This is a genomic window from Herpetosiphon llansteffanensis, assembly GCF_003205875.1.
Lineage (GTDB): Bacteria > Chloroflexota > Chloroflexia > Chloroflexales > Herpetosiphonaceae > Herpetosiphon > Herpetosiphon llansteffanensis.
The window spans coordinates 1-57,671 of sequence record NZ_PUBZ01000082.1; the positions used below are offsets into that span (position 1 = coordinate 1).

Below are 57,671 nucleotides of genomic sequence, written 5' to 3' on the forward strand. Positions count from 1 at the left end.
CTTCCCAATCGGCTAAACTAGCATGGAACGGCATAGAATTCCTCGTAGACATGGGTGCTGACACGTCCAGTATACGCGAATTCTCTGCCGTTTGTCGTTTCCTCCCCGAACTACCTACCCTTGAAAGGTGGGGGGTGAGGGATGGTTGCCAATCCAATGTACCAGTACAGCTATTGGCTCTCGGAAGAATAGGTGGAATTAGTAAAGACGCTGGGGATTGAACAAGGAACTGATCCCCAGCCCCTAGCCCCCTCTCCCTTGCGTCGAAACCGCGAAGAACGCGAAGGATGCTGTGTCTATAGGCTTGAGGCTATTGGCTTTGGACTATTGGCTTTGGATTTTTGACCTTCATCCCTCATCCTTTCGCTTTTGACTCTGATTTTTGACTTCTGACTTCATCCCTCATCCTTCATCCTTCGGTTATACGGTACACTAAGCAGCAATTAACTGAAGGAAGCAAACCAATGCAATTAGAAATTCTCTACCGCGACGAGCAGATCGTGGTGATTAATAAACCAACTGGCGTGGCAACCCACGCGCCCCAAGGCGATTTGGCCTTAACTGATGTTGAACGGGCATTACGCGCTCAATTACAGCTTGAATATTTGGCAATTCATCAACGGCTTGATCGCGATACCTCTGGCGTGATGCTGTTCGCGATTGATCCCGCCGCCAATGCTAATTTGGCCCTAGCTTTTGCTGAACACACGATTGAAAAAACCTATCAAGCTGTGGTCTATGGCGTGCCCAACCAAGCCCAAGGTGTGATCGATGCGGCAATTGCGCCTGCTGGCGATGGCATGATGCAGATTGCCCCTGAGCATGATCGGCGTGGACAAACAGCAATCACTCATTATCGCGTTCAGGCAAGCAGCCCTGATCGGCGGTTTAGTTTGCTCGAATTGCAACCCAAAACTGGCCGCACTCATCAACTGCGGGTACATTGCGCAGCCTTGGGCCATCCCATTGTTGGCGACCCCCTGTATGATGTGGCGCGAGCTGCCCCACGACTGATGCTACACGCTAGCGCCTTGCGTTTCACCCACCCAATTAGCCAAGAAGCACTGCATATTCAAGCCCCAGTACCAGCCATGTTTGGACGAGTTGCCCAAGGCTTGCCCGAATTACAGCAGAGCAACGAGCCAGCAGCGCTCAATGGCTTAATTGAATTGGCTGCTGAACGGCGCGCCCCATTGCTAGCCGACCCTGCAACCACGATTTTTCGCATATTTCACGGCCCCAGCGATGGCGTGACCCATCCATGGTTGAAAGATTGGACGATTGATAAACTTGATCAGGTGTTGATTGCTTCGTGCTACAACGAGCAGGTGCGCCAAGTGCCCCAGAGCTTAATCAATGCCTTGGTTGCGCAATGGCAGCCGCAGGCAATCTATGCCAAATATCGCCCACGTACTGCTGCCAACGTTGATGAGGCGGCGATGGCTGAGCTAGCGCCAACCACTCCAGTTTGGGGCCAGCCAAGCGAGCAGGTCGTAGTTCAAGAAGCTGGCTTGCGCTATGAATTACGGCCAAGCGATGGCCTGAGCGTTGGGCTGTATGCAGATATGCGCGAGACACGCCAACGGGTGCGCAATTTGCTTGCCAACAGTCAATTGCGGGTGCTCAACACCTTTGCCTATACCTGTGGCTTTGGCGTGGCGGCGGTGGCCGATGCACCAGAGTCGATCGTCACCAATCTCGATCTTTCGCGCCGCTCGTTGGATTGGGGCAAAATCAATTATCAATTGAACGATTTGGCGGTTGAAGATCGCCAGTTTGTGTTTGGCGATGTGTTCGATTGGCTCAGCCGTTGGGTGCGCCAAGGCCGCCAATTTGATCTGATGATTCTTGACCCGCCTTCGTTTGCGCGCAATCGGGGCAAGCGTTGGCGTGCCGAAGAACATTACGCCGAATTGGTAGCGTTGGCGGTGCAATTATTGCCAGCCAATGGTCACTTAATCGCCTGCTGCAACCACGTTGGCTTGTCGCGGCGGCAATTTCGCGGCCACGTTGAGCGCGGCATGCAGCAAGGGCGTTGGCATGGCGTGATTGAAGCCAATTATCCCGCCTCGCCGTTGGATTACCCCGCAGCCTATGGCGAAAGCCACCTTAAAGTTGTGTTGGCAGTTGGCAAAGCAGCTGATTAAACTTCTGGTGTATAGTACAACGTAGAGCATTTTGCTGTTAAGGTCGGAGCACAATGGAACGTCAACCAGTCCAAGTTCGTTTGGCCAGTCAAGCAGATTATCCGGCGGTCATTGAGGTAACGTATGCCGCCTATGCTGCTCAGCGCGCCAAAAGCGAACTCTATGCCTATGTCTACACGGAAACGGTCGAGAGTCTGACGGCATCGCAGGCCAAACATCCCAATTGGCAAGTTTTGGTTGTCGAAGAGGCAGATCAGCTTGTGGCGGCGGTACGAGTTGGCACGTTCAACCCAACCGACACCGATTTGCACCTTTGGCGTTTGAGCGTAACCCCCGAAGCCCAAGGCCGCGGCTATGGCAAGCTTTTGGTTCAAACAGTCGAACAATGGGCCAGCGCCCAAGGCTATCAAAGCATCTCGTTGGGTGCGCTCGAAGTTTCGCCCGAAAACCAAGCCATGTACGAGCGTTGGGGCTATCGCTACCACGAACGGCGCGAGATGACCAGCGCACCTGGTAATTTCTACGCCATCCTGCATAAGCCAACCGATCGCAAGGTTAATCAAACCGTGGCCACCTACGAAATAATGGCCGAGGATTATCAGCAGCGCCGTGGCGCAGTAGGCCCTTGGGTTTTAGAATCACTTGATCGATTTAAGCAACAGCTTGCAGCACCAGCCAAAATTCTCGAAGTTGGCTGTGGGACGGGCCGCGATGCCCGTTTATTACGCGAAGCAGGCTACCACGTGCTTGCGCTTGACCCAACCTGGGCGATGTTACAACTCGCTAAGCAAGCAGAAGTGCCATTGATTGCTGGCGATTCGCGCAGTTTGCCAATTGCGGCGGCTAGTGTGCAAGGGGTTTGGGCGCAAGCCTCGCTGCTCCACCTGCCCCACCTCGAATTTTCGCTGGCCTTAAGCGAGATTGCGCGGGTTTTGCAGCCGAATGGGGTTTGCTACCTAAGCCTCAAAGTTGGCGACGGCGAACAATGGCATGCAGATGGCCGATTGTTTGCCTTTCATCAACCTGAATTGGTGACCAAAGCCTTGGCTGGAGTTGGATTAACCGTGCTTGATCAATGGGTGGTTGATGCCGATTTGCCCGATAACCCGCCGTGGGTCAGGACGATTGCCCGCAAGGAGCATGCATGAGCGAAGCAAAAATACCGTTGACTGCCAAACTGTGGTTTGCTTGGGGCCAAAGTTGCACCTATTGGGGCAATCGCACGCTTTCCAAGCAAATCTATCGCTGGGCCTTTAATGCCTATACCCGCGCCCAAAGCTATGCGCCGTGGTGGAGTATGCCAGTTTTGCGCCGCGCGGTGATTCGCGGGCGCGAGCTTGATGATTATGCAGGCGCAGTCCGCGATTTCAGCGATTTAATTAAGCAAGATCCTAAGTGGGCCGAGCCATATTTGCAACGCGGCATTTTGCATAGTTTTCATGGCTTGCAATCGGCAGCACGAGCAATTGCCGATTTTGATCAATTTTTGAAGCTAGCGCCAGCCACCCATACGTGGCGAGCCGATGCCGAACGGCTGACCGAACGCCTGCGCGAAGATTTGCAAGAACGCGGTTGGAGCGAACAACTCGATTGATTAACTGATGGCATCGAAATAAAAAAAGCGCGATCAAGTATTGATCGCGCTTTTGGTTAATCAGGCTAGGCTTGCTTGAACTAGGGCAGCACATTATCCAAACGCCATGACGATGTTTGATCATTCATCGCGCCCATGCCTGGACATACTTGGGTGCAATCGATGCGTAATCCTGTCCAATTAGCATGTTCATAATGCTCAAAATCGCGACAATTGCTAAACGCTTTGGCCGAACTAATCTGTTTGGTCCAGCCATATTCAACGGTGGCAAACCCATAACTATAGCCATCGCAACCAGCAGTTTGGGTTGTCGTCCAAATTTGGCTCAGCCCACCCTCAGCAATTGAATATTGCGGATTGGCCCATTGAATGCCAATAATTGTGGTCTTGGCAGCAACGGCAGATTCAAGCATTGCTTGGTCGAGCAACTCTGGCGAACTATCCGCTGAAAGCTGCACCAAACCATCAGTTGCATGCTCAATGGCTTGCTGAAACGTAGCAAAACAACGAGCCGCATTCACCTTCGAGCTTTGACCAGCCTTGCTTTTATCGATTGGCTCGATAGTGATAACGCAATGACCTATTGCTTGCTTCTCTCCAGAGATTGCATCTACGGCTGGAATAATCTCGCAACCAGAGTCGGTCACTTCTGAGCTGGTTTGATCATCGACCATTGGTTCAAGATTGGCAAAACAATTAATCACTGGTTCTTGAAAGCTTGTTTCGAGCATTGTTTGGGCTTTAGCATTGCGTTGCACAACCACAAAACCGATGATACCGATCACGCTGATCGCTAGTAATACAAGACGTAAACGCATGAAATACTCCTCAATTAGTCGCCTAGAGTTGGATTAACAAAGCCATATGGTGCGAGACAATTAATTAATGCTGGTGGTGTTTTTGGCGCTTCTTCCAGCAAATAATTGCGAATGATTTGGGCTTCACTTGCCTGCCCGCTCCAAACTGCTTGAACCTGCATACTTGAAGCTGTGGCCTGATTTAAAATAATGATCGCTGGCTCAACTCCTGCTACTTGGGCTTGAAGGCTAATCCAAGCACCACTGCGCTCGATTGACCAAACCTGTTCAAAGCTACTGAATTTTTGTTCAAGCTTTTGGGAAATTGCCACTAAGGCTTGATTTTTGATACTTGTTGCTTGATTTGATTCAGGATAAATCGTTTCCAGCCCATTGCAATCAACTGGCGTTGTTGATGGCAACATCATGTAACGCCATTGATAATAGTGGTTGCCAACATTGCCCATTTCAACTTGCCAACCAAGCGGATTAGCTGGAGTGTAGGTCAAGACTCGCCGCTCATACAACTGCACCAGCACATCGCGCTCAACCCCAGCAACCATAATTCGTGCCCAATAACTTTCGGTAATGGGATGGCCCAAAACATACAACCAATCAAATAATGGTTTGGCGTTAACCTGCGCGCCCGTTTGGTCAACGATTGGCCCCGCTTGGTGCAGATAGTCCCAAAAAACTGCTGGAATATTCGTTCCAGTTACATCGTCGTAGGCTGCAATCGCAGTTTCGGGATATTGGGTGGCTTTGCTTGAATCAGTGCCACCACCACAATCTTGTTGCCACAAGGCAGTAACTGGCTGGCCAAGTTGCTTCGTTGCCGGTTTACCAGTAACAAGCTGCGGCTCGCAAAGCCCAAAGCCAGCATAGGTTGGGGGCCGATAGGTTGGTGGTGTATTTGTGCTATTCAAATCGCCTGCTACGGGAATGATTGCTGGTTGATAGTCGAGAAATGTATCATCACCAATTTGCAGCTTGCTACTAACCATTTCTTTGACAATTAAGCCGTTGGTAACGAACCATTGATCATAGGACGCATCGGGGTTGCTTATTTCCATGCGACTTTTATCGAAATATTGAACTAAGCGTGCGCCATTTGGGCTTTCTGCATAGGCTTCGTAATGGTTCATTGCTGCTTCTGGCCCCCAAAGCCACGTGCGCCCAACCAAACCTTGTTGGACTAAACCATCGGTACGCTGCCAAATAGACTTGAAAGCAGCTTGCTCAAAGGCATTGGCTGAGCTGGGCTGCGGATTTAAGCTAGCAACCAGCAAGAGGCTCACGATCGTTACCCAACCTATTTTGCGTAATAAATTCAACATACAATCCTGCCATTCATATATAGATAGAGTGTCAGAAAAAGTAATAGTTGGATGGGAGAAAGTATCACTGCTAGAAATAATTCGTAGGACTATTAAAAAATTTGGTGACGATGGAGAGAATAGTGGAGGCTGGTTTGTCGTCTTCGTTCTCTGCATTAATGCATGCAGATACTAGCAAATGATCAAGCACGATGTCAATGATACTATGCTGATAGTTCGATTGTAAAAATACAAGCCCCGAGAAGATTATTTTTTTGGCACAAAAAAAACCGAGCCTGATTAATCAGCATTGATCAAGCAGTCTCGGTTATGTTCAGGTACTTAGTTAATTGAATTGGCGTTGAGCCAAGCAGCTAAATCGCTGTAATCGCGATAATGTTGTGCTTGCCAGCCATGGGTTTGGGCAGCAACAACATTAGCTTGCGTATCATCCCAAAAGGCGATGCTCGCGGGCGCTAACCCCAATTGTTGCGTTGCCAGCGCAAAATAGCCAGGCTCTGGTTTGCGCACGCCAAGGCTTCATGACGCTAAAAGGCCATCGCACCAACGCCACATGCCCAAATCGTGCCAAAGATAGTTGCTGCGATGCTGCTCTTGGTTGGTCGCCAAATAGCACTTTATTCCACGATCACGCAGCTGTTGCATGGCATTCAACACGCGAGCATCGATCAGGCTTTCTTCGCCAAACCAGCGGGCTAAAAAGCTATCGAGATCATGCGGCCAAGGCCATTGGGCAAGGTAGGCAGGCAAAGCATCGCACAGATCGGCCTTGCCATCAATACACTCCAAAAACACGCCATGAAAAAACTCACGGGTATGAGCGCTGGTTATGCCATGCTCGCGCTCCAAATAGGCGGCAAAACGCAAGCTTGGCACACACAACACGCCATCAACATCAAACAACACTGCTTGCAGCGTGCTCATTATTGTGGCTCGGCAGCTAAAGTGCGTTGAATTTGGTCGATATGGCCAAGGCCATGGTCGGCATAGGTTTCAACCACATTAAGCAAACTGACTGGGCCATTTTCTGGGTGAAAGCCAGTTCGTTCCCAAGCATCCTCAGGCAATTCGCGCCAAAACTGCACCCAACGGGCATGCAACGAACGCAACAATTGCAACGAAATTTCAACATCAGCCTGCTGCGCATCACCAAAATTGGCCCATAGCTCTTGATCGTATGGTTTGAGAGTTGGGTTTTGCTCGGTGGCGATCAATTTGCAGCGAATATAGCTATTCAGATGCGAATCGGCCAGATGATGAATATTTTGGGCCACGCTCCATTCATTGGCTAAAAATGCTGTGGTCAATTGGCTTGGGCTGAGTGGACGAACAAGTTCAGTTAATTGGGCTGGTAATTGCTCAATTTGGGCAATCCATTGGTCGCGTTGGGCGCTCATGCTTCTGCTCCTACTAGCTTGGGGCTGGTAATGCCTAATGTTGCTAAGACTTTGCAATACACTGCAACGATCACATCATCGCCAGCATCGCGGGCAATATATTCGAAGCCCGGCGAGGCATTGGCCTCAATCAACCACCATTCACCATTACGATCTTGGGCAATATCCAAGCCCGTCCAACGTAAAGGCAGTACATCAAATAATGAAGCGGCAAAATTGCTAATCGTAGTGTGTAATGCCTGATCGTCAATCACCACCGCCTTGCCACCATTCCAGTGCAACGGGCTAAGATTGCCTTCAAACAACGCTTGGTCGATATTTTTTTCGTAGAGTAAGATTAATTGACCATCTAAAAAGACGGCCCGATATTCGTGGGCAATCTCAATTGTGCTCTGAGCCAAGGCAATATAATCAAAATCTTTGCTTGCGCCATCGAAAATTTTGCCCAAGGCCTTGATAATGCCTTCGCGGTCGTGGCAGCGAAACACATTCAGGCCACCAGAGCCACGATTGCGTTTAATCATCACGGGCAAGGCGAATTTGGCCAATACATCATCGGCGATTGCCTCAAAGCTAGCAAAGGCGCGATATTTGGCAAAGCGCTCTGGGCCAAGCGGGTGGAAATAGGATTCGGTTTGCGGTTGCTTAATTGCAGCGTGCGTCAGGGTATAAAAATAATCTTTATCGCGGCAAATTTCGCTCAGCGTGTTGTCGTTGAGCGGAGCTTTCCAATTAACAAACAGCCAATTACGGGTAGGGCCAACGATCCGCAGGATATTTTCGGTCGAGTGTAAATGTTCATACGTCAAACCGAGCCGTTCACAAGCCAGCGACAGCAAACGAATATTCGGGTTCATGGATTGTCCTTAAAAATGTAGGTGGGAACCTCTGGTGGTTGCCTTAGCATACCGCACTCTACGCCGCTTGCAAGTAGGATTTTAGGCTTTAGAGCACAGTAAATTCAGTAAACCTAACACATAATTACATTCACTATTTAATTGTAGCGGCACGAAACCTGCTAATCAACGATCGTTTGCAGAGCGTATCCACATAGCTAGCAACCCCTTTGGAGCCAAGCTGATTAAATTTAGCGCAATAGCAAGCGCTCAAGCGCTTAATTAATGAATTTTTTAAATCTTCAATTTCGTGCTTGTCAATGTTGCCGAATGATGTGATAATGGGGCAACAACCCAGCCTGCAATTTTTGGCACTTGATACTAGAAGCGGGATACTCCGCAGTTGACGTTGTAGGATTACAGCAATGAAATCGTTTGAACATACCCAACTGGGTGAGTATACATTGCAAGAAGAGATTGGCCGTGGTGGGATGGCGCAAGTCTATCGCGCGCAGCACCAAGCCTATGGTCAGGTTGCCTTCAAAGTATTACCACCCTATTTTGCTCACGACAACGATACGCTTCAGCGTTTTATGCGCGAAGCGCGCGCCAATCGCACGTTGCATCATCCGCATATTGTGCAGCTCTACGAAGCCAGCGATATTGCCCAAGCCCAAAATCCCTACCAGCCCATCCATTATATTGCGATGGAATATATTGCTGGTGGTACATTGACCGATCGGTTGCGCCAGCAGCCGCAACAGCCGCTCAATCTGACTCTCGAAATGGGCGAGCAAATTGGCTCGGCACTCGACTACGCTCACGGCAAAGGCTTTATTCACCGCGATATTAAACCAAGCAATATTCTGTTTCGCAGCAATGGCCATGCCGTGCTCGCCGACTTTGGGATTGCCTTGGCCAATAATGAAGCGCGCATGACCAAAGCTGGTGGCTTTGCTGGCACGGTAGCATACACTGCCCCGGAAATCTTCGAGGGCGAAACTGCCGATATGCGCTCGGATATTTATGCACTTGGCTTGATTTTGTATGAATCGTTGGCTGGGCATAATCCCTACGCCAATATCAGCACCAATGCGCAAATCGCCATGAGCAAAATTCTGACAACGCCACTGCCACCATTGCAAGATGTAGCTCCGCATGTGCCACCATTAACTGCTGAAATCTTGGCCCAAGCAACTGCCAAAGATCCAATTCGCCGTTTTGCAACAATGTCAGATTTTGTTGAAGCGTTGAAGCAGGCTAAATTCAATCGGGTCAGTGATCGCCCAGCGCAACAATTGAACGCCAGCGGTCGCCCGATGATTCCAATTGCCAATCGACCTGGTACGCCAAATCGCCCACCACAACGCAATCCACAGGCAGGCAACAATCAAAACCAAGCCTTTGGTGCTGGAGTAGCAGCCTCAGCAGCAGCCTCGGCGTTGCCCGATGCAGGCGAAGGCACCATGATTTATACGCCTCCAGCGGCCAATCCAGTGGTCAATCAACAATCAGTTGCGCCCGTTGATGCAACCCAAATCTATACGCCGGCCCAACCAAATCCGGTGGTCAATCAACAACCAGCTGCGCCAGTGGCTCAACCACCAGTTGATGCAACCCAAATTTATACGCCGGCCCAACCAAATCCGGTGGTCAATCAACAACCAGCTGCGCCAGTGGCTCAACCACCAGTTGATGCAACCCAAATTTACACACCGGCCCAACCAAATCCGGTGGTCAATCAACAATCAACTGCGGCTCAAACACCATTGCGCCAAGCCCCAACAACAAGGCCAGATCAAGAAATTCCAAGAGCGCCCTCGCAGGTCAATCAGCCTGTACCAGTAGCGCCAACCGTACCGCTTGATGATCAAAGCACGATGATGTATACGCCGCATAGTGTGCCCAATCGACCGATTCCAAGCCAAACCAATCAACCGGTCGATAATGAAAGCACCGTTATGTATCCGGCGTATCCAGCAACCGGCAATCAAGCCTACCCGCAAACGGGTAATCAGGCCTACCCACAAACGGGCAATCAAGCCTACCCACAAACGGGCAATCAAGCCTACCCGCAAACGGGCAATCAAGCCTACCCACAAACGGGCAATCAGGCGTATCCGCAAACGGGTAATCAGGCCTATCCGCAAACGGGTAACCAAGCGTATCCACAAACGGGCAATCAGGCCTATCCAGCGATGGGTGGGGCTTCGCTATCAAATGAGCCGATGCCGAAGAAAGGTCCAGCGCGGCCAATTAATGCCCAACGGATTGAGCTAGCACGGCCTGCTGCAGCGCCAGCAGCCCAATCGTTTGAAGCAGATTACGCTGATGCGCCACCGCCATATGCAATGCCACCAAAGGCATCGGCTGTTGGCAAAGCCAAAGATTTCTTCCGTTCACCAAAAGTTCTTGTAGCCTTGGGGAGCGCACTTTTAGCGTTGCTCGTGATTGCATTTTTGAGCTTTGGCCGGGGCAAAGACGATCCAAATATTGCAAGCGTTGCAACCGCGACCTCGGGGGTCAGCGTTGCTGGTGGCGATAGTACACCAACTGCAACGACCACAACCACTGCTGCAACGCCAACTGCTGAGCAAACCAGCGATCCCCAAGAAGCCAAGCGCCTAGAATATGTCGTTGGCCAAGAAGCCTATGCCCAACAAGATTGGCCAAAAGCAGCAGCAGCCTTCGATAAAGTGCTCGAAATCGATCCAGCCTACCTTGATTTGAGCAATATTGGCTCAGCAACCTACTACAACTGGACGATTAACGAATTGACTGGCCCTGACAAAGTGGCGAGTGGGCTTGAGATTTTGAATAAAACCTTTGGCTTCAAGCCCGACCACCAACCAGGGACGAATTTGGCCAAGGTGCTGAATCTGTATCGCACAGGCCAAACAGCTGCCGAACAACAAGATTGGCAAGCAGCGATCAACGCCTATCGCGAAGCCCAAACTGCGGGCAGCGGCGAATTTGGCGACCTGATGGGCAAGCTGCAAACCGTCAAACAGTTGTATGAAGCCTATCTTGGCCGTGGTCGCCAGCTTGAAGAAGCAGGGAATCTCGAGGGAGCCAATGCGATCTATCGTGAAGCGGCTGCGTTGCAAGAGCTTGATGGCAATTTGGATGTCGCCACAGCCAATAGCCGGATTCGCGCGACCGCTCCAACCGAGGTTCCAGCCACGCCAACGCGACCAGCACCACCAACCGCCGCACCAGTTGCGCAACGCTTGTATTTCAGCAAGTATGCAGAAAATGCGGTTGACCCAACCTGTTTTGCCGTCCACATTCGCGGCGTGGGTACCAGTGGTTGGTTTGTCGCGGTTGATGGCTTGGGCAATCGCGGCAACGTCGATGGCGCAGGCAATACCAACGTCTGTGGCTTGGCAGCCAGCCAAGAAGTAACCTTCACGGTCTACAATGCCCAAGGTGGAGCAGTCCCAGGCGGCGGCGGGATTCCGACCCGTGGCGGCGACTTGATGACCGGCTACTGGCAATAACCATATATACCACTTTTACCTAGACCAAAAGTACCTTGCGAAATCCCCTAGTGCTATGTTGATAGCCTAGGGGATTTTTGTGTTTCAAAGCTTCATCACACTTCTTACCATGTTCTTCAATAATGAGCCAGTCTCAAATTTAGATAAATTATAAATTTGGTACTCATAAGGCACGAAATTTCGCATCAAAATGTATCTAAATAGAAAATATCGTCAACATATCGTGCTATGGAACCCTAGCAAAATCAAAATCAACCTTGCGTAGTGAGCAAAATAGTGTGATAATACTTCAATCATTCAATCAGTCTATAGTTCAAACGGACAGGTTCTTGGGCACTTATAAGCGGCGTTCGCTGTTTTTAGTGCTATTTGCTTGTGATGATTTCCAGTTATTCAACGTTACGGGTAAGGGGCCAGTATGAGTAACTCAGCACATCCTCAATTTAGCAACCAACAATTCGGCGAGTATTTCATTCGGCATAAAATTGGCGCAGGCGGTATGGCCGAGGTCTATTATGCGGAACATCCTGCATTTCCACCAATTGCACTAAAAGTATTAAATCCAGATGCAACCAATGATCAAGATAGTTTGCTGCGTTTTCAACGTGAAGCAGCAGCAATCAATAAACTGCACCATCCGCATATTGTTAAAATCTATGAGACAGGCAAATTGTGGCTTGTTGCGACTCAACAGGAAATTCCATTTATTGCCATGGAATATATTAATGGTGGCACACTTGGAGATCGCCTCAATCAGCAGCAAACGCTTGATTTTATGATTAAAGTTGGTGAAGAAATTGGCTCGGCCCTTGATTATGCCCATGGCAAAAACATTATTCACCGTGATATTAAGCCAAGTAATATTCTCTTTCGCAACAATGGTGAGGCCGTATTAGCCGATTTTGGCATTGCGCTCGTAACGAATCAATCTCGCTTAACCCAAACTGGAGGATTTGCAGGTACGATTGCTTATACAGCTCCCGAAATTTTCGAGGGCGAAACGCCCGATATTCGTGCAGATATTTATGCGCTGGGATTAATCCTTTATGAGGCTTTGGCGGGCGAACATCCCTATTATCAAAAAAATGCTGGGCTTCAAAGCATTATTGGCAAGATTCTTAAGGCCAATTTGCCAGCGTTGCCACAACTTGCGCCCCTTGTACCGGTTCGGACAGCTGAAGTAATTGCGCAAGCAACAGCGCGCCAACCAGCCCAACGCTTTGCAACCATGGCAGATTTTATTGAAGCACTCAAACAATCCAAATATCATCAAGCACGTTCAATTCCCAACCAGCCGCTACCAGTTGCGCTTCAGGCTGTTCATCAACCCACAATTGAAAGAACAGTCTATCAAAGTGCTTCAATTCCAGTAACAATCAATCAGAGTATTCCTAATCAGCCAGCCATCATGCCCAACGTCAATCATGGGCCATACTCAATTCCAAACCAAGCAATTCAGCAACCATATCAGCCACCCAGCACACCCAATTTCAACCATGGGCAGCGCTCAATACCAAACCAAGCAATTCAGCAACCATATCAGCCACCCAGCACGCCCAATTTCAATCCAACACCCAATTCACTAACAAATTTCACACCGCCAATCGCCCCATCACCAACGCCAAATCCATGGCAAACCAAGCAACGTTGGGCAATGATTGGGGCAAGCCTTGTTGGATTAATGTTCATGTTTATGGTTATTAGCAATGCTTTTGGCGATACATCGACGAATCCAAACCCAAAAAATCCCGGTTCAGATGGAGGCGTTAGCAATGGCCTAGGACAACCCCAAGCAACAATAACGCTTGCAGCCCAAGCACCAGCAACTTTAGCGCCGACCTCACCTGATGCGGAGGAACCAAACGATCCCCAAGAAACCAAACGCTTAGAATATAGCGTTGGCCAAGAAGCCTATGAGCAGCAAAATTGGCCGCTCGCAGCCCAGTCCTTTAATCGGGTGTGGGAGCTTGATCAAAATTATATTAACCTTAAGAGTATTGGCTCAGCTACCTATTTTAATTGGGCACTCAGCACACTAACGAGTCCTGATTCGGTTGCTATGAGCAAGCAACATCTTGCTGAAGCCTTTCGTTTTGATCCTGATCACGATTTAGCCAAACAGCTTGATCAGTTGCTTGGCAATTATCAAGCAGGCAAACAAGCATTCAGTGCTGGGGAGTGGGATCAGGCAATCGATCAATTTGATCAAAGCTTGAAACACATTAATGCGGCACAAGAATTTGCATCATTAAAAATGGATTTAGCTGTGATCGATGCGCTCGTCAATGCCTATCGCGAGAAGGGCAAAAATTTTGAAGAAAATGGGCAACTAGCAAAAGCGCGGGAAGTATATAAGCTAGCATTATCAGTAGCCCAAGATGCACCGAATATTGATGTGCGTGACCTAGAAGATCGTTTAGCAGCACTTGCGCCAACTGCTGTGCCAGCTACGCCAACGCGGCCAGCACCACCAACTGCCGTGCCCACCACCGCAAAATCACAACGCTTGTACTTCCAAAAGTATGCAGAAAACGCGGTTGACCCAACCTGTTTTGCCGTCCACATTCGCGGCGCTAACACCAGTGGTTGGTTTGTCGCCGTTGATGGCTTGGGCAATCGCGGCAATGTTGATGGCGCTGGCAATACCAATGTCTGTGGCTTGGCAGCCAGCCAAGAAGTAACCTTCACGGTCTACAATGCCCAAGGTGGGGCAGTCCCAGGTGGCGGCGGGATTCCAACCCGTGGCGGCGACTTGATGGCTGGCTATTGGCAATAGTAAAACTGGTAGCGCCGAGCCATGCTCCATTTGGGTGTGGCTCGCCGCTATTTAACCTTGCTGAAGTCGCTGTTGAGCAAGCTTGCGCACATAGCAATTGCCATCGTTGGCTAGTTGCTCGAGCACAGCCCTTGGACAGCTAGGATTCTCGGCCAAGGCAGCGCGGCCAAGCCACCACGGCGAGTTAACCGCCTTAGCAAGATGCTCAATTGGCGTATCAGGATGAGCGCTTGCTAGCATATGCAGCCACGGATCAAGCGCATACAAGGCTTCGATTAATGCTCGTTGAAGAACTTGTTGGCGGATTTCCGGCGAAACATGCTGGTTCTGAAGCACGGTTTGGCGCACAAGCGAAGCCTGATCTTGGGCCAAAAGCGCTAGAATTTCGGAAGTTGCCACCGGATTACGGGCTGCGGCCAAGCGAATTGGCACTGCCGACCAGCTGTAATCGCGCGCCAGCGTCAATAGCAATTTTGGCGTAATACTAGGGTTACTGGCCAACGCCGCCCGCACATGCTGCACATCATCAAGCTCCAACAGTTGGTGGACTGTGCGCGGGGTTGCTGGATTCTTGGCTACAACAAGCCGAATTTTCGGATCATCGTCTTCGGCCAAAATTGCAAGCCCCTTGAGATCGTTCGAATGCGCAACCAGCAGGCGTTGCGCAAGTGGCGCATCAAGCAGCGTGGCATATTTTGGGCTGAAATCAAGCGTTTGTGGTTCAAATGTTGGCATGCTGCTGGCCGAGTTTTGCGTAAAAAGTCTTTGATGCTGCTCAAGGCTCGATTGGCGCAACCAGCCTAGCATTGGCTCGCTGATCGCCTTCAAACTCAGCAATTCTTGCAATACAATAGTTGTTTCGGCTGTTGGCAACGAAACTTGCTGCTGATAGGTTTGATACTGCGCATACCAATCAGCAGCCAAGGTTGGCTTTGAGCCAGCATGCAATCCAACAGTTTGGCTCATTTCGTGGCTAAGCGTTTGAATCAAGGTCAAACTAGGCGCTGGAATGTTGGCGTGGCGCAGCAACTGCAACACATGCAGCGGCTCGATTTGGCGAAACAAATCGGGATTGGCCAAAAGCCACGAATCCAATGCTGGATTAGCGAAGAAAGCAGCAGGCACAGCGGCGGCAAATTCCAAGGCAATCAGCGCTGGAATATTGGGGTTGGTAACCAAGGCTTCGGCTACAGGCGAGGCGTTGCCCTGTTCTAGGAAAATTGCCAGCGGGCCTTGTGGTGCAAGTGTCGTGAGATAATGCAAGCTTGTGCTAGGTTCGATTGAATGCGGTGCTTGAATGAGCTTAAGCCATGCGGCAAGCGCCTGTAATTGCTCGGGAGTAGTGGCAGGATCGTGGGCAAGCCTAAGCATGGCTGGTTGATCAAGCTGGGTCAAATCGAGCATTATCGCTCCTCTCATGTCAATATGAGAACGTGCTACAATCAGCGTTGCTTAATTACGATGGAGTATACCCCATGTTTAGCTCAAGTCGCTTGACCCTGCGCTCTGTTGGCCAAGAAGATCTGCCGATCTTTCATCAATGGTGGGGTGATCCTGAGATTATGGCCTTGCAGACCGATGGTGATATTCGTTTGCGCCATGAACCGACCAACGTGATGATGTTTGACCATTGGTTTCGCGATGGTGGCAGCGATGTTGGCTTCTCGATTGAACTAACAGCAACTGGTCAATTGATTGGCTTCACCAATGTTTGGGGCGCGCAGTTGAAAAATCGCTCGGCAGAATTGGGCATTATGCTTGATCGAGCATTTTGGGATCATGGCTATGGCACGGAGGCGATGCACTTAGTGGTGCGTTATGTTTTTGCTGAGCTTAATTTTCACCGCTTGCAATTGACAGTGCGCGATTACAACCAACGTGCTCAGCGCGTGTATAGCAAAGTTGGCTTCCAAGTGGCTGGGCGTTTGCGCCAAATCAATTTTCGCAATGGTCGCTGGCACGACGACATTGTGATGGACTTGTTGCAGGACGAGTATTTGGCGGCCCATGGAGCCTATCCCTCTAGCCCAACCATGCCCTAAATAGCTATAGACCACTTGCAACTTCGTGGTATAGTAATAGGCAATCGCGACATGAACCGCGCCTGATTTTTCGGCGCGGTTTTGTATTAGCTTAAAACTCAGAGGATGTTGTGGAAACGCTGCTCTCGATTATTGAAATTTGTGCCACGATTGCCTTTGCCATTTCGGGCATTATTACTGCCCGCCGCCGTTCATTCGATTTAATTGGCGTGTATACGGTGGCGTTTGTCACCACGTTTGGCGGTGGTACGGTGCGAGATATTTTGCTCGATCGTCGCCCATTCTACTGGGTGCAACAGCCAATTTACCCAATGTTGATGTTGGGGTTGGCGATTGGCTCGTTTTTTGTGGCGAAAGCCGATTGGGTTGCGCTGACCGAAAAGGCAATTATGATTCCCGATGCCTTTGGCTTGGGCTTGTTTACGGCGGTTGGCGTGGCCTATGGGCTCGAAGCCTCAATGCCAGCCTTCATTGCCGCCTTGATGGGTGTCATTACGGCCTCGGTTGGTGGCATGTTGCGCGATATTTTGTGCAATGAAATTCCCTTGGTGTTTCAGCGCAGCACCCAATTGTATGTAACCTGTGCTTTTGTCGGCGCGTGTGGCTACCTTTTGTGTACCTATCTCAATTTTGATGCGCTGGCGGTGTTGGTCTGTACGGGCATTACCGCCGCGATGCGCTTGGGGGCAGTGCGCTACGATTGGACACTACCGATCTAGGCGTTGCAACGCGGCCAAAGCACTCTCGTTGATCATCGTGCAATAGGGGCTAGCTTCCAAGCCAACGAGGCTAGCCAAGCACATGCGATAATGCTCCAGCGCGAGGGCCAACTGTTCAGTTTGTTCATATGACCAAGCCAAATTCAAATATAGCGATGGCAGAAAGTCGCTGATTGCTGCGTGGTCAACCAATTGAGCCTGTTCAAGCGCAATTCGGTTCCATTCGAGCATCGTTATTGGGGGTTGATGGCGAGCACAATAATGGGCCGCGATGCAGCCATCCAAGGCAGTTTGGCGCATGCGCCAAGCTTGTTGATAAGCGGCTTGAGCAGCAGCAATCTGATCGTGCATTTCGGCCTGCACACCGCGAATACACAATTGCACTACTGGATTCGTTTGGTCAAGCAAAATACTACTCATAACGAAAACGTTTGGCCGCCAAGCGTCGCCAACGGCGCTGACGATGGCGATAAAAAACTTGGGCGAAAAGCCAGATAATTGGCGTTAGCCAGCCAGCCTCAACCACCACATGGTCGCGATAGCGGGTGCTTGTGCCTTCGACCGCCACCTCAATTGTATGATCCCAGCGTTTGATCATGCGACTATGGCCATTATCGCGCAAGGTGAATGGATGTTGCTGCGGGTGAGAAATTACGATTGCCTGTTTGCCGCAGGGAATTAGGCCAAATAAACGTAACTCGACCCAATACGTGCCATCGTGCCAAATTGTCGGCAGCTGGCTTGGTTGTTTGGGCACAAACGTAACCAATGGTTTGGCCACATATTCCAAAAGGCGTGATGTCGTGACATGCTCAATCGCGGTGCTAGCGGCGCAATCCAAGCGCGTGGAAAGATCAACAATCATACCAACAACCCTTAGCGAGCGGAGCAGCATCGCTCCTAAGCTCTACCTTACAACCTTGAATGCTGCGCGGCAAGCCCCAAATTCAGCATTTTGTCGATAATGTTCAATAATTCTCCACAACTTTTTCATAGCCAGTTGCTAGAATACAGCTCAAGCAAGCCCAAATCGCCAGTGGATGTTGCACTCTGCCTCGAAGCATTGGGCTTGCTGCTAAATTTCTCGTGAAAGAGTTTGTGTATGTTGTATCCTGTTTGGTTCAGCTGGCCATGGAGCCGCAATATCGTCCAACAACTTCGCCGTATCTACCACTTTTGCGAGCCTCAGTAAAGCAGATTAAACAATCAACGGAGAGCCGAAGCTCCCCGCTGAAATCAAAAGCTTGCTGCAAATTTACAATTTAAGCGCTTCAGCAACATCGTTAACCAGAATCGTATATTCACCTGGTTGGAGCTGAGCATCAACTTGAATCGTAGTGCTAAATGGTGAGATTTCTTGGGTACACATGGCATCTTTTGGCCGAATCGTCGTTACTTCAATTTTAATCGTGTTGCCTTCGACCACTTGCTTCGCTTCGTGGAATGCAGTGCAGCCATCGTTGAGCATGCCGTTAATTTCAACCATCACTTGGGGCGGCATCGATTCTTTGACCGTAACTGACACGCTCTCAATCATCATCAGGCCAATTTCGTTTTGGGTCAGATCAGGGGTTGGATAGCTCGCGCTATCGGTTGTGGGGGTTACAGCGACTGTCGCCGTTGGCGCAGCCGTTGGTGTCGTTTGTGCGGTGCCGCATGCTGCTAAAACGGAGGTCAATACGAGCAGCAAAATTCCCTTACGCATTCGGTAAAACTCCTTAATTAGAATTGGCGTTGTGCCAATCGCTATAGCACGATCAACGTTAGGATAGCAGATTTTGTTCCTACCCTTGGCTGATCCACGAAGCGTGAGGCTATTGGCTTTTGGCTTTTGGCTTTTGGAACAATTGTTGGTATTGCCAAGGAATCTCCGATAGCCCAAAGCCCTTAGCCATCTTTCTTCCTCTGCGTCTCTGCGTTAAAATAACGATCCACGAAGCGCACGAAACCACGAAGAACGCGAAGAGCACAAGATTATTTTTTAGCCACAGATTGCACAGATTGGCTCAGATGCTTAGGATTATGTTCTTTGCTCTATGCTCTTTGTTCTGACTTCATCCCTCATCCTTCATCCTTCTAAATTATCCCTGTTCGCTTGCCTGTTCTGCTTTGATCAGGGCATCGGCGGCTTTGAGCATATGCTCGCGGCGCGTAGTGCTGATGTTGCTGCTCTCAAGGTAGATTTCTAATGCGCGGCGTGGCGTAAGCCCTTCGTTCAATTCGCTGGCAACTGCTGCATAGCGGGTGCGTTCGCTGCGTTTGGCATCAATTGCAATGCTGGCAATCACATGGGTTTCGGCAGCTTCAAGCAAACGCCGCAGCTCTGCTTCATCAAGTTGCGGGCGTTGCTCAGCGGCAGCACTAATCAACAGGCGCACGACAGCGCCTGCTAAATCACGTTTGCTAATTGCTTGGGCTACGCGCTCCATTGGGTCGCTGCTACCAGTCACATCAACTTTAATTGTGACAAATGGCCGTGGATGCACCGCAATTGGCTGGAAGGTCGCATCTTCCCAATTATTTTCAATTTCAACAATCACCACCTGTTTTTGCTCGGTTTCTTCGCTAAAATCGATCCGTTCAATCGAGCCAGGATAGATCATCGGTGGATTTTGGCTGAGCACTTGATAGCGATGAATATGACCCAACGCCACGTATTGAATGCCTGGCTGAGCCAAAAGCGAGGGTGGTAAAATCAGATCGTTGCCCAACATCACCGAGCGTTCAGCGCCATAGGTGGCATTGGAAACCGTGCCATGAAAGGTTAAAATCGCAGGTAAATCGCCACGTAATTTTTCTGGCACTTGTTCGAGCCAAGCCCCGACCCGCCGTAATAATTCAGCTTCGAGTTCGGCAAATGGCAATTCACGAATATCATCTTTGGTTAAAATTGCGTGGCGGCTAATCCATGGCACGGCAACAATTTGAATGCTGCCAGCGCGAGTTTCGATCGTATGAATCCCAAGCCGATCGGCAATCGTCACGCCTTCAATCGCCAGCGTATCGAAAATTTCCACCGAGTGGGCTTTGCCAGCAGCAGCAGAAACATCGTGGTTGCCAACCAAAATAAACACCGGAATCCCACGATCCAAGACGCTACGCAGGCGGCGGGCAAATTCGCGTTGATGGGTTGGGTTGGGCGTACGGTTTTTGTAAATATCGCCAGCAATCAGCACCAAATCAACATCTTGCTCGATGCCAATCTCTAACGCTTCTGCAAAACGATCAAGATAATCGATTAAGCGCGTGTTGAGGCCGGTTGCATTATCGAGGCGGCCATAATTTTCCATGCCAATGTGAATATCTGCGAGGTGGAGAATTTTCATTGCCCAATCCCTTTAATAGCTCATGTGTTTGGTTAGTCTACCACAATCGGCGGCTCGTGGTAGACTGAAAAGGCCGCTAGTTAATTGAGGTTTACGCTTGCTTAGCGGCTGTTCTTGCGCGGAAAGGAAAGCTAGTATGTCGGTTAGCGTTGATGTATGGTCGGATTTTGTTTGTCCCTTTTGTTTTCTTGTTTCAACCAGCTTAAAACGCTTGGAAGAAACTCACGATATTGAATTGACATGGCACGCCTTTGAATTGCGGCCATTTGGCTCGCCGCCACCAGACGCGCAATATCGCCAATTTATTGCCGAGAAAACGCCAGCGATGGTGGTCATGGCCAAAGCCCAATATGGCGTGGATATTCAACAAGGGCCGTTTGGCATCGATAGCCGTTGGGCGCATCGGGCGACCAAATGGGCCGAACAACAAGGCGCTGGCAATGCCTTTGCCAAAGCAGTATTGGCCGCCTATTGGTTGCAAGGCCAAGATATTAGCCAAATCGAAGTGCTGGCAAGCTGCGCCGAATCAGTTGGGCTTAATGCGAGCAATTTAGCAGCAAGCTTGGCCGAGCCACTCTACGATGAAGCTGTTGAAGAAGATATTGCGCTGGCGCAGCAACTGCGCTTGAGCGGCGTACCTGCCAGTGTTTTTGCCAAACGCTACTTGGTTGTGGGCGCACAACCCTACGACGTGTTTGCCGATGTTTTGCAACAAGCCCTTGACCCACAACAACCAAGCAACTAGAGGAGGTCGTTGGTTATGAATGAACAGGCGTATCGAGCTGCCAGCGAGCAAGCGGTCTATTTGGATCGCTCATCGGCTGGGTGTGTGGAAATTACAGGCCGTGACCGTTTGGTGTTGATTAATCGGCTTTCGACCAATGCAGTGCTCAATTTGGCTCCTGGCACTGGTCAAATTACGGTGCTGACCACCAACATTGGGCGAATTATCGATTTAATCACGATCTTGGCGATCGATGATGATACGATTTGGGCGATTACGAGCGCCAATCGTGGAGCACAATTAACGACTTATCTTGGCCGCAATAAGTTTTATGGCGATCAATTCAAGGTGCGCGATGTCACCGAGAGCGTGCATCAGATGCGGGTGTATGGCAGCCAAGCCACCGCAATCTTAGAGCAATTGACCAACCAAGCACTCGAGCAGGTTGGTTTGTGGCAGCATGTCAGCGCGGAAATCGATGGCTGTCCGGTGCGCTTGGCGCGTATTCGCCCGATGCGCGGCGCTGGCTGGGCAATTTTTGCCGATCTCGCAGCAGCCGATGCTTTATGTGAAGCCTTCGACGATGCCAAGGCAGCCTTGCTTGACCGCGAAACCTACCATACCTTGCGGGTTGAAGCTGGTTACCCAGCCTTGAATGAACTCAACGAGGAGTATATTCCGCTTGAGGCCAATTTGTGGGATGCAGTCAGCTTCAACAAAGGTTGTTACATTGGCCAAGAAATTATTGCGCGCATGGATAGTCGCGGGCGCTTGGCCAAAAAGCTCCAAGGCTTGCAACTGAGCGGCGTGGTTGAAGTGCCTGCTCAATTGCTTAGCAATGGCAAAGATGCTGGTACATTGACCAGCGTGGTTTGGTCGCCAGACTTGAAGCAGTACATTGGTTTGGGCTATGTGCGTACTGCCCACGAGATTGGCAGCCAATTCAGCGTTGGCGAGCAGCAAGCAACCGTGGTCGAATTGCCATTTATTGCCCAAACCGAGCCAACTACGGTCGAATAATCATCCCACAACCGCCGAAGTTGTCGCCAATTTCGGCGGTTACTGCTTTATTGTTGGGCGCTGGTGTTTTCACCCAAGCCGACGCTTGGCCCCAAAAAGGTTGGTTGCGGCTGGCTGATATGCACTTCAAACAGCGCTTTGCAACGCGCCAACCATTCGCGAGTGGTGTAGCGCACTTGGGTCATTGGCGGATAGTAGGTGGTGGCCTGTTCTGGCTGATGGCTCCAATCAGGAATGCTCAGGCCAATCGCCGCCAACCCCAACTCGCGACAGGTGTAGATTGCACGCGGCAAATGATAGTCTTGGGTCACAAGGATTGCTTGTTCAAGGCCAAAAATCGCTTTGGCTCGATAGCAGGTTTCGTAGGTGCTGAAGCCAGCATAGTCGCGGGTAATCGCGCTAGTAGGCACGCCATGGGCCAGCGCATACTCACGCATCACGCTCACTTCATCATAATTAACTTGGCTATTATCGCCACTCATCAAGAGGTGTTGCACTTTGCCTGCTTGATATAAACGAATTGCGCCATCAAGCCGCTCTCGTAGCGCTGCGCTTGGTTGATTGTTGCGAATGCCAGCCCCAAATACAATTGCAACCTGTTGGCTTGGAATACTCGCCAGATCGTCGAAACGATAAGCGGCGGTTGCCCAACGCACCCAACTATTGACCAGCAATAGAGCAATTGCAAACGCAAGCATTAAGCGCACGCTCCAGCGGAGCAATTTACGTGGTTGTAGGCGGTTGCTCCACCCGTCGCCGAACTTGCTCGCGTACCAAGGCCAAAATCTCTTCACGTCGCACATTCCCCTTACTAACCACGCGCTCAACCGTTGCTTCGAGCTGCTGCCGTTCTTCATCGGTTAGCTCTTTGGCCGAAACCACAATAATTGGCAGATCGCGGAATTGCTCAAGCTCTTGCAAGGCAGCAATCGTTTCAAAACCATCCATTTCAGGCATCATGAGGTCGAGAATCATTGCGCCAAATGGGCGGCTATGCAATGCGCCCAAGGCTTCGCGGCCATTGGCAGCCTCGTAGACCTTCCAGCCAGCGCCTTCGAGCATGCGCCGCAACATCGCCCGACTATCCTGATCGTCATCAACGACCAGCACCAATTGGGTTTTATCGTTTTGCGGGTCGATACAACTGCGCAGGGTGCGCAACAATTGGCCGCGATCAACGGGCTTGATCAAATAATCGTAAACCCCAAACGAAACGCCTTGGTTCGGCTCGGCCACAATCGTATGCATAATGACCGGAATCGCGGCAATCGTTGGATCGGCCTTGATTTCGGCCAAAATTTCCCAGCCATTGATATGGCCTGGCAGCAAAACATCGAGCAAAATCGCCATTGGATGATACGTCCGCACCATCGCCAAACCATCTTCACCATTGAGTGCGCTCAAAACGCTCCAGCCTTCACGCTTGAGGGTGCGCGAAAGCATGTGGTGCACATTACGATCGTCATCAATAATCAGCACTTTTGGTTGATTGGTATTGGCCTCACTAATAATAACTGGCGCTTCATCAAGTAGCGAAACTGGAGCCATATCGATGACCGATTGCGGCAGATGCACGCTAAAGGTCGAGCCAACGCCCAACTCGCTTTGCACCCGAATATCGCCGCCAAGCAGCTGCGCCAAACGGCGACTTAAGGCCAAGCCCAACCCAGTGCCACCATATTTGCGCGTCGTTGAAGCGTCGGCTTGGGTAAATGGCTGAAATAAGCGGGCTAATTGGGCGTTGCTCATGCCAATGCCATTATCGTGCACGCTAAAATTGATCCAACCAGATTCTTCGCTCGGCTGCACTCGGAGCGTAATTCGGCCATGCTCGGTGAATTTGGCAGCGTTACTCAGCAAATTGACCAAAATCTGGCGCAAGCGCGTTTCATCGCTAATCATCGTTAGCAAGCCCGCCGATTCGATCACCAAGCGATTTTCATTTTTGATGATCATTGGATCGACGGTGGAGCGCACATCGTGCAACAATTGAGGCAGCGAAATTTCCTCAGGCAAAATTTCAACCTTGCCCGATTCAATCTTGGCCAAATCCAAAATATCGTTGATCAAGGTCAGCAAATGGCGACCTGAAAGCCGAATCCGATCGAGATCTTCGATCATGGCGGTTTGGCCGAGGTCTTCGCATTCCTCTTGCAGAATTTCGCTATAGCCGATGATCGCGTTGAGGGGCGTGCGCAGTTCGTGGCTCATATTGGCCAAGAAATTACTTTTGGCGCGATTGGCTTCTTCGGCCACAAATTGCAAGCGTTGCGCGTGATCTTTAGCTTGTTCCAGTCGCTCAATTTGGCCGCGAATCGTTTGGGCCATGGTGTTGAAACTGGCGGCAAGCTGGCCAACTTCATCATAACGCCGAATCGGAATATCGCTTGAGAAATCGCCATCAGCAAAGCGTTTCGCACCATCGCGCACCAAATTAAATTGGCCACCAACCCGCCCTAGCAGATAGTAGACGAATAGAATTAGCAGCACAAATATCGCCATACTGCGGCCAGTTAAGGCCACAATCATGCGGCCATTTTGCTTGGTAATCGAGGCTTCGAGCGCTTCAGATTGGTCGTCGATAATATCGGATAAGACTTGGCTGGCATCGTCGAGTTGGTCGGCTCGCTCATGGACGATTTTCCAAACCGAAAGCTCATCAGGCGAACGGTCGTTGCTGGCATTTTGCAAGCGCAAATCGATTTGCGCGAGGTAGGCAATGCCTGCATCTTGATAATCGGTGCTCAGCTTTTGCACCTGATCGAAGGCGGCTTGGGTTTCGGGGCTTGGTTGCATGTGCTGGAAGAATTGTTCGAGTTCGAGGCGTTTATCATCGAAGGCTTGGCGATAACGGGTATAGTGTTCGCGCTCATCGCTATAGCCCAAGGCATAGGCATCGAGCGCATGAGCTTGATATTGGGTATAGAGGCTAATTTCGCGGGCTAAGCGTTCTGCATCTTCGAGATCAATCACATATTCAATATCATCATTGAGCATATTGCGCTCAATAATCCCAACGATATTTAACCCGGTCATTAAGCTCAAAAGCACGGTTGCAATGGTGATCATTGTCCGGCGTACCGACCCTCGTTTCATGCAACCATCCTTCGCCAAGCCAACTGATTCCAATGCTATTATACTCCATTCTGTCTAGTTATCACCATTCGCTACCTTGGTCGCGGAAGCGCTCCAACAGCCCAAAACTTACAAAGGTAACCAGCATCAACAGGCTGCTCATTGCCAAAGCTTGGCCATAGTTGCTTGCGCCAGGTTGGCCCAAAAAGCGAAAGATTACCACGGGCATGGTGGCGGTATCGGGGCTGGTTACGCTCACAACCAGCGCTGCCCCAAAATCGCCTAACGAAACAGTAAAGGCAAAGAGCGCCGAAGCCATGATGCTTGGCCAGAGCAAACCCAAATCGACTTCGCACCAAGCCTGCCATGGTTTTGCACCCAACATACGCGCAGCCTCGCGTAAACGTGGGTTTAAACGCCGCAAAGCTGGCAACATTGTGCGAATCACGAATGGCAAGGCCAGCAAAGTATGGGCGAGTGGCAACAAGCCAGACCAACGCCGCAGATCAGGAGTTTCCCAGCCCCAAAGTTCATACGAACGAAAAGCGATAATATAACCCAAACCAATGGTTACCGCCGATGTTCCCAAGGGCAGCATCAGCATGCCATCGAGCAGCTTGGTTAGGTGGCCTTGGGGCTGAGCCAGCAAATAGGCACAGGGCATACCAAACGCCAACGCCAAGATTGTGGTAATGCCTGCATAGCGCAGCGAATTGAGCATAGCTTGGGTTGGCGGCACATAGGCATAACTACCACGCTGATTGATGCTCAGCATGCGAAAATATTCAAGGCTCCACTGACCATCAAGCCGCAATGCGCCAAGCAGCAAACTGCCCAATGGCAAGACGATCAGACTCCCCACCAGCAGCATAACCAAGCCAATAGCCAAGCGCGTTGGCCAACGCTGAGCACGACGCAACGGCAATTGCTGCGCTTCTTGGGCCACGCTGCTCCGCCGTACAAGCCGCGTATAGGCCAAGGTCAAGCCCAAACTGGTGAGAATTTGCAACAGCGAGAGAGTTGCAGCAACAGGCAAATTAAATTGACGAATCGCTTGATCATAAATTTCGACCTCGATCGTGCGTTGTTGGCTGCTGCCCAATAACAGCACCGTGCCAAAGGCCGAAAACGTAAAGGTAAAAACCAATAATGCTGCTGCTAATAAGGCTGGCATTGCCAAGGGCAAGGTCACTTCGAGCCAAACCCGCCAGCGCGGCGCGCCCAGCACATTGGCCGAAGCCTCCAAACGCTGGTCGTGGTTGCTCCAATAGGCGCTGAGCAAACGCACCACCACCGTCAAGTTGAAAAAAACATGGGCCAGCAAAATCATGCCAAGGCTTTGCTCAAGCTGCAACGGCGCTTGCGTAAGCTCAAACCACGCCATCAACCAGCGATTGACCAAGCCACGCTCGCCAAGCAAAGCCCGAAAAGCCAAGGCTACAACCACAGTTGGTAACACAAATGGCACTGCAATCAACGAGCGAATCAATGCCCGCCCGGGAAAGCGATAGTGCGCCAGAATATAGGCGGTTGGCACGCCGAGCAGCAGGGTAAACAGGGTTGAAAGGCTGGCTTGCCAAGCGCTCCAGGCCACAACATGCAGCAAGCTACGGTTGCTCACGACTGCTTGAATGGCAACCAACAAGCCCTTTTCTGCAAAGGCGCGTTGCATAATTGCCCACAGTGGCACTCCAAAAAAGAGCATAAAAAAAGCGAGCGCTGGCAAGGCCAAAAGCCAATAGAGCCATTGAATGCGCCGCTGGTTGCTGTTTGACATAGCTATTTCTCGGCTACGACCCTAGCGCCATTCGATGCGCTCGGCAACTTGGGCACGCAGTTCTGGGTTAAACCAGGTTTCTAGCAAGGCAAGCGCCAAATCGATGCCTGCTGAAACGCCCGCCGAGCTAGCAATTGGCGGCGCGATGATATAGCGCTGTTCACGCTCGACCATAATCTGGCTATTTTCGGCCAAAAGATCAAAGGCGGTGTAATGGGTTGTGGCTCGTTGGCCATCGAGCAAGCCAGCAGCCGAAAGCACCAAGGCCCCAGTGCAAACCGAAACAACCCAGCCCCGATCACGCTGTTGGCGCAAATAATCGAGAATCAGGTTGTTGTGTCGGGCATGCGTCCGTGCACCAAGCCCACCTGGCACCAACACTACATCAAAAGCTGGCGCATCGGCAAAGCCATAATCTGGCTGAATTTTCAGGCCATAACGGGCTTTGACAGTTTGGGCTTGCTCGGCAACCGTATTGACCGTCAGATCAACCCAATTGCTGGCCATGCCAAACACTTCCATTGGCCCGATAAAATCCAATTCCTCTGCATCGTTGAACAGCAAGATGCCAATTGATTTAATTGTCATTGTTGGTTACCACGCAATATCAAAAGTTGGCTCGCGATGGGTTGCTTCTTCCCACGTGACTTCAACATGTTGCACTTTAGCATGCACTGGGCCGCTATAGCACCAGCTAATCATGCGCTGCACGCCTGCTTGGCTACCCTCGAAGATTGCTTCGACGCTGCCGTCGGGCAGGTTTTTGACCCAACCGCCAACCTTGGCCAAACGCGCTTGGTCGCGGCAATTAGCGCGAAAATTCACCCCCTGCACGGTTCCGGTCACAATCACATGGGCGCGGGTTGTTTCCACACAATCCCCCTTATGCTTAGGTTGAACGAAGTTCTAAGGCTGCCGCCAGGGTTGGTGCAGATAGCACGTTTTGGCGGTTGAGCTTTAACTTTACCATCATTGGCGCGACTTCTGGTTGCAATCCAGCCAAAATCACGCGTGCTCCCAACAATCGTGCGCCTTGGATAATCCGTTCGAGCATCGTCAACAACGTTTCCGAGGCTGCTGGCACGCTGGTCAGATCAAGAATTAAGGTGTTGGCTCGTTGTTCGTGCAGATAGCTAAGCAAGGAAGCTTCCACCGCTTCTGCCCGTTGGGCATCGAAGCCGCCGATTAATGGCAGCACCACCACATCATCGCCAACAGGCAGGGCTGCCACGGTCAGCGCATCCACGGTTTGGCGCAAGGTCGTTTCAGTTGAAACTAATTGTTGATTTGAGGTTTCTAAGCGAATCGCCAACGTGGCTAGCTCATCGGAGCGTTGCTGCATAGCTTGGCGCGATTGCTCCAACGCTTGTTCACGCTGATTAATCACGTGCATCAGCGCAGCAATAATCACTCCCGTGCCAATCAGCAAAATCGTTTGCGAAACCATGGCTAAATATTTGTAATTGTCGCTAACACTCATCATCAGTAACGAATCGGCATCGTTAAAGCCCCACGTGCGATTCATTTCGATACTGATGGCAATTAGATGGGTAAAAATACTAATTGCCACCGCTGCGAAAATCCAACGCCCACGAGCCAAAATAAAGCCAGCCCCAACCAATTCAATACAAATAGTTGCAAAATGATACGAGACAAAGCCGCCAACATTATGATTGATCATTGCGACGGTAATTGAACTGGCAAAGTGCAACAATAAGGTTAATGGATACAGATTATTGGGCTTGACCAGAAAAATATACCCAACGATGAGCAAGCCATGCACAATCGCCACATAAAAATTAATCTGCGAATGCACATTTTCCCAACCGATAATGGGAATTGGCAGAAACAGCGCTGTAATGCCGAGCATAATCCGAGCGTAAAGTTTGGCGCGTTCGACGGGTAGCTGCTTTGAATCTAGCACGGGCTTGCTCCTTGCGGGTTGGGCAGTTATTTGCCAATACAGAAGCGACTAAAGATCATATTCAATAAATCATGCTCGACCGTTTCGCCAGTAATTTCACCCAAGCTGGCAATGGCCTCATGCAAATCGATGGCAATCAGATCAACTGGGCGACCTTCTTGAAAGCCTTGGATGGCTTGCTCAAGGGCGGCGTTGGCGCGGCGCAGGGCATCGCGGTGGCGTGGATTGGTCACTAAACGGGCATCGCTGAGCGGCAAACCACCAAGCAATTGCTCAGCGACCATTGTACCTAAATAATCCAAGCCCGTGCCAGCCTGCGACGAGATTGCGATGCTGCCTCGGAGCGCAGGATGGGTTTGGCGAATTGGGGCCAAATCGGCGTGGTGGCCCAAATCATCCTTGGTCGCAATCAAAATAGTTGGGCGTTCGTGGGTTAATTGGGCAATCGCCAGATCCTCGGCGCTCAACGGCTGCGAGCCATCAATCAAAAGCAACACCAAATCGGCCTTGCTCAAGGCTGCCCGCGAGCGCTCAACGCCAATTCGCTCAACCACATCGTCGGTCTCGGTAATGCCCGCAGTGTCGATCAGCACCACCGGAATGCCGCCAAGATTGGCGGTTTCTTCCAAGGTGTCGCGGGTTGTGCCTGGAATCGCAGTCACGATTGCGCGTTCGGTGCGCAACAAAGCATTCATCAAACTCGATTTGCCAGCGTTTGGGCGACCAACCAGCGCCGCCCGTGCCCCTTCGCGCACGACCACCCCTTGATCGGCTCCGGCCAATAGTTGGCTGAGCAGGAGCTGGGCTTGTTGTAACGGCGGCAGCAATTCCTCGCTTGGCACATCATCTTCGGGGAAATCGGTTAGTGCAGTAACATAGGCCAGCGGATACATCAACTGCTCGCGCAGGCTGCGCAAATCGCGCGAAAGCCCACCACCAAGCTGATCGAGCGCTAAACTCAGGCCCAAATTGGTTTGGGCTTCGATCACATCGAGGGTTGCTTCAGCTTGGGCCAAATCAATGCGGCCATTGGCAAACGCTCGCAAGCTAAATTCGCCTGGATTGGCCAAGCGTGCCCCATGAGCCAAAGCCAAGCTGAGGGTTCGGCGCAACGGCAGCGGGCCGCCATGGCAATGAATTTCAAGAATATCTTCGCCGGTGAAGGAACGTGGGCCTTTGAAAAAAACCGCCAACACTTCATCGACAACCTGGCCTTGTTCATCGACCACATGGCCATAGCGCATTTGGTAGGAGCGCCAAACGCCTTTGCGCCGCGGTTTGATCACGGCTTGGGCGATGGCGAGGCTTTGCGGGCCGCTAACCCGAATAATTCCAACCCCACCAACCCCGGGTGGAGTAGCCAATGCGGCAATCGTATCTGCATAGAGCATTAGCGCAACCTCGATGTGTTGGTTAATGGCGTGGTTGGCGGCATGCCCTGCACATGGCAAAAACCACAGGTTGGCGCAAAGCTATGGTTAAAACTGGGCGCGGTTGGCAGCCCAGCGTTATGACAAGTTTTACAATCAGCGACCGCAACCGTAACATCGTGGTTGGGCAATTCTTTGACATCGGGGCCATAGGCTGCACCAAAGGCAAACACCCAAGTTGCCACAATCACCAAACCAGTCATGGCAAACATCAAACGCATGGGCCAACTGCGCATCATGGCGCGGTAGCGGGCGCGAGCAGCTTCTTTATCGAACACTGGCGCAGCATCTGGCTGCTCGTCGGGCAGCATTTCAGGTGCATCGCTCATAGGGCAACATCCTTACTAGCATCAAGCGAATAGCAGTATCCGCTAGATCATATCATACTTGGGATTACGGGTTAGGGGCACGACATGAAGAACATAGAACATAGAGCATAGAACATAAAATCAAAAATAATCTGTGGAATCTGTGGCTAAAAAAATAATCATTCGTGCAATTTGTGGAATTCGTGGCTAAAAAATCAGGCTTCGTGTCGTTCGTGGATTACTATTTCAACGCAGAGGCGCAGAGCACCGAAGGATGAAGGCAAGAAAGAACATAGAGCATAGAACATAGAGCTTGGGGATCGGTTGGTGGGGACTGGGGATCGGTGACGGGGCTATTGGCTTATGGCTATCGGCTATGGGAACACACGAACCTAATCATAATAATCTGTGGAATCTGTGGCCAACAGAAAGGATGAAGGATGAAGTCATTCCCACCCTTCGCGATCTTCGCGATCTTCGTATTTTCAGGCTTCGTGCTCTTCGTGTCCTTCGTGGATCAAATATTTAACGCAGAGGAACGATGGCTATAGGCTTCAGGCTGTCGGCTATCGGAACAATTGGTAGAATGATCCTGGATTCAATAGCCAAAAGCCAATAGCCCATAGCTAATTTCCCTTCGTGGATCAATATCCATCGTTTGACCAAGCCGATTTTTTCGGGTACAGTGCTTGATACAGGGCCATGCCCAAAGTGAATATCGTCTCGTCGCCGAGACAACCATGGTGGAGTCAGTCGCAGTAATGCGGCTTTTTTAGTTTAGTTTTGGTTGCGTTTGCTGGCCCCAAAGCAGCCAACAAGGAGCTTCGCATGTCGCTGATCGTGGTTCAAGCCAATGCTGCACCAGCGCCAGCAGCCGCTGCTGGTGATGGCATGTCGCCGCTGTTGCAATTGGTGCTAGCGTTGGCGGTGTTGATTGCCGCTGCCAAAATTGGTGGGCTTATCAGCACCAAACTCAAGCAGCCAGCAGTTTTAGGCGAGCTTTTAGTGGGAATTTTGCTTGGACCTAGTGTGCTGAATTTTCTGCAACTTGGCTTTTTTACCAGCCCCCACTTGCAAACAACCGTCTTTGAAATTGCCGAAATTGGCGTGATTTTCTTGATGTTTGTGGCTGGGCTTGAGGTCAAATTGCCTGATCTGTTGGCGGCAGGCAAAGTTTCGACCATCGCAGGCGTGCTGGGTGTGATCATCCCGTTGCTTGGAGGTTTTGCGCTGGCTTGGTTTTGGCCCAACAACTACTCGTTCACCAAAAGCCTGTTTATTGGCATTTTGCTGACCGCAACCAGCGTTTCAATTTCAGCCCAGACCTTGCTGGAGCTAGGCAAATTGCGTTCGCGGGTTGGTTTATCGCTGCTGGGGGCGGCAATTGTCGATGATGTTTTGGTGATTGTGCTGCTTTCGACCTTTGTGGCCTTGACTGCTAGCAGCGGCGGCGGCATTATGACGGTGCTAAGTATTGTGGGCGTAATGCTACTTTATTTCGTCGTGATGAGCATTTTCGGGCTGCGCGCATTGCCATGGCTCATGCGTAAAGCTGCTAAATTGCCAATTAGCCAACCGCTGGTGAGCAGCGCGATTGTGCTGGTGCTGATTGCAGCATGGAGTGCAGAAGCCTTGGGTGGCGTTGCTGCCATTACTGGCGCATTTTTGATTGGCGTATTTCTTGGTCGCACGCCCTATCACAACCGAATTGAGGATGGCATGCAAACGTTGACCTACGCCTTCTTTGTGCCAATCTTCTTTGCCAGCATCGGCTTGCATGCCAATATTTTTGCCTTACCAAGCGATTTGGTGGTATTTGCAGCATTACTGTGTCTGATTGCGATTGTGAGCAAAATTATTGGTTGTGGCTTGGGCGCGAAACTTGGCGGCATGAATAATAAAGAATCGTTGCAGGTTGGCTTGGGCATGATTTCGCGTGGCGAAGTTGGCTTGATTGTCGCTAGCGTCGGCATTCGCCAAGGAATTATTGGCGAAGATGTGTTTGCTATGACCGTGCTGATGGTGTTGGTAACAACCTTGGTCACGCCGTTAGTCTTACGTTGGTCGTTTGGCAACGAGCAAACGCCGAAAGCAGAAACGCCAAGCCCGCAACCAAACTAAAATCAATTCTCGTCAGTGTTGTAGCAAAGGAGCAATTGCCATGAATCAAGGCCAATTAGAAACATTGATCTTTATTTTAAATGATGTTGATCTCTTAAATGAGGTATTGCGGGCGTGGGAAGAGCAAGGCGTGCGCGGCGTTACGGTGCTACGCAGCACAGGTCTTGGCCGAATTGGCAATGCGTTGTATCGCGATGATGCACCCTTGTTTCCCTCGTTGCGCGAATTGCTTGAGGACGATGAGATGCACCATTTTACGCTGCTAACCGTGGTGCAAAGCAGCCAAGTTGAGCATTTGGTCGCAGTCACCGAGCAAATCACTGGCTCGCTGAATAATCCCAATACGGGCTTTATTGTGACAATGCCCGTTGGGCGGGTCTTTGGTGGCACACGCAATTTTGAGTAGGCCGAGGGATCAGGGTTCAGGGGTTAGGGGCCAGAAGGCGTGAAACCGCGAAGAGCGCGAAGAGCGCGAAGGACGATAGGCTGATGGCGATAGGCTATTGGCTATTGGCTTTTGGCTTTTGGCTTTTAGCTTTTGATTTACCAACCCATGTCCGCTAGCCCAAAGCCTGTAGCCCATCGCAATGGCCCTCTAAGTTTTGCTTTTTGACTTTTGACTTTTGCTATGCCAACCCATGTCTGCTAGCCCACAGCCCGTAGCCCATCGCCATTTGCTTTCTGACTTTTGCCTTTTGACTTTTGACTTTTGCCTTTTCCTTCATCCCTCATCCTTCATCCTTCATCCTTCGGCTAATCCGTCCTTGCGTTCTACGCTTCTCTGTCGTATGATTTTGGCGAGAATCTCCTTGTTGAGCATTGTAGAACGGCGAGCCTATGGCAAGTGGTCAAGAAACGATTCTAGTAATCGACGATAGTGAAGCAATTCGGGTGAAACTTCAGGCTCAATTGCGTTCGCTGGGCTATCAGGTCGTGTTGGCTGAAACTGGGCGAAATGGGCTGAACGCAATCAGCCAGCATCATCCCCACCTCATTTTGCTCGATTATCAACTGCCTGATACAACTGGGTTGGATTTACTGCGCAAGCTGCGCACCGATGGCAACACTGTGCCAATTTTGCTCATGACCGCTGAAGGCTCGGAACGGATCGCCGTGACGGCCTTCAAAATGGGCGTGCGCGATTATTTGATCAAGCCATTCGAGCCGCAAGATGTTGCTCAGGCAATCGATCGGGCGCTGCGTGAGTGGCGTTTGCAACGTGAAAAAGAAATTTTGCTTGGCCAATTACAAGGCCAAGTGCGCCAATTAACCGTGTTGCATCGCGTCGGTAAAGCGGTAACCGCCCAACTCGATGCCAGCAATTTGTTGGAACGAATTGTTGAAGCCTCGGTTTTTCTTTCGAATGCAGACGAAGGTTTTGTCCAATTAATTGATGATAATCAGTTGGTTGTGCGAGCCTCGCATAATATTAATCCCTTACATTTGCGTGAGCTGAGTAAGCACACCGATTATGAGTTGGCAACGCGCACAATCAAAACCAACAAACCAATTCGGATTAATTCCGAGCGCGATGGGATTCGCGTGCAAGCCAATTATCTGGCCCAAGCTGTGCTGATGGTGCCATTGTTGGTTGGCACCGAAGCCTTGGGCGTATTGACCGTGGCTGCGACAACCCATCGGCGCAACTTCGACGAAGGCGATGAGCGTTTGATGCAAATGCTCGCCGACTATGCCTCGATTGCCTTGCACAATGCTCGCACCTATAGCACGCTGCGCGAAACCCAAGGCCGCTTGGTCGAGGCCGAAAAGCTGTCGGGCATGGGCCGTATGGCGGCTTCGCTGGCTCACGAAATCAACAATCCACTGGCGATTATTCGCTCGGGCTTGGAGTTGGTGGCGCAGCAACACACGCCTGGCAGTGCCCTTGGCGATTTGGTGCAAGGGCTTGATGAAGAAGTGGCGCGGATTGCGCGCTTGCTCTATACCCTGGTTAATTTTTATCAGCCCAATAATGATGGTGTGCCGCCTGATCTCAATCATTTGATTATTTCATTGATGCACATTACCAAGCCGCAACTTGATAAAGCCAATGTTAAACTCTATCAAGAGTTGGCAACCGATTTGCCAGCGCCAAACATTAGTAGCGATGCCTGTAAGCAAGTGCTGATCAATCTGGTGCGCAATGCAATTGACGCAATGCCCGATGGCGGCAAATTGACCATTCGTTCGGCGCATCAAAAGGGCCAAATTTTTATCAATGTTGAAGATACAGGCATTGGGATTCCGCCTGAACATCGCGAACGTATTTTTGAGCCATTCTTTAGCACTAAAGGTGTGACGGGAACTGGGCTTGGGCTTTCGGTTGTGTATGGGATTTTGCAACAAGTTGGCGGCGCAATTTCGGTCGAAAGCACCGTGGATAAAGGCTCGAACTTTACCTTGCGCATCCCAGTTGCCGCCCAACGCAGCCAATCGCCCGATCTTGATTCCGATGAATTGTTGATTGGTTAATCCGATGAATGAGTTGCCATTACAGATCTTGGTGGTCGATGACGAGCCACGTTTAAGTGGCCAGTTGCGGTTGTTATTGGAAGGGCAAGGCTACAGCGTTACCACTGCGGTTGGGGGTGCTGCCGGAATTGCCACGCTCCAAGCAAGCGACGTTGATGTCGTGCTGACTGATGTCACCATGCCTGATGTTGATGGCTATACGGTGTTGCAATGGGTGCGCGAAAATCGCCCAGACATGCCGATTATCGTCATGACTGGCTATGGTTCGCTGGAAAGTGCCACCCGTGCGCTACGCCTCGGGGCTTACGATTATATTTTGAAGCCCTTTTCGTTGCCAACCGTGCAAGCTGCCTTGAATCGCGCTTCGGCAGCGGTTGCCAAACGCCGCGCCGACGGCCAGCGCACCGCTGAGCTTTCAGCCATTGCCGCAATTGCTCGCCAAATGGGCCGCTCGTTGGAGCCGGTCGCGATGGCCGATGCAACGCTCAGCGCAATTGCCGAATCGACAGGCGCTCAAGTTGCCTTGCTCTACACCGCTGCCGAAAATGGCATGCGCTGGCATTTATGGCGACACGTTGGCTTGAATGAGCAACTTATTCAACAATTAGCCGAATTGTTTCCGCCCAGCCCATTGAGCAAAGCCACGATTGTTTGGGAAGATCGCCCGCCGTGGCTAGCCGAAATGCCCTACGAATTATTGCAAGGCATTTGTAGCAGCGTCGGCGGCAAAGTTGCTTGGGGCGCATTGCCGCTCGATGCAGGCCCGCAAGCGCTGATGTCGCTGGTTCTGGTTGGTTCGAGCCGCAAAACCCAAGCATGGTCGCCGCCATTTTTAATTTCCTTGGGCAATGCCTTGAGCATGGCGCTAGTCAATACACGGCTGTTTAATGCAGTACGCGAAGAGCGCGACCGTTTGCGCTTGCTGTATGGCATTAGCCGCGAATTAGCTAGCTCGCTCGACCCCGACCAATTGCTCTCGCGGATTATTCAACACACGGTGGCGGCAGTCAATGCAGAGCGTGGCAGCATCATCATTTCATCGCAAGATGGCCGCACCACCCAGCGCATCGTCGCCCGCTATGGCATGGATCAATCGGTGACTGAATCGGTGGCGGCAGCCTTATTGCAAGCTGGGCTTTCGGGCTGGGTGTTTCGCCAGCGCGAAGCAGCTCGTATCGCCGATGTGCGGGTTGATAAGCGTTGGGTCGAATTGCCCTCAACCCGTGGCCGTGTACGTTCGGCCTTGGCGGTTCCGCTGTTACGCGAAGATCAAGTGCTGGGTGTGATGACCTTGACCCACCCACGGATCGATCATTTCAGCGCTGCCGATTTGGAATTGGTGCGCTCGGTTTCGGCCCAAGCAGCAGTGGCGATTGAAAATGCCAATTTGTTTGCTGAGCTTGAGCAACGAGTGTTTGATTTAGAGGGCTTGAATTCGACCAGTCGCGAATTGGCTAGCTCGCTTGATCCGCTAGAAGTAGCACGCAAAGTGGCCTATCGCTGTGCCGAAATGCTGGCTGCGCCGATGGTTGCGCTGTTACATGTTGATGATAAACGAGGAACGTTACCCTTAGTTTCGTTAATTAATGGCCAAGAGCAACCGCTGCTGAAATTAGGGCCAATTAGTGCAGCCCTGAATGACCAAGAGCCAGTGCTCTTAACTTCGGCAGGCAGCCAAATTGAGCTTTTGGTCAATAACGAAGAGCCATTAGGCGAAAGCTGGATCGGCGTGCCACTGATGCTTGGCGATGGCATTAATGGCTTGTTGATTGCCGCCGATGAGCGCCGCGATGCCTTCGATGCCTACGAACGCCAATTATTGACGGCGTTGGCGGGACAAGCAGCAGTTGCCATGGAAAGCGCGCGGCTGTATGTGACGGCTTCCGAGGAGCGCACGCTCTTGGCAGCGGTGATTGAATCGGTCAGTGACGGTATTTTGCTGACTGATGAAGGCCAAATTGTGGTTGCCAACCCTGCTGCTGGCGCGATTGCTGGCGTTTCAAATAGTCGTTTGGTCAACCAACCATTGCTAACATTCTTCCCAATGTTGGCAATCTTGGCACGCCGTGAAGATCACGAAAGCAAAGAAATCGCGATCAACAATCGCTACTATGCGGTTAATACAGCGCCCTTGCAAAACAGCTCGTTGGGCGGCCAAGTGATTGTGCTGCAAGATATTACCCATTTCAAAGAGCTAGACCAAATCAAGAGCCGCTTTGTTTCGATGGTTTCGCACGACCTTAAATCGCCATTGACCGCGATTCAAGGCTATGCTCAATTGGTTGCCGATGGCCATATGGGCACAGTCAACGAGATGCAGCGCGATGCCTTGCAAGCAGTGGTGCGCAACACCGGAGCAATGACCGCCTTGATTAGCGATTTGCTCGATTTGGGCAAAATCGAAGCAGGAATTGGCATTTCGCCGCAAGAAACCGATCTGTCGGTGGTCCTACGCGAAGTGATCGATGAATTGAAACTGCGAGCCAAGCAGGGGCAAATCAGCGTCCAGCCAGAAATTCCGCCAAGTTTGCCATTATTAGCCGATCCATCGCGCATGCGCCAAGTTTTTACCAATATTCTCTCGAATGCGATCAAATACACCCCAGCAGGCGGCAAGGTGTTGGTCAAAGCGAGCAATGGCGATACCAAAGTGCATGTGCAAATTCAAGATAGCGGTTTGGGCATTCCCGAGGATTCATTGCCGCATATTTTCGAGCGCTTCTATCGCGTCAAGCGCGATATTGATTCGCCAGTGGAAGGCACGGGCCTTGGGCTAGCCATTACCAAGAGCATTGTCGATGAGCATGGCGGCACAATCGAGGTGCAAAGCAGCATTGGCCAAGGCACAACCTTCAACGTCTACCTTCCCCAACACAAATAAATCCAAACAGGGCAGCCCAACCTGCCCTGTTTTTTTATGAGCATCGCCCCTTTGATGCTCGCTTAAGCCTTACGGTAGCCCAATTGTGGGTTGCTTAGTCTAAGGAGGAAGCTAGCAATGCGACAATTTTTTGGATGCGCCTGCGTCCTACTCGTGATGCTGAGTTTCAGTTTATCCCCGCGCCAGCCCGCTCAAGCGGCCCCCATGATCGAATATCGCGACCCTGTGCCATTGGCCAAGGCGGTAAACCCAAACACGACAATTGCAATCCGCCTAGGGCCGCAGTTAACCAAAGCCACAGTTGCAACGCTTGATTTCCAAGTGCTCGGCGCGCAGAGTGGCTTGCATCAAGGCAGCGTTGTGCTCGCCGAGGATCAACGCACCATCATCTTCAAGCCAACCATAGCTTTTAGCTTTGGCGAAACTGTGAATGTCAGCATCAATAGCCCTGAACTTGCAGCGCTTGAGCAACAATCATGGTCGTTTACGGTTGTTGAGCGCTTGCTCGAACAGCCAAAGCAAAGCCAACAACTGCGCACCGAACAGGCCAGCAACCAAAGCCAACCAAGCAAATCGGCCCAGCCAACCGGCGGCATGCAAGCGCTCCGCACCTTGCCCTTCAACATTCCGCCATTAACCGTAACTTTAGCCATCAGCACTACGCCTGGCTATATTTTCATTAGCCCATTTGATTGGGTCAGCGATGTTACGCCCAATCGCTATTTGCTGATGCTGGATAACGCTGGCGCGCCGATTTATCATCATGGAGCAGGGGCTGGCGATTTCTTGCTCGATTTTCGCAAAATTGGTCCCAATCGGCTGACCTATTACGATAGTTCAACCCTCAAATACCACGTGCTCAATCAGCATTATCAAGAAGTTGCGAGCTATCAAGCTGGCAATGGCTATCAAATTGATTACCATGAATTGTTGCTTACCCCAGATAATCATGCCATTTTTATGATTTACGCAAATATTCCCTATGATTTAAGCCCATATGGCGGTGAGCAAAACGCAATTCTGACTGAATTAGTGCTTCAGGAGCTGGATGCGGCGGGCAATGTGGTTTTTCAGTGGCGTTCATCTGAGCATATTCCAGTTGGCGATAGTAGCCATAGTTTAGCCGGCAGCGCGCCGGTTGATTATATTCATGGCAATGCGATTGAGGTTGATACTGATGGCCATTGGTTGATCTCCAGCCGCCATACTGATGAAATTACCAAGATCAATCGCCAAACGGGAGCGGTTATTTGGCGCTTTGGGGGCGAGGGCAATCAATTTCAATTTCTCGATAATAGTCCACGCTTCTTTCATCAGCACGATATTCGGCGCTTGGCCAATGGCAATATTATGCTCTACAACAATTGGAATAGCTTGCCACCAAGTGCCAATGCCTTCTCAATGGCCATGGAATATAAGCTCGATGAAATCAACAAAACTGCCCGTTTAGTCAAGAGCTTTCGCACCAATCCCGATCAATATGGCGTGGCCATGGGCAGTGCCCAACGGCTTGACAACGGCAATACAGGCGTTGGCTGGGGCAGCACAAGCACGCTCTATACTGAGTTTAATCAACTTGGTCAGACAGTTTTTGAGTTAACCACGCTTGAGCCAATCGTCAGCTATCGAGCCAAACGCTACGAATGGCAGGGACAGCCGATGTGGCCGCCAACCCTCGTGCCCGAAAGCAATGGCAACACCACAAGCTTGTACTATAGCTGGAATGGCGCAACCGAGGTTGCCGATTATCTGGTTTATACTGGACCAACCACAACCAGTTTGAGTTTGCAAAATACCACACCCAAAACCAGCTTTGAAACCAGCACAAGTCTGGCGAATAATGCCCACTGCTTTGTCCAAGTGCGAGCGCGCAATAGCCAAGGCACTGTTTTAGGCACCTCGGCAATTGCCTTTTTAGCCAGTGATAACTGTACGCCAAACCGCTTGTATTTGCCAAGCATCAGTATCCAATAGCGCTTGCAGCGCGGCAGGTAATTGAACAGTGCCGCGCTGCTACTCACAACGCGCAGGAATCGCTTGCTCACGATCAATCCGCTGGCAAATATACCAAAGCCCATCGGTTTTTTGCAGCAACAATTGGCTGGTCTGCGAGACAGTGTTACTAAGATCAAAATAATAGTGAACTTCGATCGTGGCATAATCGGCCTGGATATAGCGAGGTGCTTCATGAGTCATTGAATAGATTGGCCCATGGACTCGAAATGGCCCGCCATAGCCAGCAGCAAAACTTTGTTGATTATTGAGGGTAAAGCCAGCCCGCGCTTTGGGCGTATACAATGGCTCAATTTCAGCATAGTGCTGATTAATGCTCAACTCGCCCAACAATTGCACCACGCGTTCCGGTGCTTGTTGGGCAGTTTGATGGGTTGCATTAGCCAGCACTGCGGTTGGCTGGCTACTACCGCTACAAGCGCTCAACAAAAGCCAACAGCCGAAAATAACCAAGCGTCGTTGCATTACAAAGTCCTCTCTAGATTCTCATCAACCAGGCCTCTATCATACATTGTGACAGTATTTGACACAAGCATGTGCTATAGCTAGGCCGATTGATTTTGTGAGAGCAACGGCCTATGCCAGAATATCCCACCCTACGCATTGATACGCGTAGTTTACGCAATCGATTTGCCGCGATTCGGCAGCAAGCCAAGCACCAATCGGTCAAATCGCGTTATGGTGAGTTAGCTCGGATTGCCTATTTTCTGCGCGACCCCAAAGCACCCTACTATTTGCAAAAAGCAGCAGAATCCAAAGTATGGCATGCGAGCCGCTTAAATTTCTATCGGATGGCTGGCGATTGGGCGAGCATGCAAACGATCTATGCGCAATTGCTTCAGCAAGCAGCAACTGCTGAGCACAAGCAGTATGATCACTATCAGCGGGAAATATTCGAAGCCTTGTTTTGGCTCGGCAACGATCGCGAATGTAGCAACGCCTATCAACAGCAGGATGCGGTGCAGAATATACGACTCGCTGACATTATCAGCCAATTGGCCGAAGCGCGGCTCAATCGCAATTCACAGCAAGCCTTGGCAGTTGCCCAAGGTTTGTCCAGAACAATTCGCGATCAACGGCTTGAGCCATGGAGCGATTTATCATTTAATCACTGGGATTTGTACGAAATTGCCTGTCAGCAGCTTGATCCGCCGTTAGCAATCGATGGCCCAATCACAACCCCCTCGGATGACCTCGATTTGCGTTTGCTCGCATTGCTTAACGAGCAACAGATTGCAGCCTTGGAATGGTCAATCTACAACAACCAAGATCAGACTGACGAAGGCTTTTGCAGCTATATCTTGGCCAATGGCAGTCGGCGGCGCTTTGCCCAAGGCATTGATAACCCTGAACTGGAACGGATTGTTTGGGATTTATTAAACAATGATTGGCCATATCTCATGCCACCCCGCCAGCTTTCGGTCTATGGAATTTATCGGCTTGAGGTTGCAGAAGCGGCTGTCTATCACGTTGGCGATCTGTGGAGCTACTACGATTATGTGGAATTTCAGACCTGGAGTGAACTAGATTTTGAGGCAACTCCGCATCCCGACAACCCCGATGTCTATGTCTACTACTTTCCATACCCACGGGCCAAGGTGCTGCTGGAAGATTGGGCGCAAACCCAACGTGACATGGATCGTTTTCTCTAAACTTAATCGAGAGGAGTTTGATGAACCTCAAATACCCCAGCTTGCTGCTTAACCACCAAAGTTTGCTCAACACCATGCGGCAGTTGCAACCCAAAGAACCTGGCTTGCTACGAGCCAATGAATGGGTGAAACTCGCACGCTGTGCCTACTATTTGCGTGATCCACAGGCAGCGAGCTATTTGCGCCAAGCAGCCCAACAACAAGCAACCACAATCAACCAGCAGTTTGCTAGCTTAAATTTCTATCGGATGGCTGGCGATTTGGATGCAATGCACGAATGCTTTCAAAAACTGCCAACCATGCCAGTTAATGTAAGCCAATGGCAGCAAAAAAACTATCATTGGAATTATTTTCAAGCCTTATTTTGGCTGGGCGACGATCACAAATTAATTGACTACTACTACCGTGAGTTTGCCTTGCAAGCGATTCAATTGGCGGGCATGATGATGCAATTGGCCGAAGCCCGACTCAAGCGCAATTTCCTGCAAGCCTTGACTGTTGCCCAACGGCTGGCAACGACAATTCGCGAGGAGCGAATCGAGCCATGGAGCAATCTGCCGCTGAATCCGTGGGATCTGTATGAGCTTAGTTGCCAGTTGCTCAACCCGCCACTCAGCATCGATGCCCCCGTGCTTGAAGTTAGCCCAAATCCCGCTCAGCGCTTAATTGAGCTGTTGCAAGCCCAACAGATTGTGGCGCTCGAATGGTCAATCTATAACAACAATGACGAAGCCGAGGAAGGCTACTGTTACTACCTTTTAGCCGATGGCACAACCCAGCTGTTTAATCAAGGCATGGCCAACCAAGAATTAGAGCGCTTGGTCTGGGATATGACGAATTTCGATTGGTCATTGCCTGGTTGGCAGCCCTATGGCCTCTATCGGCTTGAGGTAGCAAGCGCCAAGGTTCATTGTGTGGGCCAGATTTGGAGCCAATACGAACATGCAGCAATGGTTGAGAGCAAGAGCGAATGGTTGGGCGATTTACCAACCTATCCCACCAGCGAACATGTGCTAGATCCCGATTTGTTGGTTGTGTTGTTGCCCAATCCAGAAGAACGCATGCTCGATTTGAACCGCTGGAATGGCGAGCAACGGAGTTATTAGCTGTGAGTGGAGAAATAATGCAGATCGAATACCCGACCCTGCGCGTGAATCAACAACGCTTGCTCGATACTGCGCAACGAATGTACAAGCAAGCCCAAGCCAACAGTGAAATTAATGGCTTGAGCCAACCAGATTTTGCGCGTTGTTTATATTATTTGCGTAAACCGCAGGCCGCTGATTATTTGCGCCAAGTCGCGCAGAAACGGCCTAATTTGCTAAATTATGAAGCAGCGCGGATCAATTGGTATCGCCTAGCAGGCGATCAGGCAGCGATGCAAACCGTCTATCAGCAATTATTACACAAAGCAGCCAAAGCAGACCGCCGCGCGTATGCTGATTATCAAGTGCAAATCTTCCAAGCCCACTTTTGGCTCGCCAATGATCGCGAATGTATCCAGCTCTATCAACGCGAAGCCAGCCTGCAAGAATGGCCATTATTTGGTTTAATTGCCCAAATTGCTGAAGCCCGCTTAACTCGTAATCAGCAACGAGCCTTGGCAATGGCGCAGCGTTTCGCCCAAGAAATCCGCACCGAATTACTTGAACCTTGGGACGATTGGATACTCAATTATTGGGATCTCTATGAAATTTGCTGTGGCTTGCTCGACCCGCCGCTCCAACTCGATACCGCCTTGCTTGCGCCAGCCAGCAACCCGAGCCAACGCTTGCTTGAGCTATGCCGTGCCGAACAGGTTGTTGCCGTTGAATGGGCAACTTACAATAATCAGGATGAGGGCGAAATTGGCTATCAAAGCTATACCCTCGCCGATGGCACAACCAAATCGTTTGGGGAAGGCTTTGTCAACCAAGAATTAGAGCGCTTGGTGTGGGACATCATGAATTTTGATTGGTTTCAAGCACTATCCCAATATCAACAATATGGAATTTACCGGCTTGATGTTGCCAAAGCTGTTGTCAATCATGTGGGCGAGATTTGGACGAGCTACGATTACGACGAAATGGAAGCCCAAGGCTGGCTTGATGAAAATTATGCCCTCACGCCGCATCCTACCGATCCTGACTTGTATGTCATGTCTTTGCCTGAAGCACAACATCAAACCATTGATGTGACTTTTTGGCAGGGCGAACGGCGGAATTACTAGCTGTGAGTGGAGAAGCTATGGACTTAGAATACCCGAACCTGCGCTTGAATCAACAACGCTTGCACGAAATGGTGCAACAAATTTACAAAAATAACGAAACTCAACCGCAGGGTTCCTTCTATCAACTCCCCGAGTTAGCCCGCTGCCTGTATTATTTGCGTGATCCGCAGGCCGCTGACTATTTACGCCAAGCAGCTCAGAAACAAGCTCCAAGCATCATTTATAAAACAGCAATGATCGATTATGAAGCAGAGCGGATCAATTGGTATCGTCTAGCAGGCGATCGGGCCACAATGCAAAGGCTCTATCTGCAATTATTATACAAAGCAACCAAGGCCGACAATTCGGATTATGTCAGATATCAACCACAACTTTTCGCAGCTCACTTTTGGCTCGGCAACGATCGCGAATGTATCCAGCTCTATCTACAAGATTCAAACCTGCAAGAATGGTCAATCTGTGGCTGGATCGCCCAAATTGCTGAAGCACGCTTAACCAATAACCCACAACTGGCCTTAGAAATAGCGCGGCGCTGTGCGCGCGAAATCCGCGCCGAACGGGTTGAACCGTGGGATCATTGGGCAATGTATTGGGATTTGTACGAAATTTGCTGTGGATTACTCGACCCGCCGCTCAACATTGACCAACCGCTGGCTAGCGATGATCCGCTTGATAGCGACGGACGTATCGATTTGGCGCACCCTGCCGAACGCTTGATCGAGCTGTTGCAAGCAGAACAAATTACGAGCCTCGAATGGGCAATTTACAACAATCACGACGAGGCCGAAGTTGGCTATAGGCTCTATCGTTTAGCCGATGGAACCAGCAAACCGCTCAGTGAAGGCTTTATCAACCAAGAATTAGAGCGCTTGGTATGGGATTTCATGAATTTTGATTGGGCCGGAGCATTGCCAGAATATCAACCCCATGGCGTGTATCAGCTTGATATAGCCAACGCCATGGTCAATTATGTGGGCATGATCTGGAATGAATATGATTATGCAGAAGAGCAAGCCTACGAAATTAACTCTTTGCTCTATCCGGTAACAGTCCACCCTGCGAACCCAGAATTGTATGTGATGTATCTGCCTGAGGATCAACACCAAGGAGTTGATGTGGCCTTTTGGCATGGCGAACAGCGAGGCTATTGATGTCACATCCCTATTATCACGCTCGCAGCGCAGCCCAGCGCTGGGGCGGCATTTGGCAAGATTATTGGCCAATTGAACATTGGTTTGATAGCAGCAAAAGCTATTGTATCGATCCGCGCCATCGCATGCTGTTGCATCAGCCCTATGGCATCGAATTATGTCTAGCAATCTTTGGTGACGTTTGGCAACGCCCATCCGATCAACAAACCGTCGCCACTGAGTTAATTGCCAACCAGCATATTCAAGAGGATTTTGCTGGCACAGTGCCAAGCCTTGAGCAATGGTTTGCCAGCACTACTACGCCAGCGTGGCTACGCCCGCGAGCTTCGATTACTGAAATTTGTATGCAACGTTTTGGCGGCCACGAAACCGATTATGCCGACTTTGAAACGTGGTTTAATCGGCCAAGTCGTTATGGCGACGATCCCCACTATCAATTATTGGTGTTGAACACATTCGCAGCATTTTTGTGCGAGCAAACTTTAGGCGTGCTTTGGCAACGCCCATCGGATGCTAAGCCGTTTCCAACGCGGATTATTGCCGAAGCAATTATCAACCGCATATGTGGCGGCTATATTCCCGCACCGCTCGAAGTGCTCAAGTTCACGCCGGTTAAGCCATGGATGAGCCAAGGAGCTAAAGCCCTGTCACGCCAATTCGATTAAAATAATTGCTCACCCCAACCTTGCTCCGTGGGCGCGGGGTGAGCAATTATCCAATTGATTATTGCGCATAATGCTGGCTGACCCATTCGTGCAATACCTGATGCAGCGCCGCCGCCGCTGGCGAAGGTTGGCGTTGACTATGGCGAATCAGCCGCAAGGTGCGTTGCAAGCTGCCATCAGCAATCGTCAAGGCATGCAAGCCGATGCGCTGATCGATGGCTAATTGCGGGACAACCGCCACGCCCAAGCCTGCCGCCACCAAACTCACCACCGTATCCATCTCGCCGCCATCGAGCACAATCCGTGGCGCAAAGCCAGCCTGCTCGCAGAGTTGCAAGGTATAATTGCGCAGCTCGTAGCCCTGCGGAAATAGAATAAAGCCTTCATCGCGTAGCTCGCTGGCAACCACACTCTGACGCTCGGCAAACCGATGCTGCTGGCTAACCGCCACGACTAGCGGCTCGCTCAGCAAGGTGGTCGATTCTACGCCATGCACAAGCGCTGAAACAATCGCTAGATCAACCACGCCTGCATTGAGCAATTCGACCAACTCGCTAGCTCCAGCTTCGTGCAATTCGAGTTGAATGCCCTGATAGCGCCGATTGAACGCGGCCAAGGCCTGCGGAATCAGCCGCGTGCCGACCGTTGGCGTAACCCCCAACGAAACATGACCAACCGTCAGATCAGCGCGGGCTTGTATGGCTTGGCGCGCTGCCTGAATTTCGGCCAAAACCCGTCGGGCATAGGGCAACAGCATATGGCCAGCATCGCTTAACTCAACCCCACGCCCAACCCGATCAAACAACTGCACCCCCACTTCCTGCTCCAACGCTTGCAGTGCTTTGCTCAACGAAGGCTGGGCAATATGCTGTTCGTGGGCAGCTTTGGTAACATTGCCCAAGCGTGCCACCGCTTCAAAATAGCGTAATTGACTAAATTCCATCACCGCTCCTTGATTAATATTTGATAGCCTCAGGCTATGATTTATAGAGCAATCATATCTTAGACGTAGCGATTTGTTAACGGTAGAGTACCCAACAACAACTATATGCCTTGGCGCAATACGGGGCAATCGTTGATTGATTGCGCTAAGGCTTCATGCTACACAATGAGGTATGCTATGCGGCAGCGTTACACAAGCGATGTTTTGGTGATTGGCACAGGCGGGGCTGGTTTACGGGCAGCAATTGAGTTGCACGATCAAGGCTTGAAGGTTTTGTTGGTTGGTAAGCGGCCAAAAGCCGATGCCCACACGGTTTTGGCTGCTGGCGGCATCAATGCAGCCTTAGCGACGGTCGATCCTGAAGATACATGGGCGATTCACGCCGCCGATACCTTGCAAGAGGGTCGCATGCTCGGCGACCCGCGCATGGTCGAATTGCTCTGTCAACAAGCGCCGCAGGTAATTGCCGAATTAGAAGCCTGGGGCATGCCCTTCGCACGCACCAGCACTGGCCTGATCGATCAGCGCTATTTTGGCGCGCATCGCTATCGCCGTACTAGCTTTGTTGGCGATTACACCGGGCTTGAGATTATTAATGCCTTAATGCGCGAAGTTGAGCATCGCCAAATTCCGATTCTCGAACGAGCGTATATCAGCGATTTGCTGCACACTGGCAATCGGGTTAATGGTGCATATGGCTTTTGGCTGGCTGATCAACGCCAATTTGTGATTGAAAGCAACGCCGTCATTTTGGCGACTGGCGGCCATATTCATATTTACCAACGTTCCTCGTCGCGGCGACGCGAAAATACTGGCGATGGCATGGCCTTGGGTTTGCAGGTTGGCGCACATTTGGCCGATATGGAGTTGGTGCAATTTCACCCATCGGGCATGATTTTCCCGCACGAATTGGCAGGAACTTTGGTGACAGAAGCAGTGCGCGGCGAAGGTGGGCGATTGTACAACCGCCATGGCGAACGGTTTATGCAGCGCTACGATGCTGAACGCATGGAATTATCGACCCGCGACCGCGTGGCCTTGGCCAATTACACTGAAATTATGGCCGGGCGTGGCAGTGAGCATGGCGGGGTTTGGCTCGATATTAGCCATATGCCAGCGAACTTAATTCGCGAACGCTTGCCACGCATGGTTGAGCAATTTCAAGCTGTGGGCGTTGATATTACTCGCGAGGCCATGCAAATTGCGCCAACCGCGCATTATTCGATGGGTGGCTTGAAAGTCGATCCATTCAGCCATGCGACCAATGTAGCTGGCTTGTATGCTGCTGGCGAGGTAACCGCTGGCGTGCATGGAGCCAATCGCTTAGGCGGCAATAGTTTGGCCGAAATTTTGGTTTTTGGGCGGATTGCAGCTCAGCATGCTGCCGAGTATGTGCGCCAACATAGCGAGCAGCCAGTCCAAGCGGCGCAAATTGAGCAAGCAGCTGAACGCTTGGCATGGGCTAGCCAGCAAGCAGGCGATTTCCACCGCAGCCTGATCGATCAATTGCAGCAGGTGGTTTGGCACGGAGCAGGCGTGGTGCGCAACGAACAAACGATCGAAGCTAGTCTTGATCAACTGCATACGCTGCGCTCACAAGCCCAGCAACGTTCGCTTGGAGCAGCCGATTTGGCCGCCAGCTTAGATTTACAATCGATGTTGCTGACTGCCGAAGCCACAATGTTGGCAGCCTTGATGCGGCCAGAAAGCCGTGGCGCACATCAGCGTAGCGATTTTCCGGCAACTGATCCCTTGTGGCAACGCACAATCGTCATCAAGCCTTATCGCGATCAAACCGAGCAGCTACGGCTTCAGCTGGATACAGAGTTAATTCCGACCGCTAGCGAAGCAGTGCAAGCAGCCTTCAGCCAGCAAGAATATAGTGTAGCTGGAAGGCTCGTTGAATAACTATTTTTAATCCACACAGGGATGAAATCGCGAAGAACACGAAGAGCGCGAAGTTTTTAGCCCCAGATTGCCACAGATTTGTAGGATTAGATTCTCTGTTCTTTGGCGGTTCATCCCTCATCCTTCATCCTTCTTCCTTCAGTTGCTCTGCGCCGCTGCGTTAAAGAATTGATCCACGAAGCGCACGAAGAGCACGAAGGACGGTCCGCTAGCCCATAGCCAATCGCCCATAGCCATACCTTCTCTGCGCTTCTGCGTTTCAGAAATCAAAAATCAGAACAAAGAGCATAGAGCATAGAACATAAGGCTATAAGCTACAGGCTTTCGGACATTGATTTGGAACCCACAGCATTAAAGCCAATAGCCAATAGCCAATAGCCAATAGCCAATTGGTAATCTGTGGCCAAAAAACTTAACCTTCGTGTCCTTCGTGGATCAACAACGTAGCCTTCGCGTTCTTCGCGGTTACTGCCCCCTGACCCCTCGCAAAAACGTCTGCTTGCAAGCATCGTGTATAATAGGCCGCAGTACTTGTTAATGGTTTTTTGAGCCTTGCTGCTGGCTTGCGGCTTAACTGCATGGGAGGCCAACGATGAGCCGGTTATCGCCCTCTGTCCTCGTGATTATCCTGCTGGTAAGCTGTTTATTTATTTATATCGGGCCAGCCCAATCGCAAGCAAATCAAGGTCTGGTTGGGATAATTCTGCTCCTAATTGTCCTAATTGGGCTTTTTTTGGCGTTTAGTCGTGGCTCGATTGCCCAACGCGAATCGGCGCGGAATATGCTAGGCACCTTAACTGGCATTACGGCAGTTTCGTGTGCCGCTTTGCTTGGCCAACAAGCTTTGAATGGCAATTTGTTGGGCTTGATGTGTGCTCCGGTGCTGCTTGCTGGCGTATATATGGTCTTTTTGGCCATGACTGCACGGATTGGCCAGCATGTTGAAGAAGGCGAAGTGTTGCTGATTCAACGCCGTATGGATCATCAACATATTATTCGCCCGCCTGGCTTGCATTCGCCAATTGTGCCCGCCCTCGAAGTTGGGGTCGCGGTAATGCCAACCTACAATATTCAGACTGATGTTGAAGTTGATATGGTTGATACTGCGTCGTTGCATAAAGTCGATAAAATTATGGTCGATACGCAATCGCGAATTATTCAGCGCTTTCCCGATGAGGGCGAAAGCATGGCCGTGGAAATGCGCTATGAAGGCTTTTTGAAACTACCCTACAACTATCCCAACCGTGACCATATTTTTAAAGAAATTGCCGACCGCCGCAATATCGATGTGATGCAAGTGCGTATGAGTGCCGATTTTTGGATCGAAGCGATTCAATCGCAATTACGTCGCGACGTTGAAGAAGATTTACGGGCAATTATCCACGATAGCACCTTTTATAACCCCGAAAAACGGAGTTATGGCAAGCTTACACCTGCTGATATTTCTGCACGGCGAGCTGAAATTGCTGCCCAATTAAAAAATCGCTTGCAAGAAAAAGTGCAGCAATGGGGCATCGAAGTGCTTGATATTGGCATTACCCAAGTTATCTTGAATGCTGATCGAATTAAGGCCTTTTATCGGGGCATTACCGCTGATCTCGAAATTCAAGCTGCCAATCGGCTATCGGAGCAAGAAATTAAGCGCACCATGGCAATGGCTGACGCAGAAGCCTATCAACGCAAGAAATTGGCTGAAACAGATCTGGAAATTCAACGCCAACGCAACGAAATTGAAAATGCTTCTAGCTTGCAAATGCTGCAAGATTGGATGAATACAATCATCGCTGATAACCCAGAAATGAAACCAGATGATTTGAAACATTTGCTCACCTTGGCGCTCGATGAGCACGAAAAACGCAAGGTCTACCGCGAACACAATCTGATTGACCAAGAATAATGCTATAACAGGGAGTTGGCTGGCATGGAACATTTTGATACAGATTGGCGCGTGGTAGTCATTGGCGGGGCAGGGCTGGATATTAAAGGGCGCATGCTTGAGCCAATGCTTGAAAAAACTTCAAATCCAGGGCGCTTGACGATTAGTGTTGGGGGGGTGGCACGCAATATTGCCGAAAATATCGCCCGTTTGGGTGCGCATAGCTCGCTGATTGCCGCTGTGGGCAACGATGAATTTGGCCGCTTAATTATTCAGCAAACGGAAGATGCTGGGGTCGATACCGATGCCATGATGATTTTGGAAGATCAGCATTCGGCAGCCTATTTGGCGCTGCTTGATCGTAATGGCTTGTTGTATACGGCGCTTGATGATAGCCATTGTGCACGCGCCGTCACGCCAGAATATATTCAGGATAATATTCAGCTTTTGCGTTCTGCCGATGCGGTGTTTATTGATGCCAACTTGTCGCGCGCTACTGCCGATGTGATTTTGCAAATCTGTGCTGAGGAAGATATTCCGGTCTGCTTCGAGCCAGTGGCCTATGGCTTGGCGGGCCGCTACCGCGATCGTTTGCGCGGCATGTATCTGATTACGCCCAACGAGCGTGAAGCCGAGGCATTAACAGGTTTACCAGTAACCTCGCCAGCAGAGGCGACCGCTGCGGCCAAAGAGTTGGTACGGCTTGGCGTGGAAATTGCGATCATCACGTTGGCACGCGAAGGCTTAGTCTATGCGACTGTCGATGGTCATGGCCATATTCCGACCTTGGTGCGCGATCTTGTCGATGCAACCGGCGCAGGCGATGCCTTGGCAGCGGCTGTCTTGTTTGGTCTAATGAACGAATTGCCCTTGGATGAGGCTGTGCGCTTGGGAGCCAGTGCCGCAGCCCTCACCGTTGCCTCGCCCGATACCGTGCGCCGCGACCTGAGCCTAGAGAGCTTGTACGCCCAGTTGTTAATCTGAGCCTAGCATTTTTGCTAGGTGCTGCCTTGGGAACAGTATGCCTGAACGTATTCTCGTTGCTGACGATAATGAAGCGCTAAGCCAATTGCTCGAACTTATTTTAGTTGAGCATGGCTATGAGGTTACTCTGGCCAACGATGGTAGCGACCTGTTAGCCAAGGCCCAACTGCATATTCCCGATTTGATGATCGTTGATATTTTGATGCCACGGATCGATGGTTACGAGGCGATTCGCCAATTGCGTAACGATACGCGGCTGGCGCATATTCCAATTATTGTGTTAACTGCGCGCACGGCAATTGAGGATGTGGTGACGGGTTTTGAATTGGGCGCTGATGATTATATCGTCAAGCCATTTCAAATGCCCGAATTGCTGGCGCGGGTGCGTGCCCAATTGCTGCGCGCTACGCGGCGGCCAGTGCTCAATCCACTGACCGGCTTGCCAGGCAATATTTTAATCGAAGAAGAAGTAAATCATCGCTTGCGCCAAGCCCAAGCCTTTGCCCTGTTATACCTCGATTTGGATAATTTCAAGGCCTATAACGATAGCTATGGCTTTGCCCGTGGCGATTTGGTGATTAAGCTTTTGGCCGCTATTTTGAGCGAAATCAAGGCCGAACACAACGACGAAGGCTTGTTTATTGGCCATATTGGTGGCGATGATTTTGCAATTATTACCCTTGCAGAGCAGGTTAATGCCTTGTGCGAAGATGTGATTCGGCGTTTTGATCAACGGATTCTGACGTTGTACGACCCAAGTAACAGCAATAAACCTGTGCCAATTCAAACCCTTTCGGTTGGAGTGGTTTTGCATCGTGGCGATATGCAACAAAGTTACCACGATCTCAGCCGAATTGCTGCCGAAATGAAACGGGTCGCCAAACAACAAACCGGCAGCGTGTATGTGGTTGATCGGCGCTCGAACGCGCAGAGCATCGAGCAAGATCGGCGCAAACGTGGCCCAACAATTGGCTTGCTTACCCAAGATGCCAGCTTGGTTGCTATTCTCAGCGATTTGCTGCAGCAGCAATCGTTATTTGTGGTTACCGCCGAAAGCGAGCTTATGCCTGATGCGTTGGTGCTTGGCTATCGTGATCGCTTGCCGAAAGTTCCCAAACATTGGCAAGGCTTGCCGCAAATTAGCCTGAAAATTGATCAATCACATGAAGAGCAACGCTTTGCCCAGCTTCAAATTCAAACCAATTTGAAGCCGACCATTCCTATTCACGAGTATCTTTCGTTGGCTTTGCACTTGGTGCGGCTGGAGGCTCGATGATCGGATGGATTTTTGTTATTTTGTTATGCGGGCTTTTTGCCTATAACCTCTATCGAACTGGCCATATGCAACGCTTGATTGCAATTCGCCAACGCCGCCAAACGCCGCGGCCTAGTGGTGCTATGGCTCCAACGTTGCGCGCCCGCGATTTGCGAACCCAACGCTCATGGGCGGTGCGTGTTCGCGATGAAGTCCAATCTCGTGGTCGCATGGGCGTTGTTATTTTTTTCCTGATTATCTTGGTTGCTTTTTTCGGCAGCTTGAATTTGTTGGGCTTTTTTGGTAGTAAGCCAGTTGAAAGTAGTCGGGCGCGGGTGATTCTCTCGCCATTTACCAATAATGCTGGTCAGCCCGCTCAAGAAGGCTTTGCAGCTGCAACCACGATGGCCCAAGCGTGGCAAACTCGTTCAGCCAATTTGCAATTTGCTGTGCTCAAAACGCCAATTGCCGATGCCCAAAGTGCTTGGAGTTTGCCCGATCGCCCACAATATGATGTGGTGATTTGGGGGTCGATTGTGGCTGGTGGCGATGCCAATAGTGCCAGCATTGAGCCGCAATTGCTCTGGACTCCGCGCCAACCCTTGCCACACGATCGCGCCTTGGGCCTGCGCGAACGCTTGATTTTGCCGCTCGTCTATAACTTGGCTGATCAGCCGTTTAATGCCCAAGCATTGCTTGGCGAAATTTTGGTTGTGCTCGATCTCTATCAAGTTGGTGATTACGATCAAACGGTGCAAGCGATTAACAGTTTGCTCGATCGCTATGCCGTCGATGGGCCGCTGCGTCCTGATTTGCTCTTGGGTATTCGTGGCTCAATTGCCGCCTTGCAAGAGCAATGGAGCCTCGCCGAGGGCGATTTTCGCCGCGCCTTGGAAACTGCCGATAAAGCAGAATACTGGAATAATCTTGGGGTTACGCTGCTTGAGCAAGGCCGTTTTTCCGAGGCCACGCAAGCCTTCAATAATGCCCAAGATCGGATGAAAGGCACCAATAGCGACCTAACCGCGCTGCATCTGAATCGCGGTATTTTGGCCTTGCGCGGCGTTGATCCAGCAGTGGCAGTAGGCGAATTAGCCTTGGCAGTCAAACTTAATCCCAATGGCATTAGTAATAAATTGGCTTTGGTTGAGGCTCAATTGCAAGCCAATCAACTGGCCGAGGCGATCGAAACCATCAATAACCTCAATGGCTATGCCAGCGACGATCCATTGGTGCAATTGATGACCGCGCGCGTTCAGATGGCCCAATTGGTCAACAATGGCGATCAGCCCTTGTGGGAATTGGAGATTGTGCCGCCCTTAGCGCGCGAAACCTTGACGATTGTGCGCCAACGGCTCGATGCTGCGGTTATTACGCTTGAAACGATTTCGACCCAACAACGCCAAATTGCTGCCCGCGATGATGCTGCGGGTTTGCCTGAATCAGGGCGGGTGCACGAAGCTCATTCGCGCCAAGCCTTTGAATTGCTCAACCAAGTGCGCTATTGGCAGGCAGTAGCCATGACCGAGGAAGGAATTTCGGCTTCGGTTGAGCCAAAAGGCCGCTTGCGCGGCATGTGGGATGGCATGTTTGGCGATGATCCACCACTTGAGCTTGCCCAAGCAGTGATTGATCCGCTGGCCAAAACGCAAGACCAGAATTATGCAATTTTGATTCAAGCAGGGCGGGTACATCGGATTTTGGGCGAGCCAAAAACTGCCATGGATTATTACACCCAAGCCACGACCTTGAACGCCAATCGGCCTGAGGGTTGGTATGGCTTGGCAATTACTCGCTTCAATACAGAAGGCCCAAGCCCTGAGCGTAATCAGGCGGTACGCGATTATTTGCAAAAAACCTTGGCAGCCGCGCCAAACTTCACGCCAGGCTACATTTTGGCTGCGCGCTTAGAAACGCGCGATAAACAGTGGGCCGCAGCCTTGCCCTATCTGCAATGGATTGTGGCCAATCGCCCTGATAATCTTGGGGCGCGAATTACGCTTGGCACAACCCAACGCGAGCTTGGGGCCTTGGCGGAGGCCGAAGTTACCTTATTGCCCTTGGCCAATGCCAATAACAGCACGGCCTTGGTCGAATTAGGCAAGGTCTACGCCCAAGCTGGCCAAGATCAAGCTGCCGAAGATATTTACTTGCGGGCGTTGAATGTTGATGCCAGCAATGCCAGTGCTGCCTATGAAATTGGGCGTTTGCGTCAAAATCGTGGCGATTACGCTGGTGCAGAAAAAGCCTATCAGGTTGCAACCGAAATCAATACAGGCTATGTGGAAGCACATTTGGCCTTGGGTCAGCTCTATGCCCGTTACCTCGATCAGCCAGATAATGCGGTTGCTGCCTATCAGCGGGCGATTGATGCTGGCGGCGAAGATCCACGCAACTTCGAAGATATGGGCCGCGAATTTTTGGAGATTGGGCGTTATAGCGAGGCCGCCGATGCCTTGGAGCAATCGGTGCGCTTAAACCCGAATGTGCCTGAATCGCGCCATTATTTGGCCCAAGCCTACCTTGAGCAAGGCCGCTTTGAGGCTGCTCGCGAGCAAGAACGGGCGGCGATTGCCCGCGATGCAGACGGGGTGTATATCGAGGCCCAACTTGGCATTGCCGAGAGTTTTCGCCGCGAACGGCGCTTCGATGAAGCAATTAGTGCCTATAACGAAATTTTGGATAACGATTCGACGATTATTCCTGCCTATATTGGCTTAGGCCGCACTGCTGCCGATCGCGGTGAGTGGCAAGGTGCGATTGGCTACTACAACCAAGCGCTCGCCCGTGAGCCAAATAGCACGAATGCCCATTTTTGGCTAGGCCAAGCTTTGATTGAGCAAGGCTTCTACGAGCGGGCGCTTGATGAATTTAATCTTGTGCTGGCAACCGACCAGAATAATGTTGAGGCATTGTTTGGGGCTGGGCGAGCCTATAGCAATATGGCAATTAATAATTATGCCTATGATCCAGCCCAAGCTGCCGAATATGATGCCGAAGCGCGGCGCTTGCTTGATCGAGCCTTGAGCTATCGGCCCAACGATGGTCGCGCCTTGTTTGAGCGCGGGAAGCTCAACGAGCGCCAAAATCAACTTGCCGCAGCAATTAGCGATTATGGGCGGGCGGCGCAAATCGATACCCAAAATAGCGAAGCGCTCTATTTGCAAGGCAAGCTTTATCTAAGCCAAAACAACTTGCAAGCAGCAGAAGAGGCGCTTGATCAATCGGTGCGGCGTAATCAAACTGATCCAATGGCCTTGTATTGGCTTGGCCGAACCTATCGTGCTCAAAATCGCACCACCGATGCGATTAAGGCCTTTGAGCGGGCATTAGCGGTTAATGGCAATTTCCACGAAGCTCGCTATTATCAAGGCTTGACCGCCGAAGAATCCAACCAGCTTGATTTGGCGCGCGAGGCCTATAAGCTGATTAGCCAACAAGCCAGCCCTGATGATCGCTGGCGCTTGCAAGCAGAGGAACGCCTGCGCGATTTGGGTCAATAGTTGATCTGTAAAGGGCAGAGGGGTCAGTGGTCAGGGGCTAGTTTTGAAACCGCGAAGGACGCGAAGAGCGCGAAGTTTAGATTTTTAGCCACAGATTCCACAGATTATTCAAGAATAGAGTATTAAAATCTTATTAGTAAGGTTTTTATTATGGTAATAAAAGACCAAGAAATTAGACAGTCATTATACCGAGATATACACTATGAAAATGTAGTAAATTATGACTTTCTTATCCTAATGATTAGATCTGCACTTAAGGTTGATATTAGTACGGCAAAAGTTGTCTTTCATAAATATATTTTACCAAGTATTCAAAAACTACTTCAGCAAGGATTTATTGAATATTATAAGAAATATATGTCAATAAATAATAATGATGGTTGGATATTAAAGGTTTCAAAGAGATATCATCCTTTATCTTATGGATCGCTATTTCTACTGTTTCAGAGTAAATTATCAGATTTTAATAAACAAAGTAATCTGTTTTATTTTATTGATGAAAATTATAGTTTATATGAAAATAAAGATGATAACCTGAATTTATCTCCTATTGAGGAAATGCAACTAAAAAATGAAGACGATTTCATACTACAAAATTATCAAATCGATCTACGCAAGAAGGCTAGCAGAAATATAACTATTAGACAAGGACAGCCTGAATTTAGAAAGAAGTTAATAGAAATATTTGATGGCAAATGTGTTATTACGGAATGTGAATTTTTGCCTATTCTTGAGGCTGCACATATTTTACCTTATAAAGGATCTCATACTAATATCTTATCAAATGGTTTATTGTTAAGAACAGATATACATAATCTTTTTGATCAAGGATATATTTATATCGATTATAAAAGTTTAAAAGTCCATATTGCTATCGAACTGTATAAATCTGAGTATAACCAAATCCATCAATTTCGAGTTATTGACCCTATTAAGAATCGTATTCGTATCTCAAGGAATGCGTTAAAAATACATCAAGAATGGGCTACAAGTATGCATAAATTTGAGTAACTGTCGGCGCTTGCAAGCAGAGGAACGCCTGCGCGATTTGGGCCAATAGTTGATCCGCGAAGAGCACGAAGGGCACGAAGGTTGAGATTTTAGCCACGAATTGCACGAATTCCACGAATTAGCGTTATTTTGGCCACAGATTTCACAGATTTTTTTGATTATCGTTCCCATAGCCAAACGCCTATAGCCTATAGCCTCATTTCTTCGTGCTCTTCGTGCCTTTCGTGGTTAAAACTGCTTTTTGACTTTTGCCTTCTGACTTTTGATTTTCCCCTTCATCCCTCATCCTTCATCCTTC

At 50.4% G+C, this 57,671-nt stretch carries 46 protein-coding genes; 25 read left to right on the top strand and 21 right to left on the bottom strand.

What is annotated here, in order from left to right:
* Positions 1-422: 422 nt before the first annotated feature.
* The 3 genes from C5S61_RS08110 to C5S61_RS08120 are packed head-to-tail and all read left to right on the top strand — an operon-like array spanning position 423 to position 3,741.
* Positions 423-2,147: an RluA/RlmK domain-containing protein gene (locus C5S61_RS08110; RefSeq protein ID WP_276309101.1), complete on the top strand. Its 1,725-nt coding sequence runs from the start codon at positions 423-425 to the stop codon at positions 2,145-2,147.
* 53 nt (positions 2,148-2,200) lie between these two features.
* Positions 2,201-3,295 (top strand): bifunctional GNAT family N-acetyltransferase/class I SAM-dependent methyltransferase, encoded by a 1,095-nt coding sequence (locus C5S61_RS08115; RefSeq protein WP_110514565.1) that lies wholly within the window; start codon positions 2,201-2,203, stop codon positions 3,293-3,295.
* Positions 3,292-3,741 (top strand): tetratricopeptide repeat protein, encoded by a 450-nt coding sequence (locus C5S61_RS08120; protein ID WP_110514566.1) that lies wholly within the window; start codon positions 3,292-3,294, stop codon positions 3,739-3,741. Before C5S61_RS08115 ends, C5S61_RS08120 begins: the two co-directional genes overlap by 4 nt.
* Before the next feature lie 80 nt (positions 3,742-3,821).
* Here the strand turns inward: C5S61_RS08120 and C5S61_RS08125 are convergent, their stop codons facing one another.
* From C5S61_RS08125 to C5S61_RS08150, 6 genes are all read right to left on the bottom strand, one after another.
* On the bottom strand, positions 3,822-4,559 hold the full coding sequence (locus tag C5S61_RS08125) for a hypothetical protein (RefSeq protein ID WP_110514567.1): 738 nt from the start codon (positions 4,557-4,559) through the stop codon (positions 3,822-3,824).
* A 14-nt stretch (positions 4,560-4,573) separates the two neighbouring features.
* Entirely contained in the window at positions 4,574-5,875 is a 1,302-nt protein-coding gene (locus C5S61_RS08130; RefSeq protein ID WP_110514568.1) for a hypothetical protein, read from the bottom strand.
* 321 nt (positions 5,876-6,196) lie between these two features.
* Positions 6,197-6,385, bottom strand: coding sequence for an HAD-IA family hydrolase (locus C5S61_RS08135; protein WP_110514569.1), 189 nt, complete (start codon positions 6,383-6,385; stop codon positions 6,197-6,199).
* A 9-nt stretch (positions 6,386-6,394) separates the two neighbouring features.
* On the bottom strand, positions 6,395-6,799 hold the full coding sequence (locus C5S61_RS08140) for an HAD family hydrolase (protein ID WP_110514570.1): 405 nt from the start codon (positions 6,797-6,799) through the stop codon (positions 6,395-6,397).
* Positions 6,799-7,272 carry a DinB family protein gene (locus C5S61_RS08145; protein WP_110514571.1) on the bottom strand — a complete coding sequence of 158 codons (474 nt, stop codon included), beginning with the start codon at positions 7,270-7,272 and terminating at the stop codon, positions 6,799-6,801. Before C5S61_RS08145 ends, C5S61_RS08140 begins: the two co-directional genes overlap by 1 nt.
* Positions 7,269-8,129, bottom strand: coding sequence for an ATP-grasp domain-containing protein (locus C5S61_RS08150; protein WP_110514572.1), 861 nt, complete (start codon positions 8,127-8,129; stop codon positions 7,269-7,271). Before C5S61_RS08150 ends, C5S61_RS08145 begins: the two co-directional genes overlap by 4 nt.
* Before the next feature lie 404 nt (positions 8,130-8,533).
* Here C5S61_RS08150 and C5S61_RS08155 point away from each other — a divergent pair, with 404 nt between their 5' ends.
* Together C5S61_RS08155 and C5S61_RS08160 are read left to right on the top strand one after the other, a co-directional pair.
* Complete coding sequence (locus C5S61_RS08155; protein WP_110514573.1) at positions 8,534-11,608, top strand: serine/threonine protein kinase; 3,075 nt, start codon at positions 8,534-8,536, stop codon at positions 11,606-11,608.
* A gap of 418 nt (positions 11,609-12,026) precedes the next feature.
* The gene (locus tag C5S61_RS08160) at positions 12,027-14,384 is read left to right on the top strand and encodes a serine/threonine protein kinase (protein ID WP_110514574.1); all 2,358 of its coding nucleotides are present in this window, start codon (positions 12,027-12,029) and stop codon (positions 14,382-14,384) included.
* A 51-nt stretch (positions 14,385-14,435) separates the two neighbouring features.
* Here the strand turns inward: C5S61_RS08160 and C5S61_RS08165 are convergent, their stop codons facing one another.
* Positions 14,436-15,788 (bottom strand): hypothetical protein, encoded by a 1,353-nt coding sequence (locus C5S61_RS08165; RefSeq protein WP_110514575.1) that lies wholly within the window; start codon positions 15,786-15,788, stop codon positions 14,436-14,438.
* A 71-nt stretch (positions 15,789-15,859) separates the two neighbouring features.
* Here C5S61_RS08165 and C5S61_RS08170 point away from each other — a divergent pair, with 71 nt between their 5' ends.
* Complete coding sequence (locus tag C5S61_RS08170) at positions 15,860-16,426, top strand: GNAT family N-acetyltransferase (protein ID WP_110514576.1); 567 nt, start codon at positions 15,860-15,862, stop codon at positions 16,424-16,426.
* A gap of 110 nt (positions 16,427-16,536) precedes the next feature.
* Complete coding sequence (locus C5S61_RS08175) at positions 16,537-17,145, top strand: trimeric intracellular cation channel family protein (RefSeq protein ID WP_110514577.1); 609 nt, start codon at positions 16,537-16,539, stop codon at positions 17,143-17,145.
* On the opposite strand, the gene C5S61_RS08180 is transcribed toward C5S61_RS08175, so the two are convergent.
* The 4 genes from C5S61_RS08180 to C5S61_RS08195 form a co-directional block, all read right to left on the bottom strand.
* Positions 17,134-17,565, bottom strand: coding sequence for a hypothetical protein (locus C5S61_RS08180; RefSeq protein WP_110514578.1), 432 nt, complete (start codon positions 17,563-17,565; stop codon positions 17,134-17,136). The two genes, C5S61_RS08175 and C5S61_RS08180, sit on opposite strands and share 12 nt — an antisense overlap.
* The gene (locus C5S61_RS08185; RefSeq protein WP_110514579.1) at positions 17,558-18,010 is read right to left on the bottom strand and encodes an Rv1443c family protein; all 453 of its coding nucleotides are present in this window, start codon (positions 18,008-18,010) and stop codon (positions 17,558-17,560) included. Before C5S61_RS08185 ends, C5S61_RS08180 begins: the two co-directional genes overlap by 8 nt.
* Before the next feature lie 390 nt (positions 18,011-18,400).
* Entirely contained in the window at positions 18,401-18,850 is a 450-nt protein-coding gene (locus C5S61_RS08190; RefSeq protein ID WP_110514580.1) for a hypothetical protein, read from the bottom strand.
* A gap of 376 nt (positions 18,851-19,226) precedes the next feature.
* Entirely contained in the window at positions 19,227-20,471 is a 1,245-nt protein-coding gene (locus C5S61_RS08195) for a metallophosphoesterase family protein (protein ID WP_110514581.1), read from the bottom strand.
* A 136-nt stretch (positions 20,472-20,607) separates the two neighbouring features.
* Between C5S61_RS08195 and C5S61_RS08200 the strand changes: the two genes are divergently transcribed.
* A complete protein-coding gene (locus C5S61_RS08200; RefSeq protein ID WP_110514582.1) occupies positions 20,608-21,216 on the top strand; it encodes a DsbA family oxidoreductase in 609 nt (202 codons plus the stop codon).
* A gap of 15 nt (positions 21,217-21,231) precedes the next feature.
* The gene (ygfZ, locus tag C5S61_RS08205; RefSeq protein WP_110514583.1) at positions 21,232-22,215 is read left to right on the top strand and encodes a CAF17-like 4Fe-4S cluster assembly/insertion protein YgfZ; all 984 of its coding nucleotides are present in this window, start codon (positions 21,232-21,234) and stop codon (positions 22,213-22,215) included.
* A 47-nt stretch (positions 22,216-22,262) separates the two neighbouring features.
* On the opposite strand, the gene C5S61_RS08210 is transcribed toward ygfZ, so the two are convergent.
* The 8 genes from C5S61_RS08210 to C5S61_RS08245 all read right to left on the bottom strand — a co-directional run bounded on the left by C5S61_RS08210 (position 22,263) and on the right by C5S61_RS08245 (position 30,750).
* Positions 22,263-22,913, bottom strand: a complete 651-nt coding sequence (locus tag C5S61_RS08210; protein WP_240614476.1) for a SanA/YdcF family protein — start codon at positions 22,911-22,913, stop codon at positions 22,263-22,265.
* A gap of 25 nt (positions 22,914-22,938) precedes the next feature.
* Positions 22,939-25,311 carry a response regulator gene (locus C5S61_RS08215; protein WP_110514585.1) on the bottom strand — a complete coding sequence of 791 codons (2,373 nt, stop codon included), beginning with the start codon at positions 25,309-25,311 and terminating at the stop codon, positions 22,939-22,941.
* A 61-nt stretch (positions 25,312-25,372) separates the two neighbouring features.
* Positions 25,373-27,067 carry an ABC transporter permease gene (locus C5S61_RS08220; protein WP_110514586.1) on the bottom strand — a complete coding sequence of 565 codons (1,695 nt, stop codon included), beginning with the start codon at positions 27,065-27,067 and terminating at the stop codon, positions 25,373-25,375.
* Between the two features lie 21 nt (positions 27,068-27,088).
* Positions 27,089-27,655 (bottom strand): DJ-1/PfpI family protein, encoded by a 567-nt coding sequence (locus C5S61_RS08225; protein WP_110514587.1) that lies wholly within the window; start codon positions 27,653-27,655, stop codon positions 27,089-27,091.
* A gap of 6 nt (positions 27,656-27,661) precedes the next feature.
* Complete coding sequence (locus C5S61_RS08230) at positions 27,662-27,940, bottom strand: acylphosphatase (RefSeq protein ID WP_110514588.1); 279 nt, start codon at positions 27,938-27,940, stop codon at positions 27,662-27,664.
* A 16-nt stretch (positions 27,941-27,956) separates the two neighbouring features.
* A complete protein-coding gene (locus C5S61_RS08235) occupies positions 27,957-28,991 on the bottom strand; it encodes an STAS domain-containing protein (protein WP_110514589.1) in 1,035 nt (344 codons plus the stop codon).
* 26 nt (positions 28,992-29,017) lie between these two features.
* Complete coding sequence (mnmE, locus tag C5S61_RS08240) at positions 29,018-30,382, bottom strand: tRNA uridine-5-carboxymethylaminomethyl(34) synthesis GTPase MnmE (RefSeq protein WP_110514590.1); 1,365 nt, start codon at positions 30,380-30,382, stop codon at positions 29,018-29,020.
* Positions 30,382-30,750 carry a hypothetical protein gene (locus tag C5S61_RS08245; RefSeq protein WP_110514591.1) on the bottom strand — a complete coding sequence of 123 codons (369 nt, stop codon included), beginning with the start codon at positions 30,748-30,750 and terminating at the stop codon, positions 30,382-30,384. The genes mnmE and C5S61_RS08245 overlap by 1 nt, the downstream gene beginning before the upstream one ends.
* Positions 30,751-31,557: 807 nt before the next feature.
* Between C5S61_RS08245 and C5S61_RS08250 the strand changes: the two genes are divergently transcribed.
* The 5 genes from C5S61_RS08250 (at position 31,558) to C5S61_RS08270 (ending at position 40,177) form a co-directional block, all read left to right on the top strand.
* A complete protein-coding gene (locus C5S61_RS08250; protein ID WP_110514592.1) occupies positions 31,558-32,850 on the top strand; it encodes a cation:proton antiporter in 1,293 nt (430 codons plus the stop codon).
* A gap of 40 nt (positions 32,851-32,890) precedes the next feature.
* Positions 32,891-33,256 carry a hypothetical protein gene (locus C5S61_RS08255; RefSeq protein ID WP_110514593.1) on the top strand — a complete coding sequence of 122 codons (366 nt, stop codon included), beginning with the start codon at positions 32,891-32,893 and terminating at the stop codon, positions 33,254-33,256.
* Between the two features lie 431 nt (positions 33,257-33,687).
* Positions 33,688-35,322 carry a hybrid sensor histidine kinase/response regulator gene (locus tag C5S61_RS08260; protein WP_110514594.1) on the top strand — a complete coding sequence of 545 codons (1,635 nt, stop codon included), beginning with the start codon at positions 33,688-33,690 and terminating at the stop codon, positions 35,320-35,322.
* 4 nt (positions 35,323-35,326) lie between these two features.
* Positions 35,327-38,203, top strand: coding sequence for a GAF domain-containing protein (locus C5S61_RS08265; protein ID WP_110514595.1), 2,877 nt, complete (start codon positions 35,327-35,329; stop codon positions 38,201-38,203).
* A 117-nt stretch (positions 38,204-38,320) separates the two neighbouring features.
* Complete coding sequence (locus C5S61_RS08270; protein ID WP_110514596.1) at positions 38,321-40,177, top strand: arylsulfotransferase family protein; 1,857 nt, start codon at positions 38,321-38,323, stop codon at positions 40,175-40,177.
* A gap of 39 nt (positions 40,178-40,216) precedes the next feature.
* On the opposite strand, the gene C5S61_RS08275 is transcribed toward C5S61_RS08270, so the two are convergent.
* Positions 40,217-40,681 carry a hypothetical protein gene (locus tag C5S61_RS08275; protein WP_110514597.1) on the bottom strand — a complete coding sequence of 155 codons (465 nt, stop codon included), beginning with the start codon at positions 40,679-40,681 and terminating at the stop codon, positions 40,217-40,219.
* A 113-nt stretch (positions 40,682-40,794) separates the two neighbouring features.
* On the opposite strand from C5S61_RS08275, the gene C5S61_RS08280 reads away from it, so the two are divergent.
* Genes C5S61_RS08280 through C5S61_RS08300 form a run of 5 tightly spaced genes read left to right on the top strand, consistent with a single transcriptional unit; the run spans position 40,795 to position 45,893 of the window.
* The gene (locus C5S61_RS08280) at positions 40,795-41,868 is read left to right on the top strand and encodes a hypothetical protein (RefSeq protein WP_110514598.1); all 1,074 of its coding nucleotides are present in this window, start codon (positions 40,795-40,797) and stop codon (positions 41,866-41,868) included.
* Positions 41,869-41,888: 20 nt separating this feature from the next.
* The gene (locus C5S61_RS08285; protein WP_110514599.1) at positions 41,889-42,974 is read left to right on the top strand and encodes a hypothetical protein; all 1,086 of its coding nucleotides are present in this window, start codon (positions 41,889-41,891) and stop codon (positions 42,972-42,974) included.
* Between the two features lie 17 nt (positions 42,975-42,991).
* A complete protein-coding gene (locus C5S61_RS08290; protein WP_110514600.1) occupies positions 42,992-44,077 on the top strand; it encodes a tetratricopeptide repeat protein in 1,086 nt (361 codons plus the stop codon).
* 17 nt (positions 44,078-44,094) lie between these two features.
* Positions 44,095-45,228 carry a hypothetical protein gene (locus C5S61_RS08295; protein ID WP_110514601.1) on the top strand — a complete coding sequence of 378 codons (1,134 nt, stop codon included), beginning with the start codon at positions 44,095-44,097 and terminating at the stop codon, positions 45,226-45,228.
* Positions 45,228-45,893 carry a DUF6915 family protein gene (locus C5S61_RS08300; protein WP_110514602.1) on the top strand — a complete coding sequence of 222 codons (666 nt, stop codon included), beginning with the start codon at positions 45,228-45,230 and terminating at the stop codon, positions 45,891-45,893. The genes C5S61_RS08295 and C5S61_RS08300 overlap by 1 nt, the downstream gene beginning before the upstream one ends.
* Before the next feature lie 58 nt (positions 45,894-45,951).
* Here C5S61_RS08300 and C5S61_RS08305 read toward each other — a convergent pair whose 3' ends face one another.
* The gene (locus C5S61_RS08305) at positions 45,952-46,836 is read right to left on the bottom strand and encodes a LysR family transcriptional regulator (RefSeq protein WP_110514603.1); all 885 of its coding nucleotides are present in this window, start codon (positions 46,834-46,836) and stop codon (positions 45,952-45,954) included.
* A 177-nt stretch (positions 46,837-47,013) separates the two neighbouring features.
* On the opposite strand from C5S61_RS08305, the gene C5S61_RS08310 reads away from it, so the two are divergent.
* The 6 genes from C5S61_RS08310 (at position 47,014) to C5S61_RS08335 (ending at position 57,373) form a co-directional block, all read left to right on the top strand.
* Positions 47,014-48,744 carry an FAD-dependent oxidoreductase gene (locus C5S61_RS08310; RefSeq protein ID WP_110514604.1) on the top strand — a complete coding sequence of 577 codons (1,731 nt, stop codon included), beginning with the start codon at positions 47,014-47,016 and terminating at the stop codon, positions 48,742-48,744.
* A 592-nt stretch (positions 48,745-49,336) separates the two neighbouring features.
* Entirely contained in the window at positions 49,337-50,641 is a 1,305-nt protein-coding gene (locus C5S61_RS08315) for an SPFH domain-containing protein (protein ID WP_110514605.1), read from the top strand.
* 24 nt (positions 50,642-50,665) lie between these two features.
* Positions 50,666-51,604 (top strand): carbohydrate kinase family protein, encoded by a 939-nt coding sequence (locus C5S61_RS08320; protein WP_110514606.1) that lies wholly within the window; start codon positions 50,666-50,668, stop codon positions 51,602-51,604.
* A gap of 37 nt (positions 51,605-51,641) precedes the next feature.
* On the top strand, positions 51,642-52,880 hold the full coding sequence (locus C5S61_RS08325) for a GGDEF domain-containing response regulator (RefSeq protein ID WP_110514607.1): 1,239 nt from the start codon (positions 51,642-51,644) through the stop codon (positions 52,878-52,880).
* Positions 52,877-56,362, top strand: a complete 3,486-nt coding sequence (locus C5S61_RS08330) for a tetratricopeptide repeat protein (protein ID WP_110514608.1) — start codon at positions 52,877-52,879, stop codon at positions 56,360-56,362. The genes C5S61_RS08325 and C5S61_RS08330 overlap by 4 nt, the downstream gene beginning before the upstream one ends.
* 150 nt (positions 56,363-56,512) lie before the next feature.
* On the top strand, positions 56,513-57,373 hold the full coding sequence (locus C5S61_RS08335; protein ID WP_110514609.1) for an HNH endonuclease: 861 nt from the start codon (positions 56,513-56,515) through the stop codon (positions 57,371-57,373).
* The last annotated feature ends 298 nt before the right edge of the window (positions 57,374-57,671 follow it).

Coding starts and splice junctions, on each gene's coding strand:
- C5S61_RS08245 (WP_110514591.1), bottom strand. CDS start 30,750: ATGAGCGATGCACCTGAAATGCTGCCCGACGAGCAGCCAGATGCTGCG.
- C5S61_RS08125 (WP_110514567.1), bottom strand. CDS start 4,559: ATGCGTTTACGTCTTGTATTACTAGCGATCAGCGTGATCGGTATCATC.
- C5S61_RS08325 (WP_110514607.1), top strand. CDS start 51,642: ATGCCTGAACGTATTCTCGTTGCTGACGATAATGAAGCGCTAAGCCAA.
- C5S61_RS08115 (WP_110514565.1), top strand. CDS start 2,201: ATGGAACGTCAACCAGTCCAAGTTCGTTTGGCCAGTCAAGCAGATTAT.
- C5S61_RS08210 (WP_240614476.1), bottom strand. CDS start 22,913: ATGCTTGCGTTTGCAATTGCTCTATTGCTGGTCAATAGTTGGGTGCGT.
- C5S61_RS08145 (WP_110514571.1), bottom strand. CDS start 7,272: ATGAGCGCCCAACGCGACCAATGGATTGCCCAAATTGAGCAATTACCA.
- C5S61_RS08195 (WP_110514581.1), bottom strand. CDS start 20,471: ATGAAAATTCTCCACCTCGCAGATATTCACATTGGCATGGAAAATTAT.
- C5S61_RS08265 (WP_110514595.1), top strand. CDS start 35,327: ATGAATGAGTTGCCATTACAGATCTTGGTGGTCGATGACGAGCCACGT.
- C5S61_RS08295 (WP_110514601.1), top strand. CDS start 44,095: ATGGACTTAGAATACCCGAACCTGCGCTTGAATCAACAACGCTTGCAC.
- C5S61_RS08310 (WP_110514604.1), top strand. CDS start 47,014: ATGCGGCAGCGTTACACAAGCGATGTTTTGGTGATTGGCACAGGCGGG.
- C5S61_RS08225 (WP_110514587.1), bottom strand. CDS start 27,655: ATGACAATTAAATCAATTGGCATCTTGCTGTTCAACGATGCAGAGGAA.
- C5S61_RS08255 (WP_110514593.1), top strand. CDS start 32,891: ATGAATCAAGGCCAATTAGAAACATTGATCTTTATTTTAAATGATGTT.
- C5S61_RS08170 (WP_110514576.1), top strand. CDS start 15,860: ATGTTTAGCTCAAGTCGCTTGACCCTGCGCTCTGTTGGCCAAGAAGAT.
- C5S61_RS08215 (WP_110514585.1), bottom strand. CDS start 25,311: ATGAAACGAGGGTCGGTACGCCGGACAATGATCACCATTGCAACCGTG.
- C5S61_RS08335 (WP_110514609.1), top strand. CDS start 56,513: ATGGTAATAAAAGACCAAGAAATTAGACAGTCATTATACCGAGATATA.
- C5S61_RS08270 (WP_110514596.1), top strand. CDS start 38,321: ATGCGACAATTTTTTGGATGCGCCTGCGTCCTACTCGTGATGCTGAGT.
- C5S61_RS08300 (WP_110514602.1), top strand. CDS start 45,228: ATGTCACATCCCTATTATCACGCTCGCAGCGCAGCCCAGCGCTGGGGC.
- C5S61_RS08130 (WP_110514568.1), bottom strand. CDS start 5,875: ATGTTGAATTTATTACGCAAAATAGGTTGGGTAACGATCGTGAGCCTC.
- C5S61_RS08120 (WP_110514566.1), top strand. CDS start 3,292: ATGAGCGAAGCAAAAATACCGTTGACTGCCAAACTGTGGTTTGCTTGG.
- C5S61_RS08220 (WP_110514586.1), bottom strand. CDS start 27,067: ATGTCAAACAGCAACCAGCGGCGCATTCAATGGCTCTATTGGCTTTTG.
- C5S61_RS08160 (WP_110514574.1), top strand. CDS start 12,027: ATGAGTAACTCAGCACATCCTCAATTTAGCAACCAACAATTCGGCGAG.
- C5S61_RS08320 (WP_110514606.1), top strand. CDS start 50,666: ATGGAACATTTTGATACAGATTGGCGCGTGGTAGTCATTGGCGGGGCA.
- C5S61_RS08155 (WP_110514573.1), top strand. CDS start 8,534: ATGAAATCGTTTGAACATACCCAACTGGGTGAGTATACATTGCAAGAA.
- C5S61_RS08330 (WP_110514608.1), top strand. CDS start 52,877: ATGATCGGATGGATTTTTGTTATTTTGTTATGCGGGCTTTTTGCCTAT.
- C5S61_RS08260 (WP_110514594.1), top strand. CDS start 33,688: ATGGCAAGTGGTCAAGAAACGATTCTAGTAATCGACGATAGTGAAGCA.
- C5S61_RS08165 (WP_110514575.1), bottom strand. CDS start 15,788: ATGCTCGATTTGACCCAGCTTGATCAACCAGCCATGCTTAGGCTTGCC.
- mnmE (WP_110514590.1), bottom strand. CDS start 30,382: ATGCTCTATGCAGATACGATTGCCGCATTGGCTACTCCACCCGGGGTT.
- C5S61_RS08280 (WP_110514598.1), top strand. CDS start 40,795: ATGCCAGAATATCCCACCCTACGCATTGATACGCGTAGTTTACGCAAT.
- C5S61_RS08305 (WP_110514603.1), bottom strand. CDS start 46,836: ATGGAATTTAGTCAATTACGCTATTTTGAAGCGGTGGCACGCTTGGGC.
- C5S61_RS08180 (WP_110514578.1), bottom strand. CDS start 17,565: ATGAGTAGTATTTTGCTTGACCAAACGAATCCAGTAGTGCAATTGTGT.
- C5S61_RS08150 (WP_110514572.1), bottom strand. CDS start 8,129: ATGAACCCGAATATTCGTTTGCTGTCGCTGGCTTGTGAACGGCTCGGT.
- C5S61_RS08275 (WP_110514597.1), bottom strand. CDS start 40,681: ATGCAACGACGCTTGGTTATTTTCGGCTGTTGGCTTTTGTTGAGCGCT.
- C5S61_RS08285 (WP_110514599.1), top strand. CDS start 41,889: ATGAACCTCAAATACCCCAGCTTGCTGCTTAACCACCAAAGTTTGCTC.
- C5S61_RS08290 (WP_110514600.1), top strand. CDS start 42,992: ATGCAGATCGAATACCCGACCCTGCGCGTGAATCAACAACGCTTGCTC.
- C5S61_RS08315 (WP_110514605.1), top strand. CDS start 49,337: ATGAGCCGGTTATCGCCCTCTGTCCTCGTGATTATCCTGCTGGTAAGC.
- C5S61_RS08185 (WP_110514579.1), bottom strand. CDS start 18,010: ATGATTGTTGATCTTTCCACGCGCTTGGATTGCGCCGCTAGCACCGCG.
- ygfZ (WP_110514583.1), top strand. CDS start 21,232: ATGAATGAACAGGCGTATCGAGCTGCCAGCGAGCAAGCGGTCTATTTG.
- C5S61_RS08250 (WP_110514592.1), top strand. CDS start 31,558: ATGTCGCTGATCGTGGTTCAAGCCAATGCTGCACCAGCGCCAGCAGCC.
- C5S61_RS08190 (WP_110514580.1), bottom strand. CDS start 18,850: ATGCGTAAGGGAATTTTGCTGCTCGTATTGACCTCCGTTTTAGCAGCA.
- C5S61_RS08140 (WP_110514570.1), bottom strand. CDS start 6,799: ATGAGCACGCTGCAAGCAGTGTTGTTTGATGTTGATGGCGTGTTGTGT.
- C5S61_RS08200 (WP_110514582.1), top strand. CDS start 20,608: ATGTCGGTTAGCGTTGATGTATGGTCGGATTTTGTTTGTCCCTTTTGT.